Here is a 57,671-nt window from a genome sequence, read left to right as displayed (position 1 = left end):
AACTCCATTTGCCAAATTAGCCTGTGAGTAAGGCCCGATAGCTGCCGGAGCATTTACCGTAGATATTATTTTTTTCATAAGTAGATATATTATTTTATTATGTATATCGCACTATAATCACTATAAGTGAAAATCATGCCGCTTTTAACAGAATTTAATTCGGATGCAAATATAAAATTTATAATTAAATAAAATACGTCTTAGAAAGGAGGGTTAGGCTGTGTAAAACTTCTGTCTTTATACTTCAGTGCATCGCTTAGGATATTCGCTTTGATTCCGATAAAAAAGTCATATACTTTATACTGCCCGAAAGGCACCCAGTTAAAATTAATCGTAAAACTTCGCTGATCCCTTGAAAAGCCTATTCTCGTATAGGCCAATTGTTTTGTAACCATATCGTAATGGGTACTCCCATTAATATTCCAGAATGGAGTTAATTTTATACTTCCGTCAAGACCAATGGAAGCTAATCTGGTAGGCGTACGTGCAGTGGTTTTTGAATAAGCATAATTAGCATTGACATTCAGTGTCCATGCCTGATCAAAATGAGCGTAATTATCGTCATCAAAATAATAGTTTTCATTTCTGACTTCTCCTCTCTGCTTATACTTTTTTGCAAAGTCTGTCTTCTCACCAAACAGTTCACTGCTTAACGGATAAGACAACTGAACGTTAAATCCCTGCACACTGAAAGCACCGAACTCTTCTGTCCTGATTCCGATTTCCTCGCCAGGAATAAAAATAGTTTTATAAGGATCTAATGTCAAACTTGTATTTACACTTAGCTTACTGTCAAACAAAGAAGTCTGACCGTTGATGGAAATGATCGACCAGGGATGTGTCTTTGCCGCAAAATTATAATTTCCGGTTACATTTAATGACTCAAATATTTTCACTTTTTTAACTCCGGTGGAATCACTTTTAGATTTTACTTTCATCTCAATATTATTCGAGATATTGAATCCTAATGCTCCTACCATTCCTGATGTGGGCGCTCCAACGATTCCGTTATCAAAAATTGAGTAAGGAGTGATGGCACCGTTAGCATCAGAATAGTTTCTGAAATAGCCAAATCCCGGCTGACCGAAATCAGGAGAATAGGTAAATCCTATACTCGGCGACATCATATGCCTGATCGCTTCAACAGATCCTCCCTTTTTAAAATTCGCCTGCCCATAAAGTTGCGTCTGTATACTTGCTGTTGTTGAAAACGTAGAATATGCCGCAATTTTTTTATTCACCTGATCAACTACTTTATTCTGAATTGGGTCATAGAATTTTGTAAGTGTCTTGGTCGTTAAAGCATTGTCAATATTAGCACCTAAACTAAATGTAAAATATTTTGCGATGGTGGTATTGGTTCCTAAAGTGATATTGTTTTTAACTCCGGTCTGCAATTTATCCCACATGGCTTTGGTAAAGAGTTCTCCTTCTTGCGTACTGACAAAGTTAGTTAAATTTAAACCTGTGTTTACAGTAAGGTTTTCTAATAAACCGCTTCGCACACCTGTTTTAGAGCCAAATAAATAAAACTGGTTAATGGCTACATTCATTTGTGGTAAACGCAAATCTGCCAATCCCGTTGCAAAATTCTGAGAATAAGAAGCTGTTCCGGTAATGGTTGCAGGAAGTTTTAAAAATCTTTTGGTCAGGGTAAGCGTAGAATTCTGTTGCGTTCTCAGAACACTTTGATCCATAATATAGTTATTGTTAACCGTATTATTATAAAAAGTCTGACTGGTCACATCTACAGATGCGGAAAATGTCAGAAAAGGATTTGCTTTGGCATCCTGGCTGTGTCTCCATGCAATTCTGTAAGTTCCTGTTTTGCTATAGTCATCCAAACCCTTAATTCCGCGGACAGTTGTTCCGATATCTGCTGCGAAACTACCTGAATACCTGTATTTTTTGAGATAATTCATTTCCGGACGGAGATTCCAGCTACCTTTTGTATAAATATCAGCTAAAACTTTAAGGTCAAAATGCTCTCCGATAGGCTGGTAATATCCTATCCCATTTAAGAAAAATCCCACATCCTGACGTTCTCCAAAGCTTGGGATCAGAATTCCTGCAGATCTTTTCTGTGAAAAAGGCAGTATAGCAAAAGGCATTACCAAAGGGGTCGGTACTTCCTCAATATACATTTGTACGGGACCTGTGATAAGGGATGATCCGGTTTTACCTTTAACCATTTTTATGTGCGAAGCCCTTAATTTATAATCGGGAACCGTATCTTTCTTTTTGATGAAATAATCGTCAGTCGTGAAATCAGCACGCCGCATGACATAGACAGAATCATTATATTTCTTTGTCTTCTGAGCAATAATCACGCCTTCACTTTCTTCAGTCCTCGCATTATAGGCAATTGCCTGACGCGTTTTTGTGTTATAACTGAAGTCAGTAGTTTCATATTTTTTACCGGCCTGCGTTACCGCTACCAATTCTACAATCTTACCCAGAGAATCCTGTTTTCCTCTTGCATAGATCTGATTTTTCTGTTCATCAATAGAGATATAATCTGCATCAATCTGCATGTCCTGATATTTTACCTGAGCATTTCTGACCAGATAAATCATCTTCTTAGGAAAGTCTCTGCGTTCTACATCTGCCTTGGTCTCGAGAATATCCTCTAAGGCTTCTTTCTTTACAACAATGGTATCCTTTTTGAGGATTGTATCATTAACCACCTTTGTTTCCGTCAATTTTTTGGGCGACTGCTGTGCTAAAAAACTGTTAAAAATTAGGATAATTAAAATTTGTAATATATTTTTGAAGACGGTTTTGTCCAATTTTGTTTTTATATAATTTAGGCTCAAAATTAGTATAATTTTTAAAACTGTAAGATGTACACACGAAAATTTAAAATAATTTTAGCATTTCTCTTTATACTTTCTACCCAATTTCTCTTTTCTCAAAAAAAATTCACTGTTGTTTTAGACGCTGGACACGGGGGAAGCGACCATGGTGCGAACAGATCGTACAGTGATATCGGAAGAATTGCGGAAAAAGACATAACGCTTGCAATCGTCCTGAAAATAGGAAGAATGCTTGAAAAAAATAAAGATTTTAAAGTAATTTATACCCGTAAAATAGATGAATACCCCTCACTTTCTGACAGAACTAACCTCGCTAACCGAAGTAAAGCTGATCTTTTTATCTCAGTACACTGTAATTCTTCAGTAAGACCTACAGCATATGGAACAGAAACATTTGTACAGGGCCCTGATCAGAATGACACCAATCTTGAAGTGGCAAAACGTGAAAACGACGTGATCTATCTTGATGAAAAAGATAAACAGACCTTTGGAACCTATGATGCAAGGTCTCCCGAGTCTCTGATTGCACTAAAACTTCAGCAAAGTAAATATCTCGAGTCAAGCTTACTGCTCGGAGGTCTTGTTGAAGCGAACTTTGTGAATAAAGACAAAAGATCTTCAAGGGGAGTCTGGCAGAAAAACCTCCACGTTCTGCGTATGAATGCGATGCCTTCCGTATTGATCGAAACAGGCTTTATCAATCACCCTGAGGAAAGCCATTATTTAGCTTCAGATAAAGGTCAGGAAGAGATTTCAGAAAGTATTTACGACGCAATTATTGATTATAAAAAGGCTGTTGACAGAAAAGGAGGAGCGCAGGCCATCACAAAAAAACAGGAGCCTGAAAAGAAGGAAGAAATTCCTTTAAAAAATGATTTCAGAATCTTATTGATGACTTCTGCGGTGAAATATAATGAGGATGATCCCGCTCTGAAAGGCTTAAATTATATTCTTGCCCTGAAAGAAAATGGAATTTATAAGTATTTCTACAGTGTTACAAACATGGCATCCGTTAGAGACAACAATATAAAAACAGCTAAAGATGCAGGTTTCAGAAATGCTTATGCAGTAGGATTTATGCCTAACCAGAAACTTAGTACCGGATATTATACCATTGAAGTATTTACAGGAAAAGATAAACTGAGCACCAATTCGTTTATTTTGCAGACACTGAAAGATGTACAAAGGGATAAAAACAGTGGAATATTCTATTATACTTATGGAAAGGTTTCTTCTCTTGAAGATGCAGTAAAAATCCAGAAAGAACTTGAATCTAAAGGAGTTAAAAATACGGTAATCCAGAAAATCAACAAATAAAGAAATTAATTTTGAAGTGTAAAAGTTAATTAATATTTTTGCATCCTCAAAATTTGGTCTATTCGTCTAGTGGTAAGGACTCAAGGTTTTCATCCTTGCAACAGGAGTTCGATTCTCCTATAGACTACAAAATGTATATAACAAAATCTCACGATAAACTCTTTAAAAGCCCTATCAATAGGGCTTTTGTCGTTTCTACACTTTAGTTCTTTTGACATTCTTTGAGGAGATTTGACAGGTATTTGTTTCCTGAGAAATCCGTTACTGGTCTCTGCATATATTGTAAATTACCTAAAAAATCTATTTTACCAACTCTCTTAACTTTTCAGCAATCCTTTTTAAAATCGAAACTCCTTTCATATCCGCTTCCCTGAGTTGCATCAAGCTTCATTAATTAGTTTCGTCTTCTACCTAGAAACAAAATTTTATAAAAAAAGTTACAAATGAATCACTTTATAGATTCATGTCCAAGATATATTCTTAAGATAACTGTACTTGTTTTTAATTTAGAATTAGATAGATATTAATTTGACAACTTCATCTACAAATTACTCTAACATATGATACAAACCAATCATTTCAGATAGACAGTACGGTAGATTCATATTTATAATTATAACTGAAGGTTATACTTTTTCAAATATCACATCCTATAAAAATGTATATTTTGAACTTAATAAATTTTTGTAATAGATAACATAATAATATTAACGTTTTTTATATTTTTTTAAGTTTTTATTATGATATATTGTTTTTTTTTCTATTTTTGAAAAACCAACTAAAAACAAAACCTAAAAACTAATATGAGAACACAAATTGCTTTTTTCACTTAATGATCTAATTCATCTGTCAATTTTCTACATCTTGAAAATTGTATAATCTATTTTTCCAATTTTTATTCCACATAATTGATCTGTTATGTCAAAATCCCTATACCTTAAATCGGTCATGGTCATGGTATTTCTATACTCAGCCAATGCCTATTCTCAACTGATTGGATCTGATGTCCAAATCTGGGAGAAATCTACTCTAACTCCTCGTGAAATTGCTAATTCCAAAGATGAGAACCTTCTCAACTTTCATTATGGAATAAAAGACAGGTTACTAAAAAAATATATAAAACACAGTAAAAACAAGAGCCATACTTTGAGTCTTGTTCATACTTCCAAAGATGATGAGAAGATATGGGAGAATGATGATCAAAAAATATCATTAAGTAATGATAAATATGAAATCACTAAGTCTAAAAAGACCGTAAAGATTCAGAAGAGACCGAGTATATTTTCTTTTACCGGGAACGCTGAAAGAACGGACGGAAAATCCGATAGCTTGAAAATAAGATTTGAAGATCAGAATCTTTACGAAATGATCTTTATTCCTAGAAAAACGAAAGCTATGGATCTGAATAAGATTCATTCTTACCTGTCTATCAAGTATGGAATTTCTTTGCAGAAAGGAAAGTATTACGGTAGTGATGCAAAAGTGCTTTGGGATCCTGAAAAACATAAGGAGTTCATACACAGACCTACCGGCTTGGGAAGAGATGATGGAAATGAGTTGTATCAAAAACAGTCGTCCAATGTGGAAGATCAGTTTTTAACAATTGGAAAAACGGACATTAAGAAAACTAACACTGAAAACACAAGTCTTTTTGATCACAATAATTTCGTGATCTGGTCTGATGATGACAAAGGTATGAGTACAAAGGCTGACGGAAATTTCAATATTCTTGAAAGAAACTGGGAAATTAATTTTCTTGGGTCTACAATTCCTAAGAATGACTATAAAGTACGCATAAACAAAAAAACAATCAATCCGGAATCATTACCTATTGTGTACTGGATGTTTTTAAAGAATTCAGCAGGGGAGATCAAAAAATTTCAAGGTGTTGAAAATGAAAATTATGTAGATTTCAGTAAGGTTGATTTTAGCAAGGATGAGGAAAGTGAAATTTACCAATACTTTACGTTTGCTGTAAGTCCTCTGAGGGAAGAGACTAAAGAAAATGAATCAAATTCTGGATCTTCATCAGTTGATCAAAATTTTCTTTCATTGGATCTCAGTCAGATAGTTCTGTATCCAAATCCTGTTAAGAAAGGTCAAAACTTTACTGTAAAATTCCCTGAAATGGAAAACTTATCTATAGCTATCTATGATGGTGGAGGAAGATTGGTTCGATTAGAGAAAATAGATCACCGTTCAAGATCGTACAGCAGTTCATTAATCATTCAGAGTTCCTATCTGATCACTTTAACGCAAAGTGGAAAAGTAATCAAAACATTCAAATTAATCGTTGACTAAAAACCAAATCATGAAAATAAAATCATTAAAACTTCCTTTTAAAAAGAAGTCGGCTCTTCTGGTGTGCTTTTTTGCTATCATGTTTCTTTTCTCAAGTTTCACGAAAGAAGATAGACAACGTTTCAGAGAATGGAAAAAAAATTGGAATGGAACAAAGCCAGAAAACAATCATTTATCATCTGAATTTCCGCTTTTGTCGCATCTAGCTGATATCAGTAACTCTTTCACTGGTATTGAAACTGATGTTATTAGAGATTTTGACAAAGTTGAAGCAGATTTTAATAGCATGAACATCAATAATAATAATAATAATAATAATAATAATAATAATAATATTATTTCAGAAAATGTTATTAATGAAAAACTAAAATTTTCAGCTCTTGAAAGAGAGGGATTAATAGGTATTTTAACAGATGAAGAAGAAGATCGGGTAAAAGATAATTTTTTCACAGTAAATATCACTCATGCTCCAGATGCAAACTCTCACATCTTTCTTGAGTACGAATTATTTGGACTTGCCTATCACCATTCCGCTTCCAGATCTGTAAATCATCATTTGTCAATGGGTGGCGAAATTATCATTCCTTCTTCCGGATGGAGCCATCAAAGAGAAGAAATAAGCTCTTCCATATTAAAAAACGGTATTAACAGCATCTTATTTACATCTCCGGCATCAGGTGTGAAATATAAGGTGCGAAATTTAAAAATTTCTTTTGAAGGCAAAAATTTGATGGATACAGGCAGTGATATCACTTCATTGTTATCAGGAAATATGCTTTATGTAAAAGGTTTGAATAATGACACGGCCTATGTTAATGGAAAGATGGTCCGTTCAAGTGCCGGTGAATTTGAAAAATTAATTCAATTATCTGATGCAGAATTAAAATCAGGAAAGTTTTCAGTAACAAGAGATAATATTACTAAATATTATAATGTACCGGACGATAAGAAATCCTTCAAAATAATTAATAGTAATGTTTACCCTTATAAAACTGTAGACCTTTTGCAAGGTCTACAGATTGATGTTAATTATGAGGACATGAACCTGAAAGCAGATAAAGAAACTGCTGAATCAGCATCTGTGGATATTCTAAAATTACGTGCAAAAGATCTTCCGGCTGTATCAGGAGGACTAAAAAATGTTACCCAAAATAATTCAGGTTACAGGTTATTAAGAAGAGGCAGTCTTAACAAAAAACTAAAAATCAGTATTCCTTATGATGAAAAAAGGCTTGGACTAACTTCTCCTAAAGATATAAAGGTTTTTTCTTTTGACTATGATAGAAAACAATGGAAGATTGAAACATCTACGATTGTGGATGTTAAGTCTAAGATGGTCACTTTCGAAGGAGATGGTGAAGGTGATTATATAAACGGGATTGTTTCTGCGCCTGAATCCCCACAATTAAATGCTGCCAGTCCTACAGGAATCAGTGGTCTCAAAGCAGGAAATCCTACAGCAGCAATCTCATCTATCGGAGGCCCTGTTGCTAATCACAAAGGAGATGCCAACGTATCACATCCAATTGTAATTCCTTCCGGCAGAAGAGGAATGCAACCCTCCCTTTCAATAGGATATAGCAGTTCTGCAGGTAACAGCTGGCTTGGCGAAGGTTGGGATGTAAATGGAATTTCGTCAATTTCTATAGATACGCGTTGGGGAAGTCCTAAATTTAATCCAACTTATGAAACTGAACTATATTCAATTGATGGAGAAATGCTGGTATACGATGGTAATTATCTTCCACACCGTCATAACAACATCAATGAGACTAGCACGGTATACACTACCAATCAGCAAGAAAGAAGTGCATTACTGGCAAATGATAAAAAAGTATTTTTTCTAAGAAAAAATCACAATTTTACTAAAATCGAAAGGTATGGTGCAAATCCGAAGCTTTACAGGTGGATTGTAACAGCTACGAATGGTACAAAAACATATTATGGTGGTGATGAAAGCGGTGTAGTTGATGAAGCTGTAATTAAAGATGCAAGTGATAATATCATAAAGTGGAGTGTATTAAAAATAGAGGATGTCTACAAGAATAACATAAAATTCGAGTATGAGAATTTTGTATTGTTGAATCAATCCGGAGATAATGAAAATCTGAATAACGGGATCTTCTTTCATATTAAAAAAATTCTATATACTGGTAAAGATGGAACTGATGGAAATTACTCAGTAAATTTTGAAAGAGAAACTTCTGTTCAGAGACAAGATATTTCGATGCAGGCCAAGTTGGGCAGAAAGATTGTTGAACCTTACAGGCTTGAAAATATTGTAATTAAATATGATGATGAAGTAATCAGAAGGTATAATATACAGTATACAACCGGAGAATTCTTCAAGACTCTCTTGAATGACATCATCGAATACGACAGCGCAGATAATTTTACAAATCAACATCGTTTTGAGTATTATAATGATTTGGCTGACAGCGGAGCAAATTTCGGGGCTGATATAAATATTGACGGTGGCGGCGGTCACGATGCATTCCCACTTCTGCCAAGCGGATTAAAACCTTCAAAAATAGCAGCCAATAATATGTTTGAATGGGGGATACATGGTCGTGTCCCGGGAGTAGGATTGGATATTTTGCTTCCCGGTCCTTTCAGAACCTATGGTCATATTATGGCATCTTTTAATATCGGTCACTCCGAGGCAGAGGCAAAGAAATCGCAGGAACTGATGGATTTTGACGGAGATGGTATTCCTGATTTAATTTATAGAAAACGAAACACGGGACTTCGATTTCGTCCGGGTAGTTTAAGTGGCTCAAATATATCGTTTGGTTCTGACAGAAATATTGAAAATCTAAACAGTAATTTTTCACTGACGAAAACCAAAACGAACAATATTGGATGGGACGCAGGGATACGTGTGTTCAGCCTTGGATTTAACTATTCGCAAATGTGGTCTACAAGTAAAAGTGACACTCAGTCATTTATTTTGGACGCCAATTCGGATGGAATCATGGATGTGGTTAAAGATGGCCAAGTACTCTTTGGCCGAAGAAATCATTCTACTGGAAATGTCGAAATGACCCAGTTCAGTGATACAACTGAAAACATGGTCATCGTTGCAGATGCACTTACACAGCACAATACACCTCTTGAAGGTCAATGGCAGGACGTCGTGTCAAACGATGTAGTCAAAGTGTGGGTAGCTCCGCGAGAGGGGTTTGTTGAGTTCAGTGATATTGTAAATATTCAAAATACTTCAGGTGCAAAAGCTGACTATTCTGTGGAAATGCTAAATCCTGATGACCCTACAAAAAACGTCAGGATTTACCTTAAAACTCTGACCGCCGGAATGGGCTCCCAAAACATTTTGATCTCAAAGTATAATGATCATTTCTCAGCAATCCAATCCCTTAGTCCAGCAAATCCGAATAATCATTTGGCGATAAATAATGGAAGCTACCTAAGAGTTAAATCAGGAGAGAAAATTTTTATCAGGTTGCATTACAATGATAATACAAACCATAAAGTTTTTTCCAATCCTAAAATCAGGTATGTCAATACAGATATTTCTGCTGCACAAATGCCTTTTTATCAACAGGATGGTTATGATATGAACAGTGGTTATTATTCAGATAATTATTTTCTGAACAATCACACAAAACCTATGCAAATCGATGCTCCCGGAAATGTTCGGATTAGCGTACCAAGCGTTAATTTCCCATTTTCCACAGATGACATAAAGTTTAAAATTATAAAGACCGATCCGGCTGGTAATGAAACTGTATTGTATAACCAGACATACCCGCAGAGTAATACTGCTTTTACTACCACACCATTGGCTAATAACATTGCAAATGTAACAAACCTTAATTTTGGTGCTAATGATGTTCCTTCAGTTATTAGATTTGTGGTAGAAACAGATTCTCATACATCTTTTAAAGATAGTAACTGGAATAAGATTTCGGTAAGTTACACTCCTGTAGGAAGTGCTCAAAAGCTAATTTATCCTGTCGCAGAATACCCCTCTTTTTATATCACAGAATTAAATAAGCAAATTAGTGTAGCAGAAAGTCAGTCAACACCTCCTGCTGGAATTCAGGAATACAAAATTGAATTAAATAAAAGTAATTTTTCCAATGCGGGATTAACAAAAGGAACTTTTTATTACATTGTAAAAAGAGGGAATCAAACTTTGGCTAAACGAAGAATCATTAACCCTATGAATTCCACAACCTGTGTGGAGTTGGACATAATTTCCAATCAGTTAGTCAATGGCCTGAGCCCAATCAGTTTCTTTACAGGAGATGCAGCAACTGCTGCACCTGGAGATGGGAGAATTAGTGTGCAGGTATATTGCCTTTCTGAATCCGATTATAAGTTTTACAAGGAATACAGTAATTTATATCAGAATAAACCTTTTAATCTATTTTATGGTACTTCCAATACCGTGTTAGGTCCCATAAATCACACCTCAATAAATTCTTCTGCTCTTGAAAAAGTAGGGCAATTCTATCATAATTGGAGTCAGTTTCTTTACAATGAGTATGCAGATGTTATAACTTCAACAAATGCTGATGGTTTCATATTGAATCCTGCAACACCGTCTGATGAATATGGGAGATTAATTAATCTGGCATCTTTAAAAGGCGTAGAGCCACCGATTTCTATGAATTTTCCGGCATGTGAAAATTTACCTACCCAGCAGGAAACTGCTGAATGTATCGTACAGCAGATTAATAACTCAGGTTATTATCAGAATCCTGCCAATTTTAATCCCGAACCGATTAAACCGATGGACCCTTACCTGATAAGTGGAAGAATATCTGTTCCTGGTGGAGGACAAGGCATAGGATATTTTGAAAAATGGATTGGAGTTGGACCTGAGCAATATTCTTCGGCTGATGGATTCAGAGATGATGAATCAGTCAGTACATTTTTTAATCCTCAGGCTGCTAACCCCGATCTCCCAGACACTTTTGTTATTCAGGGAAACGTAGATACAAAAATGTATGGAATCAATAAAAAATATTACAGCAAAACCAGAACTAATACTTTAAGTGGAAGTCTTGCCGGTGCAGGACTAAGTAATGTTAACTCAAATTTAGTGGGTGATGGAAATATTACTCTTCAGGATTTTATGGATCTTAACGGAGATGGTTATCCTGACGCAGTGTATAAAGATGCAATGCAGACAACAAATGCCACTGGTGGACACCGTCCTATTCATGGACCGTTGGTAAACGCATATATATCTAATACCAACAGTTACATGAATACAACCGGAGCACAATTTTCAACCGGAACAATTGCAGCCGCCGCCGCTGCACTAAAAAACGGGGAAATCATCAGCTCATCATCAGCTTATGATTACATTCCAAGTGATGCAATGCAGAGCGGTACTGAAAGTAATTCATCTTTTTCTGTAAGTGTAAATACAAATTATGATGCCAATGATTCTGGTGAATCCTTCTGGCTTGATATAAACGGCGATGGAATGCCTGACAGAGTTACAGGAGGCGGAACGTCGACAATGAAATTTTATCTTAACTTAGGGAATAATCTGGATGGAGGCCATAGTTTCAATAATGCTGAAACCTATTCTTCAGGCCCGGTCTCATCTTTCGGTTTAGGATTTAATTTTGATTTTTCGGGACTTACATCCCTTCCAGTAAATATTGGCTTATCTGCTTCGTATGCATTAGGATCATCAAAATCTACTTTTGAGGATATTAACGGAGATGGTCTTATAGATATTTTAATTATTGGTTCCAATCAAACCAGCGTTAAATATAATTTAGGGAATAAATTTTCGGCTCCAGTCGTACTGTCAAAAACTGGCGGAGGGATTGATTATAATAATGAAGCCAAGACGTATAGGGGTGGCATTAATATCGGAGGCGGATATTATAAAACGATACCGATTGTGTGGTGGCCATTTTTCCCAATTCCGATTATTTACCTAAAGATTGGAGGTGAAGCAACAGCAAACGTCGGACTTTCAATTGCAGAAGTTGATAAATCATTCAAAGATATGAATGGTGATGGTTTTGCTGATCTTGTGATTTCCCAGAACGACGGATTTGTTGTTAACTATTCTAAAATTGGTAAAACCAATAAATTAAAAAAGGTTATCAGAAATGCGGGTATCATTAACGATATAAGACCTACCAATATTTTTGTTATTGACTACGAGTTTAATAAACCTACTTATCAAGATCCAAATGCCAGATTGGTAATGAAAGAGGTAAATTATTTAAATCCTGATGCTATGTCATCATCCCACCTTGTTTCTACTTCCGGAAAAGATATGGTGACCAGGTTCAGATATATTAATTCAAGATACAATAGAAGAGAGAGAGAATATTTTGGTTTCGAAAAAGTAATCTCTGAGCAAATGAATTCTGCAACGGTATACAGACGTAATGAGGATACATACAATAACAGTAATTATTTCTTAAATGGACTTGTTGTAAGAAGTGAAGTATATAATGGCACGGGATCTAATATGTTGTCGAGGACTATCAATTCGTATACACTGCATAAATTTGTCAATAACAATACTGCAATTGATCTGAGCTCTTTACCAGATACATACGATAATGGAGGTACTGAAGGAAGAAAAATGGCAGCAGTTCTTTTACAGCGCACGAATTCTAGGAATTATGATAATGGCGGTTCGGTAAATACTGATGTGAACTTTACATATAATACCAGGCAACAGTTAAGGAATTATAAATATGTGAGTCCTTCATCCAGTTACAATTCGGAAATAACATATCATACTTTAAATAATAATATACTCAATATACCTAAAGATATAAAAGTTTACAGCGGATCTACCACTTCTACGCTGATGAGACAGCGTGCGTGTAAGGTTAATCAGAATACAGGTGATATTGAGTCAGTTTCGTTATGGCTTAATAGTGGTGATGCGGCTATAAAAAATTATAAATATGATGGTTATGGAAATATTATACAAGTGACAAATCCTCCTAACGCAAATTCACAACAATATGTTTTAACCTACGACTATAATACGGCTCCTTATAAATATCCGGTTAGAGTAGGTGACAGCTTCGGTATTGAATCTTTTGCAGAATATGATCCTAGATTCGATGTGCCTACAAAAACAATTGATACAGGAGGAAATATCACCGAATACTCGTATGATGCCAAAGGTAGGATATCATCAATATTAGCACCTTATGAAAATGGGGTAAGCCCTTATACAGTTAAGTATTCATACGGTTTTTGGGATTCTCTGGGATCCGATAATAATACCTGGACTTTTCCAATGATATACTATGCAAGAACAGAAAATTTTGATCCTCAGAATCCTTCCAATCCTATTGAAACCTTTTCTATAGTAGACGGTTTGGGTCGTACGGTACAGGTAAAAAAAGATATTGAGATCGCTGGGTTGGAAAAAGTTTCAGTTTCGGGAATGACGATGTATGATCCATTGGGCAGAGCAGTCAGACAGTATCATCCTGTAGTTGAAGATAAGGACTCGCCAGTTTTTAGCGGATGTCCAAACTGCAGTATAAATCCTAATCTGGCTTCTTACTACACTTCTACGTCCTATGATGTTTATGATCGTCCTGTAACGGCTTTAGATGAAGATGGCTATGTTACTAATATGAGTTATTTGATTGATAACAGCACATACAAGACGACAATAACTCAGATGCAGAATGCGACTACGCAGCTGCAGTCGGAATCAATAAAAAATGCAGAGGGAAAAACAATCAATACAAGTTCTTACTTCGGAGGCACTGCTATGCAGACCATGTTTACATATAATAATATAGGAGAATTAAAAACCGTAACTGATCCTGAAGGATTAGTTACTTACTATGATTATGATCTGGCAGGAAGAAGAGTATCAGTCAACCATCCTGATCACGGAGTATCAGAATTTATCTATGATAGGGCTAGCAATCTCATACAGGTTAATACTGCGAATGCAGCAGAAATTAAATATGAATATGATCATAGCAGATTAACAGGAGTTGTGTTTCCTGATATTCCGTCAGGTTCTAATCCATCGAATGTAAGGTACAAATATGCAGCTGCAGGTTCAGGTAATAATACTGGCAGAATTATTACTAAAAATGATAATTCCGGAGAAGCTCGTTTTGAATACGGTATGATGGGTGAGGTACTAAGTGAGAATCGTATGATAACAGGCTTTCAGATTCCAACCATGGCTTTCCTGACTAAATTTGAATACGACAGCTGGAACAGGGTGAGAAGTATAGTATATCCTGATGGCGAAACCTTACTCTATGAATATAACTTAGGAGGAAATCTTAAGAGAATGGTCAATAATAAAAATCACGAGTACGTCAAAAATATTGAATATGACCATTATGATCAGAGAACTTCAATTTTATATGGTAATGATACAAGATCGGACTATAACTACCTTCCAACCAGTAGAAATCTGGCAAATCATATATTGAAAGACAATGTTAATAATCAGCTGCTCAATAACTCGTATTCCTATGATTATGTTGATAACATTACATCTGTTAACAATACAGCACCAAAATCACCGAATGATATGGCCGGAGCTTACCAGTATGTCTATCAATATGATCAAATGAACAGACTTTCTTCAGCAAGTGGAGTGCTGACAAGTCCACCGGTAAACTATGCAGTGTCGAATGCATCCTTTAATCTTGATATAACTTATCATCCTTCCGGATCCATTCAGAAAAAACAACAGCAGCATATTCAGGATTCAAACATAAATCCATTGAATAGCTATGAGAATATTTATCATTATACAAGCGGAACTCACAAAGTAGAAGTGATTGAAGATTCTCAGACCGGTAATTCAGAAAGTTTCGTGTATGACGCTAATGGTAATATTATTGAGCACCAGGCTCCGAATAACTCAATCAGGATGTACTGGGATGAAAGTGACAGGTTAAAAGCGTACAGTGCTTCAGACACCGGAGTTTACCAGTATTATGTTTATGATGATAAAGGAGAGAGAACAATCAAGTATGATCTTCAGACAGGCGCACAGCTTTATCAGAATGGAGCTTTGATAGACGGTAATATGATATTAAATGACTATAAGATTTACCCGAACCCGTATATTGTGTTAACCCATGCGTCAATGTATTCTAAACATTATTATGCAGGTTCTCAAAGAGTTGCCAGTCGTCTTCTTGATGGTGCAGATCAGTTTATCCAGCAAAATCGTCAATCCGGTAAGGAAAAGACTACTGATTCAGTCGATTCAGAAGCTGATTTTTACTTATATCTGAAAAAAGCAGGCTTTGATTCTTCTAAACTGGAAAATGAGTATGCTAAAAACCAATCCGCAGTAGCTGATGTATATTATTATCATGGTGATCAGCTTGGTTCTTCAACTTATATAACAAATTCAGCTGCTGAAACTACTCAATTTTTCCTAAATTTACCATTCGGGGAAACCATGGCGGAGCAGATGACAGGTGTCTATGATAATCCTTTTAAGTTTAATGCCAAGGAATTAGATAGTGGGACTGGACTGTATTACTATGGTGCGAGATACTATAATCCAAGGTTGAGTATTTGGAATAGTGTAGATCCTCTTGCAGATAAATATCCGAGTTGGAGTCCATATAATTATACCTTAGATAATCCCATCAATTTAATAGATCCAGACGGAAGGAGTGTATATCCACCAAAAGATGGAATTAATTATCATGTTGATGGTGATGGCATCTTTCGTTGGAACAGTTCTCAAAACGCTTATGAGCATTACGCAAGTTCTGCAGACGACCCAACAATTTCAAATGGATTTCTGGGGTATTATTCAGTGCCAAAATCAACGAATAGTTCAGCAGAAAATTCTAGTATTGATAATGGAGTAGTTGCAACTGGAGATGCTCAAGAAGTAAGCACTAATAGTTCAAGATCCGTCATACCAAGAAGTAAGCAACTAGATAACATTGTTAATAATCCAAAAACATCACCGGGAATGGCTACAGTAAGTGTTCCTATTGCAAGGGCATCTGGGAGCATAGCAAAATCCGTTGCCCGAGCTGGTAGTATTGGACAGGAGCTATGGTGGGGGCCAAAATCACTTGGAACATTCCGTACATCTACAAGAATTGCATCAAATACTGCTAGAGGATTAAATATTTTTGGAAACACTATAGGCGTTTTTGGAGTGGGCTTCACTGGATATCAATTTGGCTCAGGACAAATTACGGGGCAAGAAGCTTTTTGGGACACTGCTTTTGGAATAGGAAGTTTTTGGTGTCCTATGTGTGGAGCAGCTTACTTTTTAGGGAAAACTGTGTTTGAACAGACAACCGGAAGACCACTTTTCGAAAAACCACCAGGCATATCAAATGAAATAACACCTATATTTGGTCAGCCATTTTTATTAAAATAAGTAGAATGAAATTATATAATTACATAGCTTTTTCAATATATTACATATTTAAAAAAACAATCAAGAATGATGATCATTTTATATTGATTTTTAAGACATCAACTGCTTTGACGATTATTTTTTTATTTATACTATATTCGTCCTTCTTTTTTGGCGAATTAATAGGTTATTATAATATTACAATATCTGCATTCTATATATTTGTTACTATAATAATAATCTGGTTGCCAAACTATTTTTATTTAAGGAAAGAAAAATTCTTAAATAGTGATTTTTCTTTTAATTCAAAAAATATTTTTTCTGTCACAGCAGTGGTCCTTGTTGTGGGAGGAATGTTTTACTTGATTGCATGTAAAAATAGGGAAAGACGTTTTGAAAAAATAGGATATTCTCAGAAAATCATCAAGACCCAACAGTTAAAATCATTTGACCAAACGCAGGGTTAATAATCAAAAATAGTCAATGAAATTCTTTTTAATACTGGATCATAACTAATTATAGAAAGTTTATTGAAATTTGTTCCAATAAACTTTTTTTCCCCCGCTCCCGCAAAATTTTAGGTAATTTTCAAAAATTAGTCATGTAGGAATTTGTAAAAATTGCTATTCAAAAAAAGAAAAAAACGGAATTACAAAATTAAAAACAACAATATATCTGTAAAAACTATAATAAAATATTTATAGATTTTTACAGTTACAAAGTTTATAAAAAGTGGTAATGTCGTCAAAAATAGTTGGTGTTTTTGACAAAAATAATTCAGCTAAACTCCCGCTGACTTTGGAGTTAGGAGTGTATGTGCAAAAGCTAAAGGATGGATAGCTTCTAAACTTTGGAAAAATTTTAGTTCTGGTGTAATCTTACCCATCTTAAGTACACTCAAGAGTAAAGTTTTTTGTTAATTTCACATTCTTGCATTCAGCTTAGGCAACATTTAGAATGGATAACCGTCATTACTTTTTAAAGTTTAATGACGGTTATTTATTTTCAATCCCATGTGGAGGCACTTTACTCAGGTTGGAGAACAAAGTAAAAGGTACTTCCTGCTCCGATTTCACTTTCAACTCCGATACTTCCCCCCTGTGCCTCAATAAATTCTTTACAGATGCTGAGCCCTAAACCGGTACCTTCGGTTTTTGTACCCGGAATGCGGAAATAGCGCATGAATATCTTCTTAATGTACTGATTTTCAATACCACGCCCCTTATCTGTCACTGAGAACTTTACACTGCCATCATGTAATTGATCAACCTTTATTTCTACTGCTGACTGTTCATAAGAATACCGTATCGCATTAGAAAGAATATTATTCAAAACCCACGTTGTTTTCTGGGTATCAGCATTGACCACCGAAACATTGGAAGCAATATGTATTACAATTTTGATTTCCCTGTTCTCAGCCGCCGCTTTATTTGATGCAACCACCTCATCAATCATCTGATGAACAGAGGAAGGCTTCATCTTCAACTGTACAACACCGGATTCTAACTGAGTCATATTGAGAAGTTCACCCGTGATTCGCAGCAGACGCTGAGTATCGTCTTTAATTCCTGAAACCAGTCTTTCCTGTTCTTCATTAAGATGGCCTATCCTATCGTTTTCCAAGAGCTGTAGTCCCATCTGGATGGATGATATAGGCGTCTTAAATTCATGCGAAACCGTTCCCATAAAGTGGGTTTTCGCCAAATCAAGCTCTTTGAAAGGAGTAATGTTCCTGAGCATGATGACCTGACCTATAAAACGGCTTTCACTTTCGCCGGTAGGAATGACATTGATCTCTGAAATTTCTTTTTCAAAATAATTTTCTTTTCCGTCAACAAAAATTTTTAATGATTCTGTGAGATTTTTTTCCGCATCCGGATTAATTATTTCACGAATAAGGTCACGGACCAGATCATTAGCTACTGCAACATCCTGAATAAGTTTCCCCACAAAATTCTCTTTTTTCAGACCGGAAATCTTTAAGGCTTCATCATTCACAAAAAGAACTTTCCTGTTTTCGTCAATCCCTATGACGGCATCATGCATGTTGTCTATAAGGGTTTCGATACGCTTTTTACCTTTTAATATCTTATCAATCCGGCTTTCTGAATATTCCTGCAGCTTCTCTGCCATGGTATTAAAAGATCTTGCCAGTTCACTAAATTCACCGCTGCCTTCAAATTGTACCCGCTGTTTATAGTTCTGCTGTGCGATCTGATGAATACTGGACGTCAGTTCACGGATGGGATTTGAAATATTGCCCGGAAGATTGACCATTAAGATAAAAGCGATAAGGAAACATAAAGTTCCGACAATAGAAATGACCGCGATTGCATTCTGTGCCGTTGTATTGGCTATTTCGCTTTTGACCTGAATGGCATTCATATTGAGCTGCATCAATTCTGCAATATCTTTCCGGATGGCCGAATGTAAATTCAAATTCCCTCTATCTTTTTTTAAATCTGAAAAATGGCTGAGTATATTTTCAGTGGCTTCCTTCTCACCATCTTCTGTAATGTTCTGACGCTGAAGGGTAAGATTTTTTTGAAATTCAGATAATGCAAATGGCTCATTACCCAGTTCTTCCAGCGATAAAAGCATATTCCGGGAGTACTGCAGTGTATTGTAATTGGCTACAAGAATATTCTGCGTATCTTTTTTAAGCTGATAAATAAACCATCCACCGAGGGTTGACAGAATAATAATCATAAAAAACAGGAGACCGACACCTGCATTAAGCTTTGTTTTTATTTTCATTACGACAAAATTACTAAATCTACATTCTGTTTTGACAGTCTTTTAAGAAGGGAATTAAAAGTATCTGTCGCCAGGATAATTCTCCAGATATCGAGATGCGGCTTTCCAATACAGACTGTCGTAATCTTCCTCTCTTCGCACTGTTCCATAATGGTCATTGCAATATTTTTGCTTTGAATTTTAATAATTTCTGCACCCAGTTCGGTAGCCAGCCAGAAATTATTAATCAGGTGCCTCTGTTTATTGAGTGCGATTCGGTCTACAGACTCACGGGGAACCTGCACGTAAAGTAAAAACCACTGACTGTTATAATAGCTTGCGAGCCTTGCCGTCTTTCTGATAACGTTTTTGGCTGTCGTTTCATTTGAACTGATGCAGGCAAGAAAGCGTTCTTTCTTCAACGTTTTCCCGGTCATAATTTCCGTCTCCACTTTTCTTGTTACCTGCGAAGCAACTTCTTTTAATGCCAGTTCACGAAGCTGAAGGATATTTTCATTTTTAAAAAAATTGTTCAGTGCAGAAGGTACTTTACTCTGGTCATAGATTTTGCCTTCTTTTAACCTCAGGATCAGTTCATCTGCCGTGAGATCAATATTCACGACCTCATCCGCAGAAGCCAGGACGGTATCGGGAATTCTTTCGGTAACCTCGATTCCTGTCACCGCCTTGACTTCACTGTTTAGACTTTCCAAATGCTGAATATTCACAGCACTGATCACATTAATTCCGGCATCCAGGATCTCAAAAACATCCTGCCATCTTTTTTTATTCTTGCTTCCTTCAATATTGGTGTGAGCGAGTTCATCAATAATCACGATCTCCGGACGCAGAACAGTAATTGCCGGAACATCAAGTTCCTCCAGTTCTTTCCCTTTGTAGAATAATTTTCTTCTGGGGATGATGGGAAGTCCTTCCAGTAAATCATGAGTTCCTTTACGATAATGTGTTTCTACATATCCGATTTTCACATCAATCCCGCTTTGAAGAAGTACGTGAGCTTCCTGCAGCATCCTGTAGGTTTTCCCGACGCCCGCACTCATTCCGATGTAAATTTTCAGTTTACCCCGTTTTGAACTGTTGATCAGATGCAGAAACTCTTCTGCGGATTTTCGTGATTCGTTCATTTCTTTTTATTAAAATGAAATTGCCAGTGCTGTAGTTGCAGTCAGACTGTTTTTATTAAATTCATCGGATCTGTTCATAAAAACAGCATCTTTACTGCTTAAATTCCTGATTTCTGTACGCCACACAAGATTAGGAAAAATCTGGTAATCGGCATTGAACGAATACCCGAAAGTTTTAAAACCGTTTTCTGTACCTGAAGAGATAATAACTCCTTTTTCATCCTGATAATATTCTCCTCTTGCCGTAAGGCTCAGCTTATCCGTTGCATTAAATTTTGCAATTAAAACCGGTGTATACCATATATTATACTGATCACTCTCCTTTTCTTTCTGCTCAGCTCCGATATCAAAACCGGCGGTAACTCCAAGTTTTTTACTGATTTGATAAACCGCATATAAATTATGAAAATACCGCATCTGGCGAATACTGTCGGGTTTATCATTTCCTATAAATGAACTGCTGTTGATCGTCAGTTTTTCATTAGGCTTATAGGTGAGCTGATGTCCGAATGCCGGAGTAGAATTTCCGTCAACCCTTTGAATGCGCTGCCATCCGTTTAACACCATACCGCTTACAAACCATTTACCGCTTTCAGAAGTATAAGAAATTTTGGCACCGGTCTCAAAGTAAGGGGAATTGTCTGCAGCGATACTTCGCGTTAACGTCCAGTTATCTTTTCCAACCGCACTTTCAAAACCTATGTGGGACGGAAAAATCCCTGCGTCGATCCACAGATTATGTTTTTTTGAAATTTTCAGACCGACATTTGCCTCATAGATGTTTTTCATCACTCCCTGCTCTGCAGAATAATTTGCATTCATGTAAGTCCCAACAGCAAGGGCAAGGTTAGCCCGCAGGTTTTCGGTATTGTAACCTGCTTTTACAAATGCCAGATTGACATTCACTTCGTTATTTCTGTTGTGGCTGTACACAAAACCCGGTCGGTTATTATTTTTGGGATTATTAAAATCTGCGGTATAATAAACCTCAGCATACCCGCTTATGGTAAGTGGTTTACTGATTGAATCACTTTGTGCAGATGCCGTAATTCCGCATATAGCCAACAAAGCAAATAGTATTTTTTTCATTTATTTTAAATTAAAAGTAGATAATGATTTAATTTTTACCCAAAGCACTCAAATATTTTTTTTAAAAACGTATTGCTTTAAGCTGTCTGAAGCCAGTATAATGATACAACGGTACTTATACATTGTGTACAATCGCACTTACTTTCCATTTAACCGGTCAAGTGCAATATTCAGTTTCAGGACATTTATTTTTTCAGGACCAAACATTCCCAACAGAGGTTTTTCGGTATGCTGAGCTATAAGATTATTAATTTTAGCCTCATCAATATTTCTTACTTCAGAAATTCTTTTTACCTGAATTTTAGCTGCCTGTACAGAAAAATCAGGATCCAGACCACTTCCGCTTGCGGTTATCAGGTCTGCCGGGATCTCGGATTTCTTGATACCGGGATTTTTCATCAGGATTGTATCAATACGGGCCTGCACCTGTTTCAGATATTCTTCATTGGAAGGTCCTTTGTTGCTTCCTGCCGAACCTGCCGCATTATAATCAACGGCTGAAGGACGGGAATTGAAATATTTTTCACCGGTAAATGACTGTCCGATGTTTGCATAATATGTTTTGCCATTATGCTCAATGATTTCTCCTTTTCCTTTGTTGTCTGATACCTGGGCAATTGCCCAGACTGATGCCGGATAAATCACCGTAAATAGGATGATGCATAAAACGGTAAGTTTAATTGCAGGTAAAATATGTTGTTTCATTTTATAATAATTTAAGTAAAGGCAGACGGCAGGAAGATTTGAGATAGTTAAATAAACGAATAGTAACATGATAATAAATGTCTCTTCCTGCCCTGCCTGTTTGATTTAGAAAAATAAGGAAACGATGATGTCTATGATTTTGATCCCGATAAACGGAATGACTACGCCCCCTAATCCGAAGATAAGCAGATTTCTTCTCAGTAGCGCCGATGCACCGATGGGTTTATAGGCTACTCCTTTCAGCGCAAGCGGAATCAGTATCGGAATAATAATGGCGTTGAAGATGACCGCAGACAGAATTGCACTTTCAGGACTGTGAAGATTCATAATATTAAGCCCCTGCAGGGCAGGAATTGCAGTAATGAACAAGGCCGGGATAATGGCAAAATATTTTGCCACATCATTGGCAATACTGAATGTGGTCAGCGTTCCTCTTGTCATCAGAAGCTGCTTACCAATCTCCACAACTTCGATAAGCTTTGTAGGGTCATTGTCAAGATCAACCATGTTTCCTGCTTCTTTTGCAGCCTGTGTTCCGCTGTTCATGGCAACCCCTACATCTGCCTGGGCTAAAGCGGGAGCATCATTTGTGCCATCACCCATCATCGCAACCAGGCGGCCTTCAGTCTGTTCTTTTTTGATATAGTTCATTTTATCTTCCGGCTTTGCCTCTGCGATAAAATCATCCACCCCTGCTTTTTCGGCAATAAATTTTGCTGTCAGCGGATTGTCACCGGTTACCATTACGGTTTTAATACCCATTTTCCGGAGACGCTCAAACCGTTCACTGATACCGGGTTTGATGATATCCTGCAGTTCGATGACTCCCAAAACCTTTTCATTTTCTGAAACCACCAAAGGAGTTCCGCCGTTCTGAGAAATTTCTTTTACTTTGAGATCTGTTTCCTGCGGAAAAATATTACCTGCCGATTCAGATATTTTTCTGATCGCATCTGTAGCTCCCTTGCGTATACGGGTTCCCTCAAAATCAATCCCTGAACTTCTGGTTTCTGCCGTAAATTTGATGTACTTCGGATTGCTGATCTCATAGCCTGACGGATTAATTCCTGCTAACTCAATGATTGATTTTCCTTCGGGGGTTTCATCTGCCATCGAACTCAGAACAGCTGCTTTGATGAGCTGTTTTTCATCAATCCGGTCTGCCGGGTAAAAACCTGTTGCCTTACGGTTTCCAATGGTAATTGTACCGGTCTTATCCAAAAGCAGAACATCGATGTCTCCTGCCGTTTCCACAGCCCTGCCGCTTTTGGTAATCACATTGGCTCTTAAAGCTCTATCCATTCCTGCTATCCCGATAGCCGACAGCAATCCACCGATTGTTGTGGGAATAAGACAGACAAAAAGTGAGATAAATGAGGCAATCGTAATGGTCACATTAGAATAATCTGCAAATGGCTTTAAGGTGACACAGACAATGATGAAAACCAATGTAAAACCTGCCAGTAAAATAGTTAAGGCAATTTCGTTAGGTGTTTTCTGTCTGGAAGCCCCTTCTACCAAGGCAATCATTTTATCTAAAAAACTTTCGCCCGGCTGGGTGGTGACCTGTACGGTAATTTTATCTGACAAAACCTTCGTTCCTCCTGTTACAGAGCTTTTATCACCTCCTGCCTCACGGATGACAGGAGCCGATTCTCCGGTAATCGCACTTTCGTCTATGGTAGCAAGGCCTTCAATGATTTCTCCGTCTGAAGGAATAATATCTCCGGCTTCACAAACAAAAACGTCACCTTTTTGTAGTTTAGATGAAGAAACAGTCTGACCGTTCTGCAGTTTTGCGGGCGTTTCTTCCCTGGTTTTACGGAGACTGTCTGCCTGGGCTTTTCCGCGCGCTTCCGCAATGGCTTCTGCAAAATTCCCAAACAGAACAGTCAACAGAAGAATGATGAATACAGTGAAATTGTAGGCAAAACTTCCCTGGGATTTTTCTCCAGTCAAAGTCCAGACGCTCACAAAAAGCATGACCAATGTACCGAGCCACACGAGAAACATGACGGGATTTTTAAACATCAGTTTAGGATTCAGTTTCACAAAAGACTGTTTCAATGCTTCCTGAACCAATTCTTTTTGAAACAAAGATTTATTTTGAGTCATTTTAATTTCTGTTATTATATTTATTTAATATGTGATATATATTTTTTACCTGTCATATTGAATCGCCAGACCTTCATCCTGGTTTGGGTATTCAATTTAAAAGGATTTCAGTGAAAAATATTCTGCAATCGGTCCCAAAGCCAGTGCCGGGAAGAATGATAATGCTGCTATAATGGCGATTACGGCAAAAGTCATCAGTCCGAAAGTTGAAGTATCGGTTTTCAGGGTTCCCTCCCCTTCCGGAATGTATTTTTTCTGTGCGAGCAATCCTGCAATGGCCACGGGGCCGATAATTGGCAAGAAGCGGCCGAGCAGCAGTACAATTCCTGTAGAGATATTCCAGAAAAGATTATTATCTCCCAGTCCTTCAAAACCACTTCCGTTGTTGGCAGCTGAAGAGGTATATTCGTAGAGGACTTCACTGAAACCATGGAATCCCGGGTTATTGAGGGTTGAGGTTCCTACTTCAGGAAAATAGGCAGCTACAGCAGTTCCTGCCAGAATGAGGAAAGGATGAAAAAGGGCAACGATCATTGCAATTTTCATTTCGCGGGCTTCAATCTTTTTACCCATAAATTCGGGAGTACGGCCCACCATCAGTCCGCTGATGAAGACTGCAAGAATAATATAAATAAATATATTGAGGATTCCTGCTCCATCCCCTCCATAAAATGCATTGACCATCATCGCAAGCATTTCGGTCATTCCTGAAAGCGGCATCGAACTATCGTGCATTGAATTGACAGATCCGGTAGAAATCACCGTGGTAACAATACTCCAGAAACCTGAAGCGGCTGATCCGAAACGGATTTCTTTACCTTCCATCGCACCGAGTGACTGATCAATCCCCATCTGGCTGATAGCAGGGTTACCGTTCATTTCCATCACAACAGTCGGTACGGCCAGCAGGAGAAATCCGACAGTCATAACCCCGAAAATCATACATCCGAATTTCTTTCTGCGGATAAAATAACCAAATGCAAAAACCATTGCCATCGGAATGATGAATTGAGCAAACATCTCAACCATATTGGTAAAGTAGTTCGGATTTTCAAGAGGATGGGCTCCGTTGGCTCCAAAGAATCCTCCGCCGTTAGTCCCGATATGTTTTATCGGAACAAATGCAGCAACGGGCCCTGTGGAAACTTCCACATTTTTGCCTTCCAGGGTGACCATTTTGTCTTTCCCGTTAAAAGTCATCGGCATTCCCTGGAAAACCATCACCGCACCCATCAGTAGAGAAAGAGGCAACAAAATCCTGGTATTGGATTTAAGGAAATACTCATAAAAGTTACCCAGCTTTTCTGTTGATTTTTCACGAAATGCTTTAAACACAACAATTGACGCTGCCATTCCCGTGGCAGCGGAAACAAACTGCAGAAACATCAGCCAGATCTGCCCGAGGTAACTCAGTCCGCTTTCGCCTGAGTAATGCTGTAAATTACAGTTGACCAGGAAAGAAATCGCTGTATTAAAAGCCAGATCAGGTGACATATCAGGATTTCCATCCGGATTCATAGGAAGCCAGCTCATATTCATCAGAACGAGCATACTGATGAAGAACCATAAAAAATTGATGGTTAATAGTGCTGTGAGATGCTGCTTCCAGTTCATTTCATGATTAGGATCAATTCCTGACACTTTGTAGAAAAAATTCTCCAAAGGTTTGAAAACAGAATCGAGAAATGTTTTTTCTCCTGTATAGACTTTTGAAATATACTTTCCAAAAGGCAGTGCCAAAAGCAATGTTATGATGAACATTGCTATAACGCCTAAAATTTCAGTGTTCATAGTTTGTTTAATGAATTAGAGCAAATTCTTTTACGGTAATGATCAGATACATAAAAGCGATGATGAAGCTGATCCAGAAAATAAGGATGCACCATTCTTTCAGCTGATGTATGATTTTACGGTTCATTTGCTGATTAAATTTTTTAAAATTTTTCCGGTTTTACAAGCACATAGCATATATAGATAAATATGGCTACTGATATAAAGAATAGTATGGTCATGTCTAGAATTTTAAATATTGATCTTTTTTTGTTTGTTCAGTGTACACTTGCCGAAAACCATAGGGTATCTCCTGATAAAGAAACTTCCATTGTTGCGGCTTTAAATGTTTACGCAGGCTTCCGAATGATCGTACAAAGAGATTCTCTATAATATATCTGATGTAGGAATTTCCGTTTTTATAAATCCAGTACATTCTTTTAATCGAAACGGTAATATTCTGAACGTTTGCATTTTTCAGGGTACGAACTTTAATGTCATCAACCGCAACCTGTATCACTCCCGGAAAATTATTCTGTTCAGATAATTCTGTGATTTCTTTTCGAACTGATGGGAAAAATACTTTCAGATATTCAACAGCGGTAAGTCTGTTTATTCTGTTCAATATCTTTTTCATTTAAATTCTGTCGAAATAGTCAACAAGACGGTAAAACAGAAGGAATAACAGAACCGCTGTAATAATTAGAGTAATTGTTGTCATTTTTTTACTTGTTTTAATTAACCTGCAGAATCGCTGCGGCGACAAATACACCAAGAAGTACTGCAATATTGATGGTGATTATTTCAAGATTATGCTTTTCCCGGGTGGACTTCAAGAGTTTCCAGTCTCCGGTTTTTCTGATTTTCGATTTCATCTTCTTCAATTTTAGATTCCTGATTTATAGACCTGGCGGAAATAATTATCCTGCAGACCGGGAGACATTTTATCAAAAATCAATTCTTTATATCCCGGCTCACAGCAAAACGTTAGACTGTCTAAAGAGTAAACAAAAATATTTTCTATTGCATTCTTTAGTGCCTGATCCCCTTTGTTATAAAGCTGATTCATCTTAGTGATCGATTTTATCAGAATTTTCTGATCATGATTTTTAATCAGTTTTTTGATCTGTCCGGTAAAAACACTGATTACCATAAATGGTGTTTTGGTTTTGTAGAAATCCTGAAATTCTTCCTGAGATTCAGGAATGATCTTTACGATTTCTCTTACAGCATCTGTATGATTCATTTTTAGATTGTTTTGAGTACGTATGCCAAGATTTATTCCGTCAAAAGAAATAAAACTACAAAACACTGATAAACAATACTTTATTCAACAATTAAAATATTTTAAAACACAAAAAACCCTATCAAAATGATAGGGTCGTTATCAGAATGAAACTGTTTCTATGAAATTTTATATTCTTCTACCTTTCTGTACAGAGTTGCGATGCCGATTTCCAGTAGGCGGGCTGCTTCTGCTTTATTGCCTTTGGTATGATTGAGAACTTTCTGTATCTGCATTTTCTCCGCACTTGCCATAGAAAAGGCTGACATTATTTTTGCCTGTGCAGGATCTCTTTCGCTGTTATAGATTAAAATATCTACCGGAAGGCTGTCAACTTCCAGTTCTGAAGAATCAGTCAGGATCACACTGCGTTCTATCACGTTTCGAAGTTCACGGATATTCCCTTTCCAGTGATGGTTTTTTAATGCTTTCAGATAGTCGGGTGTAACTGAAGTAATATTTTTGCCTGTTTTCTGAGAAAAACTTTTCAGAAAGAAATTGACAAGAAGTTCGATATCGGCTGTCCTTTCCCGTAATGACGGAAGCTTAATCTGAAAAACATTGATCCTGTAGTATAAATCTTCCCGAAAATTTCCTTTTTCGATTTCAGTTTCCAGATCTCTGTTGGTGGCCGCAATGATTCTGACATCGGTTTTGACAGGTTTACTGTCACCCACTTTGAAAAACTCCCCGGATTCCAGGACGCGGAGCAGCTTTGCCTGCAGATCCAAAGGCATTTCACCAATCTCATCCAGAAAGACCGTTCCCTGATCGGCTTCTTCAAAAATACCTTTGCTGTCCTTTAGTGCACCGGTGAAGGCACCTGCTCTGTGCCCGAACAGTTCGTTTTCCAGAAGGTCTTTACCAAAGGCTGAACAGTTGATGGCGACAAAAGTTTTTTTATTTCTTTTTCCGGCGTGATGAATTGCCTGGGCAAAAACCTCTTTGCCGGTACCGGTTTCACCCGTTAAAAGGACTGTTGCATCAGTCACCGCAACCTTTTGAGCGGATAAGATCGCAGAAGAAAACGAATCGGATTTCCCGATAATACTTTTGAAAGACTGTTTGGTATCCAGCTGTTTTTCAAGCTGCAGAACACGTTTATTGAGTGCTACTTTTTCTGCTGCTTTATAAATCAGAGGAAGAATCCGGGTATTATCATCTCCTTTGGTAATATAGTCGAAAGCACCGTTTTTAATGGCAAGAACGCCGTCCGGAATATTTCCGAAAGCTGTTAAAAGGATAATTTCAACGGTGAAAAACTTCTCTTTTACTGTTCTCAAGAATTCTACCCCGTTACCATCAGGCAGTTTCACATCGCAGATAACAATATCAATCTCTGAAGTTTCAAGCTTCTTTAATCCGCTTTTCAGACTGCTTGCTTCAAAGACTTCAAATCCTTCAAGACTGATGATGCGCGCCAGAAGCGTTCTGATTTTCGCCTCGTCATCAATGATTAGTATGGTGTTCAATGTTGTAGATTATAGCGTTCAAAATTAAAATTAAAATTTCATTCAATATCCATTTTCGGGTAACTATCTTTTGGGATTATGACACCCTTCCCTGATAAAAAAGCAGCTTTACAATGCAGAAGTTTTAAAATCAGCGATAAAAATGATTATTTGATGCCTGAAAATAAGGTTTTTACGTAAAATTTCCATTTATTCAGTATCTCTGTTTTGAAAAAAAGAAAAAAATATTACCTTTGCACCAACACAAAAGGGAGATTTGGAATTATTATTAATTTAACTTACAATAAGGTATACAGTATAATATGAATTATATTTACAAGCCTTAAATGCAGAAGTTAAAAGCCGGATACTCCTTGATGACTAAATTTGATATCATGCCGGATTTAAAGATACAGGAAGCAAAATTGCTTTTCAACAAAATCCACTCGAACCCAAAAAGTTACGATTTAAAGATCAATGAAGAAGGGATTACAGGCAGGGATGATAAAATAAGTTTCAGACTCTACAGGAACGGTGAGGGAAGTGCCTTTGAGGTACTGATTGACGGGATAACGTTCACCAATACGACCGGGGAATGGAATAATGGGCTGAATATGCTGACAAGCACAATCAGAAAAATAGAAAAAGAACAACAGAATATAAAACTAGAACAGGCATTAGATAAACTCAAAAAATACCTCTCAGAATAAAGTTTAAATTTTTTAAAAATAAATTTGGCTGGTAAAAAAAAAGTTTATAAATTTGCACTCACATTTGAACGATATGGCAAATCATAAATCAGCTCTTAAAAGAATAAGACAAAACGAAGTTAGAAAAGTTCGTAACAGATACTACCACAAGACTGCTAGAACAGCAATCAAAGGGTTAAGAAATGAAGAGGACAAAACTGCAGCAACAGAACAATTGCCAAAAGTGATCGCTTTATTGGATAAATTAGCTAAGAAAAACATTATCCACAAAAACAAAGCGGCTAACTTAAAAAGTAAATTGACTAAGCACGTTAATAAGTTAGCGTAATTATAGTAGGCCCGTTCGTCTATCGGTTAGGACCTCAGGTTTTCATCCTGGTAAGAGGGGTTCGACTCCCCTACGGGCTACTAAAAAGAATTGAAACTTTTAAAAATTCAAATTACTAACCCGTTATTTATAACGTGATGGTAGATGGCCCGTTCGTCTATCGGTTAGGACCTCAGGTTTTCATCCTGGTAAGAGGGGTTCGACTCCCCTACGGGCTACTAAAAAGAGATTTCAGATTTGAAATCTCTTTTTTTATTAATAACATGGTCAAAAATCATCTTTAAAATTATAATTGATATCTCAAATTGTTGTAATTTTGAAATTCATCAGATGATATGATGTTTTAAAGATGCAGATCCAAAGAAAAACCTTAGCGCAGGAAGTTGCAGAACGATTAATCGATGGTATTTCCAACGATGAATATACGATCGGGGAAAAACTTCCGATCGAACCGGAGTTGATGAATATCTACGGGGTGGGGCGGTCGAGTATCCGGGAAGCCATAAAAATTTTAATCATTAAAGGAATTCTCAATGTACAACAGGGAGTAGGAACTTTTGTCGTTGCTAAAAACGCTCAGGAGTCTTTGGAATCTCAGATGAGCAGAGCAGAAATACAGGAGGTACAGGAAGTCCGGTCGCTTCTTGACTCAAAGATTGCAGGTAAAGCAGCCCTGCAGCGAACTGATGAAGATTTGAAAACAATTAAAAAATATTTAGATCTCAGAGCCCAATATGCACAGGAAAATTCAGCAACAGAATGCTACCAGGCTGACATCAATTTTCATTTAGCTATTGCTGAAGCCTGCGGAAACAATCTTTTAAAGGAAATTTACAAAGTAGCTACAAAGCATATCATGACTTCTTTTGAAATCAGACATCATAATAATACCGACTCATTTAAAATTTCACAAAAAATACACCATGATCTCTATCAATCTATTGAAAACCGCAATGCTGGCAAAGCTTCCGTCATTGCACAAAAAATAGTTGATCAGGTTTACTGAAAAAACTTAATCAAATTCATCAGATGATATGATGAATCATAAAATAATAGTATGGAAAATTTATCTGTCAAAACAATTGACACCACAAAAATTGTTTACCCTATCCTCTTCATGATCAGTTTTTCTCATTTTTTAAATGATCTGATCCAGTCTACTATTCCGTCACTCTATCCTATTTTAAAGGGTGAATTTAGTTTATCGTTTTCACAGATTGGAATTATTACATTAGTATTCCAGCTCACCGCTTCTATTTTACAGCCTTTTGTAGGGATTTACACTGATAAAAAACCTAATCCCAGATCTTTGGCCATTGGTATGGGACTGTCTATGGCAGGATTACTTCTGTTGGCAGCCGCCCATCAATATTATGTCATTCTTATCGCAGTTGCCTTCATTGGGATGGGCTCTTCTATTTTTCATCCCGAAGCTTCAAGAGTCGCTCAGCTGGCATCGGGCGGACAGAAAGGATTGGCTCAGTCTATTTTTCAGGTTGGCGGAAATTCAGGAAGTGCCATAGGACCTTTGCTGGTTGCATTAATTATTCTTCCTTTAGGACAAGGTTATGTAGGACTGTTTGCTATTGCAGCACTTATCGGAATTATTGTTCTGTGGAGAATCGGAAACTGGTATGCAGAAAGATTATCATTGAAAAAATCAGCAAAGCACCCCAGTGACATTATTGAAATACAGCTTTCCCGTAAAAAAGTTCTGTTTTCAGTAATCATTTTATTGGCTCTGGTATTTTCAAAGTATATTTACCTGGCTTCCATGACCAATTATTTTACTTTCTTTCTTATTGATAAATTCCACATTTCGGTACAGGATTCTCAATTATTTTTATTCATGTTTTTAGCAGCAGTTGCTGTCGGTACTATTTTAGGAGGAAAATTAGGAGACCGGTACGGCAGAAAAAAAATCATCTGGATCTCTATCCTTGGAGCAGCACCTTTTACCCTCTGTCTTCCTTACCTTTCTCTATTCTGGACTATTGCTTTTGCTGTTATCATAGGATTAATCATTGCTTCTGCATTTTCCGCAATATTAGTTTACGCCACCGACCTGATGCCCAATAAAATCGGATTGGTCGCAGGATTATTTTTCGGATTTATGTTTGGAATGGGCGGGATCGGTTCTGCCGTTTTAGGAGCAGTTGCAGACGATACCGGCATCGAATATGTTTTCAGGATATGTGCATTTCTACCTCTCATGGGAATTATAACCGCATTCTTACCGAATATCAAAGGACCTAAAAAATAGCCCTCAGTTCCGTATGGATGAGGACTATTACAATCAGCGAACAGAATTTCAGGTTTATGCAGGAATCACAAAACCAGCCTTCTCGCCAAAATTCTGTTTTGCCTGTCTAAATTCCAAAATTAAGAAAAACACTTAAGCGTGACTTTGCTTCAATATCTCCGGCGGCTAAATCAGAAGATACAGGCAACATTACTTCTGTTCCTAAACTAAACTTTTTATATGAAGCTTCAAATCCCAGCTTTCCATAAACTGCACTTCCTGCAGTTTTTGGAAGATCTTCCCTGTATTGGCGGTTACGGTCATACACTTCACCCTGGAAACCGAATTTTGCAGACAGAATGCTTTTGTCATTTCCTGAGATCTGATAAAATCCGGTTGCTGAATAATTCCATTGATTGCCAAACTGATAATGCTTTCTGTTCTCCGTCTTAATGGTGTAATCGGTATTGAGAAGTACAGCCAGTTTATTTTTCTGAAATCTGTAATTTAATACAGCCTGATAATCCCAACTTCCTGTACCCAATTGAAAACTAGGGTTGACTCCGGAAATCCCTTTTTCATCAAACTTTCCCAGCGGAACCTTGACTCCGACTCCACCATTCAACTGGTGAATATTGTCTTTTGACTGCATCAACTGATAAATTCCCATGACGCTAGCATCACCAATTCCGTTGATATTGATGTCCCCCTGCAGGGTTTTCTTTTCATGAAAGTGAAATGGCAGACTCCCGTAAATACTCAATCGTTGAGTCAGGGGAACTCTTGCCCAAAGTTGCAGCGTATTAAAATACTGATCCTGTGTTAAATCATTGACAAATAAATTTTCTTTTGCTTTGTAATGCTGAGCAAAATATTTGAGTCCGATAAACTGAGGGTTAAGTAAAGATTCAAATCCTGATGAACCATTTCCGGCTGCACAACCACATGCATCACAGAAATAAGTATTCTGCATCAGACTATTTATTTCATCATGCGGAATAGATACGCTGTCGTTTGTATTTTTTGCCCGAAGTGAAATAAATAAAAACAGGCTGACCATAAAAATTAACTTCTTCATTCTATTTTTTTTCTGCAAATTTTGGATTGGTAATGAAATTTTTATCACTTAACGTTTTCAGAAAGGCAATGATAGATTGTTTTTCTGAGTCGCTCATTGCAATTCCAATGTGTCCGTTTTGTTTTAACAGTGGATCCAGATTTGCGTGGTTTTCAACATTGTCCGAATAGAAATTCATCACGGCATCGAGTGTATAGAATCTTCCGTCATGCATATACGGTACTGTATATTCAATGTTTCTGAGACTCGGTACCCGGAATTTCATATCATCATTCTCATCTAATGTAACTCTGTATCTTCCGCGGTCTTTGAACTGCATATTATAGTACATCCCTGTATTTCTATAGCTTTCATCAGTAAATAATTCACCGGAATGACAAGCTGAGCATTTATTCTGAAACAGAGCCATCCCCTTCGTTTCTTCAACCGTAAAAGCTGTGATTCCTTTTTTCATTCGATCATATCTGGAGTCAGCTGAAATCATTGTTGCCATAAATTGAGAAATTGCTTTGAGGATTCGGCTTCCTGTAATATCATCATCTCCGAATGCTGCTTTAAACATTTTCTTATAGTTAGAATCAGCATTCAATTTTCCTACAGCTTCAGGAAGTGAACTGTCCATTTCGAAATCAGTGGTAATCGGAACCAGTGATCTTTCATCCAGGTTATGGCTTACTCCATCCCACGTATAGTTTTTGATAAAAGCCATATTCTGAAGGGGTGGTGCATTTCTGATTCCCATTTTATCATTGATTCCATGACTTACCGGATGACCGTGATGGGTAAAAGCGTACTCCTGAATATGACAGAATCCGCAGGAAATCGTATTGTTTCCTGAAAGTCTTCCTTCATAAAATAATTTTTTTCCTAATGCAACCCCATTGACCGTGACAGGATTTCCCGTAACGTCAAATGTCATTTCAGGAAATCCTGAAGGGATTTCTATCTTGTAATCTTCATTTTTTTCCAGTGGTTCTATCACCTCATCAGCACATGACCACATGACGAGCATCGAAAAAAAAGAAATCCAAAGAGGACAGCTAAGCCGGTCTCCCTGGAATTTTGTTATCCTATCAGTCATTATGTACATGATCTACTCTGAACATTTTTGTAAGATTATTCGTAACAATGATCAAATGCTGGTTAGATCCCATCGCCATATTATTGGTGTTATCTAAGGTCAGTGCTGTCTGACCACTTACATATTGATTAAGATCCGCAAGAATATGAACAGATGGTGTAACATCTTTGCTAACTCTGGCTGTTGTTGGCAAATCGAGTGTAATTTCTCTGTAAAGATCAGCTGTTCCATTAGCCGTGGTATTTCCCATATTTCCACAATGATTCATAAACTCAGTATTGGCTGAAGAAGTTCCGTATTTACCTTCTAATTTGGTGAAAATATACCCTGCTGCCCAAGACCAGGCCATGCCTGCCGTTTTTGCCTTCTGCCAGAATAATCCCTGCCCATCCTGCCCTATCAGGTAAGCCGCCTGGTTGATTCCTAAACCTATTCTGATCTTCCTGTAATTGTTTTTAGGAATTTCAGTTAGGTTGAGATAGCTGATTCCTCCGACTGCTTCTGCCTGATCTACAATAAAAGCACCCTGATCAGGATCATTATAATGATATTTAAATTCTCCTCCGTTCTCATCAATTAATGTAATATTGCTGATTACATATTTTAATGTTGAAAACTGAATCTTCTGACCACTGGAAGAAGTTTGGGTGGTCTGGTTTAAGACGATATTTCCTAAATTATTAAACCCATTTTCAAATTTAAGCTGAAGTTTTCCTGAAGATGCACCTGCAGCAACATCTTCATCATCATCGTTAGATGTGCAGGATGAAACAGAAAGTAAAATAAATGCAAAAGAGAATAATGATAAAAATTTGTAAATTTTCATTGTTGATTTTTTTAGTTGAAATTTTAATATAGAAATTTTTCTGAATGAGAATCATTCAGCTATATAACCGCAAAAGAGCGACAGAAACTATTTGCCGATATCAGATAAAATCTTTTAAATATAAAATCACAGAAGTCTTAAGAAAATCCAGGATTATCTATTCTGCATTCTTTTTACATAAAGCAAAACTTAAAATAAATGAGATTTTTATCTGGGAAATGGTTTATTAAGAGCGAACCTTTGCGGTTTATGAAATAAAAATTTAAAAAACCGGTGGTCTGAAAATTGGTTGTAAAAACAGAAAAGAATAGACTGTTTTATAAGAAAAATTGAAATGATAAGGGAGAAAATTTCCTGCTGTACCGACTTTAATCATTTCAGGAAGAATATAGATATCCAGTAATTTCTGTCCTGAATTTTTGGTTTTATGAAAAGGTGAGGAATCAACATCATTTGTTTCAGACAGTTCTCTGGCTAAATAACATTTACCGTTACAGTTGAGTTCAACTTTTTTCCGGTTAATACAGAGTTCCTGGCTGATATACTGATAATTTGCAGCATATTCCACCAACGGGATCAGAGGCCTGAACACCGTAAAAAAAGTGAGAAATATGCTGCAAATCAGATTCAAAGATTATTTTTTGCTTAATGCTTCATCATATCTTCTGCTGATTTCTTTCCAGTTGGTTACGTTCCAGATCGCAGTTAAATAATCAGCTCTTTTGTTTTGATATTTTAGATAATAAGCATGTTCCCAAACATCTATTCCGAAAATTGGAGTACCTTTTTCATCAACAACATCCATTAGCGGATTGTCCTGATTCGGAGTAGAAGAAACGAATAATTTTCCGTTTTTATCAACAGAAAGCCACGCCCAGCCAGAACCGAAACGGTCAGCTCCTGCTTTACTCATTTTCTCTTTAAAGGCATCCATACTTCCAAATGCATCTGTAATTGCTTTTGACAATTTTGCTGAAGGCTGTGTATTTTTCTGTGGTGTCAGAACGGTCCAGAATAATTCGTGATTGTAATGTCCTCCGGCATTATTTCTTACCGCCATCGGTAAAGTTCCTGCTTTTGATAGAATTTGAAACAGAGTCTTTTTTTCCTGGGGAGTTCCTGCAATTGCTTTATTCAGGTTAGCAACATAGGCAGCTGCATGTTTAGAATAGTGGATCTCCATTGTCTGAGCATCGATATTGCCTTCTAATGCATTGTACGCATAAGGTAACGGTGACTGCTTAAACTGTGCAAACGCAAACTGCGCTGCAAAAACTGCAGTGAATGCAGCTACTTTAAAAATTTTCATACGTTTTGTTTATATGGGTTAAACATTTAATTTATTGATGGTCATTGAAAGAAAGAGGTCTTTATATATATTATGACTTCCGGCATTCAACTCCAAATATCCGGCCTTATTTCAATAATTTTTTAATATCTTCAATTAACATTTCTCTGTCCGGATGGAATTTCCCATTTAATCTGGGTACTGTTCCTTCTGCATCCTCGAAATTCAATCCTGAATAATAGAGGATCGGCATATTTTGCTTATTATAACGACATCTGATATTTCCGTCTTTGTCAACCAGAGCAATCATTCCGCTGTGATTGAGGTTTTCACTTTCATCTTCTTTATCACCGACATAGATATCAAACTGATCAGCCAGATTACCAATATATTTTCTGTCCCCAGTCAGAAAATGCCAATTGGGAGATTTCACCCCTATTTTTGCAGCATGATTCTTTAAGAGTTCCGGCGTATCATTTTCCGGATCGATGCTGATGGAAATAATTCCAAAGTCAGGATTATTAACTTCGTCCTCAATAGCTCTCATGTTTGTATTCATTACAGGGCATATCGTCGGACATTTGCTGAAGAAAAACTCTACCAGATAAACTTTTCCAAGCATATCTCTGTTGCTGATCTTATTATTATTCTGATCAGTAAGCTCAAAACCGGGAACTTTCATCACCGTGTAAAGATTACTTCTGAAATAACTCATCCCGAATCCAATACCCAAAAATAATAAAGCGATGATGGCAATCGGAAGAATGATCTTCTTTTTTGCGCTGCTTTCAGTTTTTTTATTTTTGGACATATTTCTCAGGATTTTTTTTGAACTCATCCTTACAGTAGCTACTGCAAAAACCATACGTTTTATTTTTGTAGACTGCAGTGTCTTTCATATCAGGTTCTGTTTTCATGTGACAGATCGGGTCAACATCGTTCGCAAATTTTACTATTTTCACCCCTGACTTTGAAGCCGTATTTTTTGTTTTATGCTTTACTTTAGGTGTTTCCTGCGCACAGGAAGATAATGAAACGGACAGCAAAGCTGTGAATATTATTTTTGTTATCATTAAATATAATTAAAAATGAATGATTAAAATCGATTAAAATTAACTGACTGTAAACTAAATATAATATGAGAATAAGCCAGCTTAGAAAATTAGAAATAATTATCCCTTACTATGCTGCAACCCACTCAACAAAAATTAAATGAACTGGAAAAATTAGTTTACCGAAAAAATTACGCCAGAGGAGGATGAAATATCCTGGAAAAATATTCCGAAGAATGAAAATCACTTCGGTTTGAATCAGTTTTCTCTGACTGAGAATCTGTTATCGAAATGTCTACAAAAGAAAAAATTTCATTTGATAAAAAAACATCAATGCCCGCAATTTTAATGTTTTGATTATTTCCGGACTGATTTTCTGTTTTTGCCAGTTCTTTTTTGACAAAACATTTTCCTTTACAGCCGGAATCAATGATCTTTCTGTTCTCGCAAAGATTTTTCACAATATACTCATAGTTGACTGCATAATTGACCAGTGGCAAAACAGGACGAATTGCAATGGTAAAAATCATGAAAAAGGCAAGCAGAAACTTCAAGTATTGAATCTTTAGTGCAAATATAGTGTACAAATTCTGTTTCCGCATTATTTTATGATGAAAGTCAGTTTTGCGTGGTAAAGATTGTTATACGAAAAAATTTTTCGGTAAAAGTGATGTTAAAAACATCTCATAGAATTATACAGATGTCTGAAAATAAAATTTTTATCGTGAGTTCGGGATAACCATTTCTTAGATAATTGATTTTCAAAACAATGTTGTTTTATCGCAAAGAAAAACAAAGATATACTGATTTTTGAAACGCTTTCAGGTTAAACAATGCCACTTCGTTCATCAAAGTAATACAAGAATCTTGTATTATCTTGATGAGTTTCAAACCTTCGACTATGCTAAATATTTTAAAACCATATGATTCATATTTTTATTTAGCTTTGCGTTTTACAGGGCCTCTTATTAAGTTCCAGCTAAGTCCAAATAAGCTATTCTTACTGTATTAAACGGACTGAAGCCCTTTTGTTACCCCGTTTTAGAATTAAATTCAATGACGACATTCATTTTTTATTTTCTAATCAAATTTCATTCTTTGAATTCTTACTGCATTTAATATAGCTAATAAAGCAACGCCGACGTCAGCAAATACCGCCTCCCACATAGTTGCCAAACCTCCTGCTCCCAGGACAAGAACAATTGCTTTCACTGCAAATGCCAGCGTAATATTCTGCCAGACTATTTTTTTTGTCTGCTTTCCGATATTGATCGCCATTGGAATTTTACCTGGCCGGTCATCCTGAATAACAATATCTGCAGTCTCTATTGTAGCATCACTTCCCAGTCCGCCCATGGCAATTCCTACATCACTTAACGCGACAACGGGTGCATCATTGACTCCATCCCCGACAAAAGCCACTGTTTGATTTTCAGCTTTGATCTCTTTAACTTTATTTACTTTATCCTCAGGAAGCAGATCACCGTAAGCATTTTCTATTCCCAACTGACGGGCTACCGATTGAACTACTGAATTCTTGTCACCACTTAACATGGTTGTTTTCACCCCTAATGATTTTAATCTGTCGATCGTGATTTTTGCATCATGCTTGACAGAATCCGAAATGGTAAGATATCCTACAAACTTTTGTCCGTAAGCAATGGCAATCAAAGTATAAATATCATTTCCCGACTTGAATTCATAATCGATTTTAAACCTGTCCATAAGTTTAAAATTACCTACCAGTAATTCTTTTCCTTCTACTGATGCTTTGAGACCATGCCCAGCAATTTCTTGTACATTTTTCAACTGAATGGAATGATCAATTTCACCCACAAACTGATGAATCGCTGTGGCGACAGGATGGGTACTCTGGCTTTCAAGCGCATTGACCCACTGTAAAATCTGATTCTGAGCAAAGTCCTGAGCAAAATGAACTTCCTGCACTTTGAAAACGCCCTCAGTCATGGTTCCGGTTTTGTCAACCACTACATTCTGAATACTGGCAAGAATATCAAGAAAGTTGCTTCCCTTGATTAAAATACCATTTCTGCTACCTGCTCCGATTCCGCCGAAATATCCTAAGGGAATAGAAATCACCAAAGCACATGGACAGGAGATTACCAGGAAAACCAATGCTTTATACAGCCAGTCTTTAAACTGATAATCGGCAGCAAAAAAGTACGGTAAAAAGGTGATTCCAACAGCAAGGAAAACCACAATGGGAGTATAAATTTTTGCGAATTTTCTGATAAACAATTCTGTAGGTGCTTTCTGGGAGGTCGCATTCTGAACTATTTCCAGGATTTTGCTCAGCTTACTGTCCTGGTAAGCAGCTGTCACTTTTATACGGCTTACTGTATTCAGATTAATCATTCCTGCTAAAACAGTTTCTCCTTCTGTCTTTGTGTCAGGTTTGCTTTCACCTGTCAGTGCAGCAGTATTAAAGGAAGCCTTTTCAGAAATCAGTACTCCGTCCAATCCTAATTTTTCACCTGATTTTAATCGGATGATATCTCCAATATTTACTTTTTCCGCTTTTACAACTTTTGGTTGATCATTTTCGATGACCGTCACCTCGTCCGGACGCTGGTCGAGAAGAGATTTGATATTTGATCTGGCTCTGGTTACCGCTATTGCCTGAAAAACCTCACCTACAGAATAAAAAAGCATTACTGCAACACCTTCCGGATATTCACCGATAGCAAAAGCACCGACTGTAGCAATTCCCATCAGGAAAAACTCTGAAAATACTTCACCGTGAATGATGCTCCCATACGCTTCCTTCAGCACAGGAACTCCCACCGGGATATATGCTGTTAAATACCACACCATACGCACCCATCCCGAAAACCAGTTGTTTTCAATAAAATGATCGAACGAAATCCCTGTTAGAAGCAAAACAAACGATAAAATTGCAGGTAAAAAAAGCTGAACTGTCGATTGATCCTGAATTTCATGAGAGTGGTCATGATCCTGATCTTCATGATTATGTTCTTTTTTTGGTTGTGTACTGCAACAGTCTTCCATAGTAAATTATTTGAAGCAAATGTAATGTTATAGTGGATGCAACACTATTGCAAACCTTCAAGACAATTTTCACAGACACCTTTGGCAAAGAGTCTTATTTCATCAATTCTGAAATCAGTTCTGATATTTTCAGGAAAAGATATCTCTTCTTTGCACGTCGTCTGTTTGCATATTTTGCAGTAAAAATGAAGATGCCGGTCTTTATGGGTATTTTCAGTACATCCATCATTACAAAGCGTGTATTTTGTTGTGTTATTTTCCTGAATACTGTGAACAATGCCTTTCTCTTCGAATGTTTTTAAAGTCCGGTAAATAGTAGTCCGGTCAGCATTCCGGAAATAATTTTCGATCTCTGATAAAGACACTGCAGACTGCTGTGAGCTTAAAAGGTCATAGATCAAAATCCTCATGCTTGTAGGTCTTGTATTTTTATCTGTTAATGTATGTTCGATATCTTTTTTCATGATTTATTGAATTGACCGATTTATTATTTCTTTGATTCGTTAATTTCAGCTTAAAAGAATGCTCGCTTTACCTGTTACTTTTCCAAAATCCTATCAGCTAAGAAGTAGTAAAACTACATCCTCTCTCAAAGTTAATGGTTTAAGATTTACATTATACTGTTTTTCAGTTTTCATTTTATGATTTTTTTCATGATAAACTTAAAACCCTGATGCATTATATCAATCTTAGAGACAAACCTAATAATAAAAAGTTCTGCAATGCTATTGCAAAGTTTAAATATCAGTAGAGCATGCAGTCCCTGCGTCCGGTCGACAGAAATAATTCGACACCTGCTGTAATTTTGCGTAGGAAGCCAATGAATTCTTATGTAGACAACAATAATTTTTTTGCGTAATATACTGTGGACGATCTTACATTAAGTGATTTTAATAAAATTGCTTCTAGCATAATGATTAAAATCAAAAGGTGTAGAAACATTTTTTTTTACCTCATAACGCTTAACAGTATCTCCCGAAATTATATCAATCAGTAAAAAAAACTGAAGATTTACTTAATCAGGCACATTAAAAACAAAAAGGAGTGGCCATACAACGGCTACTCCTTTCCTGAATATTTAATAGAATATTAATATAACCTCTGAATAGAGAGATATATTTCTCTGGTATCATCAGCTGTTGAAGACGTATTTTTATTATCAACAATGGGAAAATAATAAACTCTGTACCATTTATCATCCAATGAAAGATCCATAGTAAGCACTTCCTGGTTAGCCCCTGCACCACTTCCTGTAACTCTTGGTGTTGTCGTTCCCTCCAGATCATTAAATCCTAAGTTATAATAAATACCGTTATCCAATTCTACATAAGCAGAAGGAGCAAGCGAAGTTCCTGATCCTGTAGAAGTACTGGGAGCAAGCAAATAGTTTCCTGCATTGAATCGGTCTACTGTCGTTAAAGCACTGAACCAGATTTTAACCGGAGAAGCAGAGGTATTTACCAATCTCGGATACATAGTTACTGCACCATTTCCCACACTTGAATTTGCATTGAAATAAGCATCAAGCCTTAATTTACCTCCTAAAACAGGAAGATCCGAACGATAAGCACTTAGCCATACTCCTGCGATAGTAGATGGCATGCTGGCTTTGTAGAATACAAGATCACCAGGAGCCAGGCCATCACCCGCACCAATATCTGCGCTACAGGTCTGACCACCAATATTGACAGAAAATGTAGTTACGACGGGACTTGTTACTGTAGGTGTTCCCGATACCGTGTAGCTTAATGTTCCCGAACCTGAATTGAAATTCCCTGCTGACAAAGTAGCTGTAAGACCATTGACTGGACCAATGCTCTGCGCAGGGTAAATCCCACCGTTTCCACCTGTATAAGGAACATTCATTGTTCCTGTGTAAGGAGTTCCGGAAGTATATGTGCTGGGCGAAAGGGTAATCCCGTTGCACGTAATAGTCCCCACTGTTCCGGGAGCAAGCGATCCGTTATTAAAGGTGCGCCATTCTGTTCCATTCCAGAATACATAACCGTTATACACCAATCCTCCGGTTCCTAAATTATAAACCAGCAATCCCGTGGCTGGTGAAGGGATGGTCACCTGATCACTTTGGGAAGTTAATGCTACTTTTGGTCCGAGAAAGCCCTTTTTGCTGCCGGAAGCCAATCCGTCTACATTAATGTCAAGAATTGCAGATGCATTCGGAACAGCAGTTCCAACACCGACACTACCAGAGGCAGTCACAATAAAATCGTTAGCCTGCTGTGCTGCCGTGGGATTTCCTGTATCAACATTGTCTTTAGAACCATCTACATGAAATATTCCCCTTGGATTTGATGTATTGACCCCCACCTGAGAATACCCGGATATAAAAGAGCCAATTGAAACCAGTAAAATAATTTTTTTCATAAATATTTTTTTTAAGATTAATGCTGAAAAGAATAAACTTAATCAATAAGTAACTATTAAATTCAAAACATAAAAAGTGATTTGCAAAATTATTTTTAATTATAACGATAAAAAACATATTAATAAATGATAATAACGAAAATGACTTAACCTTTTATAAAATACTAAATATCAAATAATTAGACAAGTCATTATATGTAAAATAATTTATTTACATCTTTAAAAATTTAAATAATAAAACAAATTTATTGAAAAATGAAAAATTATAAAACAAAATATTTGATAAAAATGTAATATTTATATTTGTTTCATATGATCCTGCAATTTATAAGTATATTCTATATGTAAAAATTATCTGCGATCCTATTAATGACAGCAGATCTGAAGTACATTAAATGGTAGAAAAACTTAAAAGAAAATTTAAGCAACCTTAAAAGGATGTTCTTATTATCATCTTAATTAAATGATTACGAACAGAGAGCAGGGCAAAGACATCTAATTTGTTACCAGTTGTAGAAGTTCTTAAGAACACTAAAGACTAATTCATATATAATAAGATCTGACACATGAAATTTAACTTACTATTCAGTCAATGTACAAATCCCTGTACCATCTTCTCTGCTATTCCCTTCACAAATATCGGAGTTTGAGAGGGTCTTTGCGAGCATTTAATAAGTGTAGCTGCTGATATATTTGAAACCGAAATCTGGTAACATAATAATAAACCATTCGACAGATTGTTCAGCAATGATTTTATTCGGATTACCTGTAAAAATGTTTAAATAAATTCACCTGGGAGTTAATATTACGATATAAAAAAAGCAGTCTAAAAAAGACTGCTTTTTTATTACTATATAGACGACTAATATAACCTTTGAATGGAAAGATATATTTCTCTGGTGTCATCAGCTGTTGAAACTGTATTTTTATTATCAACAATAGGAAAATAGTAAACTCTGTACCATTCATTATCTAATGCAAGATCCATAGTAAGAACTTCCTGATGATTGGTTCCGCCACTGCCTGAGATCCGTGGTGTTGATACTCCTTCTCTATCATTAAATCCCCAATTATAGTAAATCCCATTATCTAAATCTACATAAGCCGAAGGAGAAAGAGAAGTTCCTGAACCTGTAGATGTACTGGGAGCAAGCAAATAATTCCCTGCATTTCTTCTATCTACCGTTGTAATAGCACTAAACCAGATTTTTACAGGAGAAGAAGTGATATTTACCAATCTTGGATACATTGTAACGCCACCCATACCAGGAGACACACTTGAATTACTGCTAAAATAGGCATCAAGTCTTAATTTACCACCTAAAACAGGAAGATCTGACTGGTAAGCACTTAACCATACTCCTGCGGGAGTAGATGGCATGCTGGCTTTATAGAATACAAGCTCACCGGGAGCCAGCCCATCACCTACTCCGATTGTGGCATCACAGGTTTTACCTCCGATATTTAGAGAAAGTATACTTGATAGAGGACTGGTTATTGTGGGTGTTCCTGAAACAGTATAACTCAGGGTTCCCGAGCCTGAATTAAAATTCCCTGCTGACAAAGTAGCTGTAAGACCATTGACTGGACCAATGCTCTGCGCAGGGTAAATCCCACCGTTTCCACCTGTATAAGGAACATTCATTGTTCCTGTGTAAGGAGTTCCGGAAGTATATGTGCTGGGCGAAAGGGTAATCCCGTTGCACGTAATAGTCCCCACTGTTCCGGGAGCAAGCGATCCGTTATTAAAGGTGCGCCATTCTGTTCCATTCCAGAATACATAACCGTTATACACCAATCCTCCGGTTCCTAAATTATAAACCAGCAATCCCGTGGCTGGTGACGGGATGGTCACCTGATCACTTTGGGAAGTTAATGCTACTTTTGGTCCGAGAAAGCCCTTTTTGCTGCCGGAAGCCAGTCCGTCTACATTAATATCAAGAATTGCAGATGCATTCGGAACAGCAGTTCCAACACCGACACTATCAGAGGCAGTCACAATAAAATCGTTAGCCTGCTGTGCTGCCGTGGGATTTCCTGTATCAACATTGTCTTTAGAACCATCTACATGAAATATTCCCCTTGGATTTGATGTATTGACCCCCACCTGAGAATACCCGGATATAAAAGAGCCAATTGAAACCAGTAAAATAATTTTTTTCATAAATAATGTTTTTTTCAAAGTTGGTATTAAAAGTAGAAGTAATTTGTCATTACTAAAAATCACAGTACTTGCTAAACATTAACAAAGTCTGGAAATGAGAATTGCTTATCTATATTAAACTGTACTCCTAAAGAATGCATATCAAGATAAGTTTAAGATGAATTCCAGATTATATTATTATCCTTATTAGAATAAGGCATTATCTATACTCCTAATTAGTATTATTCAGGTAGAAAAATGAGAGTTACTCGAACCCATTAATATAATCGCTGGACAGAAGTATAAACTTCTAATGTATTATCAGCTGTAGAAGAATCTGAGGTAGGACTTCCATTTCCGGTTGTATTTGCACCGGTTGTACGCGGAGTATAGGATTTATTATCAACCCGAAGTACATAATACACTCTATACCATTTATTATCTATTGTAGTAACATCAAAAGTTACCGTTTCATTTGATACCGGAGTGAGATAAACTCCATCATCAAACTGCGCATAATTATTTGGTAAAATTAATAGGTTTGATCCACGTGAATCTCCCGTATGGGTTGACACCTCTGAAACCCAGACTTTAGCTGCCGAAGATGATACATTATAAAGACGTGGATCCATATTGGTAGTTGTTGCCGTTCCATCAAACACTCTTGGTGCTGTAATATAAGCATCAACTCTAAATATATTATCCAAAACAGGAAGGTTTGGCAGATATTGACTTAAAAGGAATGAAGTAGTCTGACGAGGGATTGAAGAATGATAATATAACAAATCTCCGGGAGCTATTCCATCACCTGATCCTATCGCTGCACTACACGTATGCCCCCCAATATTCAGAGAAAGTGTTGTTGAAATAGGACTTGTCACCGTAGGGGTTCCGGATATCGCATAGCTTAAGGTTCCTGAACCTGAATTAAAATTCCCTGCTGACAAAGTAGCTGTAAGACCATTGACTGGACCAATGCTCTGCGCAGGGTAAATCCCACCGTTTCCACCTGTATAAGGAACATTCATCGTTCCTGTGTAAGGAGTTCCGGAAGTATAAGTGCTGGGAGAAAGGGTAATCCCGTTGCACGTAATAGTCCCCACTGTTCCGGGAGCAAGCGATCCGTTATTAAAGGTGCGCCATTCTGTTCCATTCCAGAATACATAACCATTATACAACATTCCACCCGTTCCTAAATTATAAACCAGCAATCCCGTGGCTGGTGACGGGATGGTCACCTGATCACTTTGGGAAGTTAATGCTACTTTTGGTCCGAGAAAGCCTTTTTTGCTGCCGGAAGCCAATCCGTCTACATTAATATCAAGAATTGCAGATGAATTCGGAAAAGCAGTCCCTATTCCCACATTTCCTAAAGAAGTCACAATAAAATCATTTGACTGCTGTGCTGCTGTGGGGTTTCCTGTATTAACATTGTCTTTAGAGCCATCTACATGAAATGCACCTTTAGGATTGATAGTACCTATCCCTACCTGGGATTGTCCTAAAATAAAATAACCAATTAAAATCAGTAAAATAATTTTTTTCATAAATAATGTTTTTTTAAAATTTTAAATCATATAAATTCATTTTCGGATATTTTTTATAACAAATTACAGTGTAATCTTTATCACTTTTATATTTTTTCAATAATTTTGTTACGTGGATTTATTTCTAAATTTGATAATTTACAGAATCATATTTTTTGATGTTCTGTAAAAATATTGGGTAAAAGATTTTACGTTAAAAATCTTCCGCAAAGATATTTGTAATGATAAATCAAAAAAAGAGCTTAATAAATGAAAATATTTAAAATGATTCAATTCTATATATCGTGTTAAAAATTAAACATTTAAATCAATCATTTTTCTAAAAATCATTTTTTTCTCTGAAATAAAATGCCTCAAAACATCAAATGAACACACAGATAAAAAAATTAAAACAGGAATTATTAGATAAGTATATCATTCTAATGCTTATTATTCTAATAATATATGTTATCATTTATACTTTTTTCATTCCTAATCATGTAATCGCTTATTACCTGTCAGGCGGTGTTGTTTTTATCTTCTACAGTTATATACTTATGAGGAAAAGATTCTCTTTAAATGTGATCCTACACTCGTACCTAATAACAGCACCTCTGTTTAATTTTTATATAATACTCTCCTTCTGGGATATTTCCGTAGCAGGATTCTGCTGGCTTTTGCCCATCCCCCTTGCAGCTTATATCTTTTTCACCAAAAAAGAAGTTGTCCTTTACTCTTTATATACTTTACTGATTATTATCCTTGGATCTATTTTTGCAGAAAACATTTCATTCGATTTCCCGGCGCACAGCCAAAAAGAAGTGATGCTTACAGACACCCTGCTTATTCTATCAAACATATTGGTTATTACTTTGCTCATCTATTATAAGGATAAGATCAAAAAGAAGGAAATACTGCTGGAGCTCGCAAAAAAAGAAAGATTTGTCGAAAAAAGTAAAAAACAGGAATCTCCCGATGACTCAGAAGAAAATGATATTGATATAGAAGGAATCGAAAAGCTATTTTTTAGAATTGAGACATTTATATTAGAAAACAGACCTTACAAAGACGTCAAATTCAATCTTTCTTCATTAAGCGTTGCAATAGGTACCAACAGCAGTTATATTTCTAAAGCAATACGCTATAAAGGATACCCTAATTTTAGTAGCTACCTGAATAGCTACAGGATCAATTATGTAAAAGAACTGTTTACAGAAGTCGACTTTCAAAAAACTACACTCATGTACGTATACAGTGAAGCCGGATTTTCAAATCAGTCAACATTTAATCGGGTTTTCAAACAAATTGAAGGAACCACACCTTCAGAATATCTTCAGAAGAATAAAAAAACTAACGGTGAAAACAGTATCTTTAAATAAATTATTGTCATGAAAGTTCTTATTATCAATGGCCCGAATCTCAATCTTTTAGGAACAAGAGAACCTGAGATATATGGTACAGTTTCTATGGAAAATTATTTAGAAAAATTAAAATCTGAGTTTTCTTTCCACGAGCTGAAATATTACCAGTCAAATATTGAAGGTGAGCTGATTGACCGGATTCAAAAAGATGATTTTGACGCTCTTGTCATCAACCCCGGAGCTTTTACCCACTATTCTTATGCTATTGCTGACTGCTTAAAAAATATCAGCAAACCAAAATTAGAAGTTCATATCAGTAATATTTATAAAAGAGAAGAATTCCGGCAGAAGTCTGTAACCGCAGCCTGTACAGATGCTGTCTTATCAGGATTTGGAATGGAAGGATACCGTCTGGCAATTTTGAGTTTAAGCTAACAGAAAAAATACAGTTTTTTAAAAATAATACCAAACACCTAATGAAATTCTGTATACTCTGTGACGCCTGATCCTGCTATATTTAATTAGTTGTTCATTAGAAAAAAGCCTTATCATTTTGATAAGGCTCTTCACTATTTCTAAATGGTCTGTTCCTGCAATTGAGGACCAGAAGCAATCAGCTTTTTAGCTTCTTCATTACCACAGTACTGATCGAAGTTTTTGATATATTTCGCAGCAAGATCTCTTGCTTTTTCTTCCCATTCTGCAACATTACTGTATGTATCTCTTGGATCTAAAATACCTTCAGAAACATTAGGCAGTGCAGTTGGAATTTCTAAATTCATGATAGGAATAATCGTTTTATCTGCATTTTCGATTGAGCCATCGATGATCGCATCAATGATTGCTCTTGTATCTTTCAGAGAAATCCTATTTCCTGTTCCGTTCCAGCCAGTATTAACCAGGTAAGCTTTTGCTCCATGTTCTTTCATTTTACCAATGAGTGTTTTAGAATACATGGTAGGATGTAAAGTCAGGAATGCTTCGCCAAATGCGGGGGAAAAAGAAGGTTCAGGTTCTGTGATTCCTCTTTCAGTTCCGGCTAATTTCGAAGTATAGCCGCAAAGAAAATGATACTGAGCCTGATTTTCGTCTAAAACAGAAACCGGAGGCAGAACTCCGAAAGCATCTGCCGAAAGATAAACGATCTTACTGGCATGGCCAGCCTTTGAAGGCAAAACAATTTTATTGATATGATATATCGGATAAGAAACTCTCGTATTTTCCGTAATAGATCCATCAGTATAATCTGCAATTCCATCATTCACCACAACATTTTCAAGAAGTGCATCTCTCTTAATTGCTCTGAAAATATCAGGTTCTTTTTGTGATGATAAATCAATTACTTTAGCATAACATCCGCCTTCATAATTAAATACTCCGTTATTATCCCAGCCATGTTCATCATCACCAATCAGATACCTTTTGGGATCTGCTGATAAAGTAGTTTTTCCTGTTCCCGAAAGGCCGAAGAATAACGCTACATCTCCTTCTTCCCCTACATTTGCAGAACAGTGCATTGATGCCATCCCTTTGAGCGGCAAATAATAATTCATCATAGCAAACATTCCCTTTTTCATTTCACCACCATACCATGTTCCACCGATAATCTGCAGTTTTTCAGTAAGGTTGAACATGACAAAATTCTCAGAATTTAATTCCTGCTCTTCCCAATTCGGATTTGTTGTTTTAGAACCGTTAATTACTGTGAAATCCGGTTCGCCATAATTTTCCAGATCAAAGTGAGAAGGACGGATAAACATATTTGTTACAAAATGTGCCTGCCATGCAACTTCAACTATAAATCTAACTTTGAGTCTTGTATCTTCATTTGTACCGCAAAATGTATCGACAACATAGATTTTTTTGGCATCGGAAAGTTGAGTTAAGACTAAATCTTTACAGGATTTAAAAATTTCGGAAGTAGTCGGAAGATTAACTTTGCCATCCCAGAAAATTGTATCTCTTGTAACATCATCCTGAACAATGTACCTGTCTTTAGGTGAACGGCCTGTGAAAACTCCTGTTTTTACAGATACTGCTCCTGATTCTGTAAGTTCAGCTTTTTCAAAACCATGATTTTCGGGTGAAATTTCAGATTGATACAACTCTTCATACGAAGGATTATAACTTAATTCATACTCTCCTTTAATCCCCAATTTTTGTAAATCCCGGATGATTTTAGCGTTTTTCATTGTACTTATATTTTCTTTTTCTTTTTGTTTATTTAACATCAGTCATATTAACTAATTGTTAAACATGGATAAATATAAACATATAAGCGAAAACGACAAATAAAAAATAAGATATATAAAATAATGATTTTCAATTAATTAAATCACCCCAAGTAAAAACAGTTGAGAAACCTTTTCCCCAAAAATAGTCCTTAAAGCCTTCAAATTTTGCACTCATCACAAAATCTCCACCCCAGGCACCTAAACTTTTGACAAAAGTAGGGCAGTCTGCAAAAAATTTGGACTTAACTGTCGGAATTTCAATAAAATCGGAAATATTTTGTTCATGTAATAACATTAAATCGGAAAACTTTTCCAATTCATCACATATTAAAATTTTTCTTGTAAGATCAGAAAACTCATCTACTAATTCTTGAGACTTTATTTTTGATTGATAAAGGTGAATTCCCTGACGACTGTCCTGTTTTTGATTCAGATGAATGAAAATCAAATCGTCTTTGAATCTTGGATTAAAAATAACTTTTTCAAAACAAATGTTTGGCTTGTTCTGGTAAAGTACTGCAGAATTTGATTTTGCAACGGCAATATCATATCCGCTTCCCCCCAAACTGACAGCGTTCAAATGAAAAGGATCAATTGCTGACCATTCGGCAAGATTATTCATCAATGTTGAGCTGCTGCCTAAACCAAAATCAGGTGGAAACTGCAGGTTAGTCTTTAAATGGTAAGTATGTGTATTCTGAAACTGAATTTCAGAAAGACTCTGAATGTTTTTCAGAACTTTGAGAATAAATTCCGCACTTGAAGGGATATTGGTTTCTAAGATCTGCCAGTTTTTATAATTAATGACTGCCTTTAACCATATTTTATTTTGATGATAGGCTTCCCACAAAACAATAGATTTCCCATCTTCATTTTTTTCAAAAAAAAACTCTTGTCCCAGCTTTGTAGGTACAGCCAGAACAAGAGCTCCATCTATAGCGAAATATTCTGAAGTAAGCATCAGCTTTCCCGGTGAATAGATCTCGCCCATAATACGTTATTTTTTTAAATAGCAGAAGCTGATGTAACTCCGCTGTCAATTTTTTTAATTAATCCCTGAAGTGTCTTTCCAGGTCCTACTTCTATAAAGTTAGCGGCACCGTCTTTAATCATATTCTTTACAGACTGCGTCCATTTCACAGGGCCTGTAAGTTGCTTAATCAGATTATTCTTAATCTGATCTGGATCTGTAACAGCTGTTGTAGTAATATTCTGATATACAGGAATAGTCGCTTTTCTGAATTTTGTTTTCTCAATGGCTGCTGCCAGCCTTTCCTGAGCAGGCTGCATTAATGGTGAATGGAAAGCTCCGTTTACCGGCAACAACAATGCTCTCTTTGCTCCTGCTTCTTTTAGTTTTATACAAGCTTCCTCCACCGCTGCTGTTTCACCTGAGATGACAAGCTGCCCAGGACAGTTATAATTGGCAGGTACAACAATACCGCTGATAGCTGCACAGATTTCTTCTACCTTAGCATCTTCGAGCCCTAAGATAGCTGCCATTGAACTTGGATTAGCATCACAGGCTGCCTGCATTGCTTTTGCTCTTTCAGAAACCAATTTTAATCCGTCATCAAAAGATAAAACTCCGTTGGCAACCAAAGCTGAAAATTCTCCCAATGAGTGCCCGGCAACCATCTCAGCCCCAAGACCGTTCACCGCTTTCAAAGCTGCTACAGAGTGGATAAATATAGAGGGCTGGGTAACTTCTGTTTTTTTCAGGTCTTCATCCTCACCATTAAACATAATGGAGATAATATCGAATCCTAAGATTTCATTGGCATACTCCATCAAGTCTTTGATGTCTTTACGGGAATCGTATAATTCTTTTCCCATACCCACAAACTGTGAACCCTGCCCAGGAAATACAAGTGCTTTCATTTATTGATTTAAAAATTTAATATAAAGATATACTTTTAAAAGTAGATTATTTTTTGTTTAAGGAACCAGTCTAATGACTCTGAAACCAGTATTGACGTAAGCTCCGTTGCTTTTAGATTTTATAAATTCAAATTTTGTAGCAAGTTGAGTCTGTACTTTATTCATCTGCTTGAAAATCTCTCCTTTTCTGTTTTCTCTGGTGAGCATATCATTGACAACATCAAAACCAATCACTGCATATTTACCGGGAACTTTGCAGTATTTAGCTTTATAGGCAGCTAAAATTTCTTTTTCAAAATTTCCTTCTGCATTAATTTTTCTATCCATTAAATAGACCAGACTAGCCTGGCTCAGCTCATCTACTTTTTTCTCAAAACTCGGAACAGAATACAGACTGAAAGCCTTCATTCCCTGAACTTCTTTTGAAAGTGAAATCATTTTTCCGGAGAACGCCTCTCCGACACTGTCATTGTCACTTGCCAAAATTGCGATTACCGGAGCTGACTGCCCTGTCATCATATTTTGATCCAGTTGGATTTCAGAAGCAGAATTTACTACACTAACCTGAGCATTTTTGAAAGATTTTTCAAGATTTGATTTCATGTAGCCTGCATTTTCCTTTTTAGAATCTGCAACGATAAAAATTTTCTGATCAGAATACACGGTTTTTACCTCCTCAACAATTTTATCAGCATATGCCTGATCATTAGTTTCAACAATAATTAAATTGCTGTAATTATATAATTCCGGAGAATTGGCAAAGGGTGCCACAACTGGAATTTTCTGTGTTTTTGTAAAATCTAAAAGATCAATTACATTGGACTTAAAGAAAGGGCCTATAATTAAATCTGTATTATTAGGGTTGATCTGTGTCAGAGAACTTTTAAATGAAGCTTCATTTCCTGAGTCAACAATTTTGATATCTAATTTCTGTCCTTTTCCAGCATTTCTTTCAATCGCCAATTTTGCACCTGTAAGAAAGTCCATGGCCATTGCTCGGTATTGAGTTTCATTCGTACTGTATCCGAACGGTAACATCAAAACTACACTGAGTGCATCTCCGTTTTTCTTGATATAAGCTGCATCTAGCTTTTTAATTTTGAGGATCATCCCGGTTTTTAAACCTCTTGATAAATCAGGATTCAATGCAATCAGTTCATCGATTGTGACTCCGAATTTATTAACGATTGAGAATACAGTGTCTCCCTGCTCCACCGTATAGGTCGCATATTCATCCTGACCGGATGAAGAATTTGAAGATAACGACCTGTCGTTTCCGGAATCTATTTTTGTTTTCGAATTATTATTTGACGTTACATTTTCTACAGGGACTGCAACCGGCTGATTCGATGCGATTACAGCGTCACTGCCTCCATATTTTTTAATACTCTCAAGCGGCAATATAATTTCATTGCCAATTTTCATGTTTGCGTCCAATTGAGGATTCAATTTCCTTAAATCTGTTTCAGAAATCCTGTATTGTTTTGTAATTCCGTAAATGGTCTGTTTTGGCTGAAGAATAATTCTTCCGGTTTGTGAAGAACCAATTGCTGTCACGCTTTTTGGAACTGCTGTATTTCCGGCTTTCACATTCAGTACATCACCGATGGCTAACTTACCGTCTTTGAATTTTGGGTTTAGCTTTAACAGTTCATCGATTGTGATACCATATTTTTTTGAAATATTATAAGGATTATCACCTTTTATAACCGTATGTGTTTTCTGTGCAGATATACTCAGAAACATACATAAACCAGATAGTAAAAAAAACCTCTTAATCATTTTCAATATTATAATGTACAAAAATACTTCTTTAAAATTAAATGGCAACAATTATTAGTTTTGATTGTTCCACTTCCATTTCTTCAATAACAGCTTCAAGCCAGGAATAACCGGAATCAGCAAAAAATATACTGAAATTAAAAATTCTCTCCTGCCATGTTTTTGCAGGGTGTACATCTAAAAACAATTTCTCCAGACGCTCCAATAATTCACCCTGTTTTATTTTTTCTGCGTGAAGCAGTCTTTTTTTAAGTCTCGCAAAAGATTTCAGCTGACGCACCTCCTCTGCTTTCACCATATTTCCAAAAGATTTTTCAGTACTTTCAGCTAATGATCCAAGTTCACAAAAATGCTGCCTGATCAGATTCTCCTGCCGTTCCAAAGATTCTAGAACCTTATTGTTATTAAGAATTTTAGTATTGGTTATTTTTGTGAAATTCTGGAAAAAGTCTTCAATTTTTAAATCAAGTTTTTCAATTTTACCTAAAGTTTTCTCTTTAATAAATAACATTGAATTCCTGGGAATTAAAATGGGAAAGGGAATTCTGACTTTAGTAAAATAATCTTTTAATTCCAACCAGTACATGATTTCTGCATTTCCCCCAATATAAGCAAGGTTTGGAAGCACCTTTTCCTGATAAACCGGCCGCATAAGAGCATTGGGACTGAATCTTTCAGGATAATTTTCGAGTTCAGACAAAATTTCTTCCCTGGTGAATTTTTTATCCGTATCAACAATAATATAATTATTCCCGTCGAATTCTATTCTATCACGTGTTTCTGAAAGATAAAACAAATTGATTTCTCTCGGATTGACCTGAACTTTACCATATTTTTCTGTTAAAAAATCAACTTTTTCTCTGGAACTTTTATTTAAGCTGTGGTTAAGCAATTCATCTCTGAATATCTCTTTAACCTCCCTTTTCAACGTTATTGAATCCCCATCCAGAATCAGCAGTCCAAAATCAGAAAAAAGTCTGTTTACAAGCAGCTGAATAGCCTGTGTTAAGGTATTTCCGACTTTATATGCTTCTTTCAGCATCAAAATCAACTCTGTTCCAAAAATAGAATCCCTGAATTCGTTTTCAAATTCAGAAATAAAAAAAGTATCATTAATTCTGATCCTTCCGACAGGCCCACCTGATTTTCCATTAATCTCATAATAACTGCTATCTGTTTTAAAGTGACTGATCTCGGCAAAATCATGATCTTCGGATGCCATCCAATAAACCGGGACAAAATTAAAATCCGGAAATTTTTCTTTAAGCAGAGTGCAGGTTTTTATGGTCTGCAAAATTTTATATACAAAAAAAACAGGCCCTGAAAAAAGATTCAGCTGGTGTCCGGTTGTAATGGTAAAAGTATTGTGTGACTTCAGACTTTTAATATTCTCTTCCTGTTTTGGGGAAAGTTGAATTTTTGAAAGCTGTTCCGTAAAAGTATTATAAATTATTTCTCTCTGACCATTTTCAAAAGCCTTATGTTTCAATTGAATCTGCTGAGCAAAATGATCAAACGAAAAAGTATGATTTTCGAAACCTTCAATCCTGTGATTTAAAAAATCTTTGACCAGTTGAGGTATGCTTTCGATATCGCTGAATAAAATTTTATTGACTGTTTTCAACCTGATTAATTTTAGTTGAATAAATACCATACGATCCCAATATTCAATCTGAAATCATAGACCGGATAATGTGGAAAAGCATAGGCTTTATTATGTGAAAGTGTCGTCCCGATTTGCTGTCCTTCAATAAAAAAGAACATCTTTTTTACTTTAAAATTTACATACAGATCAGCAATTGGCTGTCCTCCGATGGAAAACGAATCAGCTCCGGAAAGAATATATTCGTTAAGTACAGGAAAATATTCTCTTGATGCAAATTTTGAAAAATAATATACTTTGATCCCTGCCTGAAGTTCAGCTGCGTTTTTAAACATTTTTGACTGGAAGAAAAAATTAGCTCTCCCGATAAATGACGGCATTGGTAAAAGATCCTTATTGGTTAAAGCACTCTGAAATTGAACTCTTGTATTCAAATGAAATTTTCTCAGGCTGAAAGTCGCATCACCTCCAATTTGCGAAATATTCAGAGAATTATCGCTTTGACGGGATATAGCACCTGAATCAAAATAGGTATAATTATCTATTCTGAAATAATTGGCAAAAATTTCAGATTTAAACCATTTTAAATTGACGCTGCCTCCTACTTCCGTAATGACCTGATTTTTTGCATCCTGCAGGTAATAGTTAAATCTTCGGTAGACAGAAGAATTTGCAAGATAGTTGAATGAGGGGTAAACACTTTGAAAGTTGAACTTTGCATTGACAAAATAATCTTTTACAGGTTCAAACTTTACGTTATTGGTTGTTTTAAGATAATTTCCAAATTGGTTTCCTTTTGAAATTTCCAGAAATGAGTTTAACTGAAACTTATCAAATAGTTTGACCTGTACATTGCCAACTGCTCCTAATCTGTTTTCTTTCAATTCAGCCGGAACATCTACCGTAGGTAAATTGATTTCATTCAGACCAAATTTAATGATCTGGTAGCGAACTCCAGCATCTAATTTAAACTTTTCATTATCAAAAACCAAGCTTACCGTATTGCTAAGATTATTGGAATATTTTTTTGTTGAGGGACTGAATCCCGTAACAATCTGTGCAGCCGTGGTATACCAGTAATTTTCCAAACCATCCTGAAAATAGTAGTATTTGTTGCCCTGATTTGATAAAGTATGTCTTATTCTGAAAGGGAACTTTTCTGAATTAAAAGGTGTAAACTGGTGGCTTAAATAATACCGCCTGTAAGAATACTGGGAACTTGATGACTCTAAATTCACCTGCGCATTATTTTTATTGCTTATGTTACTTGATCCTGACTGAAACAGATCGTCATCCACGATCCCTCCATTCTCCTGATTATTGACGTTCTGATGAAGATAGTGTGTGAAAATTTCGTAATTCCCGCTTTTAGAAATATAATGTCCTGAAAATAATGTATTATTATTTGCAGCCAAAGAATTCCGGTACATTCCTTCAGAGCGTAATCCGGTATACTCTATCGCAAAATTAAATCTCTTTCCAATATTCTGGGTATAGGTAGATTGCAGTCCTGCACCGTTTCGCATTGCATTATGATAAATAAAAGTCGCAGTGGGAGTCTTAACATCATAATATTTGATTTCATTAACACCTAAAATCACATAAGATTTATTGGAAGGCAACAAAGAAAGGTTTTGCTCGGCATTTACTTCGTACGACAAAGGATTGAATCCCGCACCGATATTGGCAAACTGAACACGCCCGAAATTATCCCGGTTATTGTATTGTGAAAAGACGTTGGTTTTATCAAAACTCATCACGGTATCAAATACTTTTTTCTCAGAAAACTGGTTCTGATACTGATAATCCTGAATAGTCGGTTTAAATATTTTTAAGGAATCTTTAGTTCCGGAATCTATAACCAAGGTGTCTGACAACTTTTTATCCAGTCTGTTTGAGTCTGTCTTGTTGACGATAACCTGAGCTTGGAAGAAGGAGCCAAAGAAAAGTATGATAAGGAGAATATATTTCATTTATTTTTAAGTTACATAAAACCATTTTTCTACTTTGATTTTATAATGCAAAAATAGGAAATAAAAGGAAATAAAA

42 protein-coding genes and 3 tRNA genes (1 of these 45 running past the window's edge) are annotated in these 57,671 nt (G+C 36.4%); 13 read left to right on the top strand and 32 right to left on the bottom strand.

Features of this window, described 5'->3' with window-relative positions; all coding sequences use genetic code 11:
* Together AC2A07_RS14615 and AC2A07_RS14610 are read right to left on the bottom strand one after the other, a co-directional pair.
* Window positions 1-78 carry the start of a RidA family protein gene (locus tag AC2A07_RS14615; protein ID WP_047442286.1) on the bottom strand. 303 nt of this gene lie to the left of the window's left edge, so the window shows 78 of its 381 coding nt (coding positions 1-78); its start codon is at window positions 76-78; its stop codon lies off the left edge, out of view.
* A gap of 122 nt (window positions 79-200) precedes the next feature.
* Window positions 201-2,789: a putative LPS assembly protein LptD gene (locus tag AC2A07_RS14610; protein WP_484051028.1), complete on the bottom strand. Its 2,589-nt coding sequence runs from the start codon at window positions 2,787-2,789 to the stop codon at window positions 201-203.
* Between the two features lie 54 nt (window positions 2,790-2,843).
* Between AC2A07_RS14610 and AC2A07_RS14605 the strand changes: the two genes are divergently transcribed.
* The 5 genes from AC2A07_RS14605 (at window position 2,844) to AC2A07_RS14585 (ending at window position 17,243) form a co-directional block, all read left to right on the top strand.
* The gene (locus tag AC2A07_RS14605; protein ID WP_484051027.1) at window positions 2,844-4,133 is read left to right on the top strand and encodes an N-acetylmuramoyl-L-alanine amidase family protein; all 1,290 of its coding nucleotides are present in this window, start codon (window positions 2,844-2,846) and stop codon (window positions 4,131-4,133) included.
* A 55-nt stretch (window positions 4,134-4,188) separates the two neighbouring features.
* Window positions 4,189-4,260 (top strand) — tRNA-Glu (locus AC2A07_RS14600).
* Window positions 4,261-5,051: 791 nt separating this feature from the next.
* Window positions 5,052-6,434 carry a T9SS type A sorting domain-containing protein gene (locus AC2A07_RS14595; protein WP_484051026.1) on the top strand — a complete coding sequence of 461 codons (1,383 nt, stop codon included), beginning with the start codon at window positions 5,052-5,054 and terminating at the stop codon, window positions 6,432-6,434.
* A 10-nt stretch (window positions 6,435-6,444) separates the two neighbouring features.
* A complete protein-coding gene (locus AC2A07_RS14590; protein WP_484051025.1) occupies window positions 6,445-16,797 on the top strand; it encodes an RHS repeat-associated core domain-containing protein in 10,353 nt (3,450 codons plus the stop codon).
* Between the two features lie 5 nt (window positions 16,798-16,802).
* Window positions 16,803-17,243: a hypothetical protein gene (locus AC2A07_RS14585; RefSeq protein WP_484051024.1), complete on the top strand. Its 441-nt coding sequence runs from the start codon at window positions 16,803-16,805 to the stop codon at window positions 17,241-17,243.
* Window positions 17,244-17,802: 559 nt separating this feature from the next.
* Here AC2A07_RS14585 and AC2A07_RS14580 read toward each other — a convergent pair.
* From AC2A07_RS14580 to AC2A07_RS14530, 11 genes are all read right to left on the bottom strand, one after another.
* On the bottom strand, window positions 17,803-19,533 hold the full coding sequence (locus tag AC2A07_RS14580) for a sensor histidine kinase (protein WP_484051023.1): 1,731 nt from the start codon (window positions 19,531-19,533) through the stop codon (window positions 17,803-17,805).
* On the bottom strand, window positions 19,533-20,657 hold the full coding sequence (locus AC2A07_RS14575) for a sensor protein KdpD (protein ID WP_484051022.1): 1,125 nt from the start codon (window positions 20,655-20,657) through the stop codon (window positions 19,533-19,535). The genes AC2A07_RS14580 and AC2A07_RS14575 overlap by 1 nt, the downstream gene beginning before the upstream one ends.
* A 9-nt stretch (window positions 20,658-20,666) precedes the next feature.
* Window positions 20,667-21,746: a porin gene (locus AC2A07_RS14570; protein ID WP_484051021.1), complete on the bottom strand. Its 1,080-nt coding sequence runs from the start codon at window positions 21,744-21,746 to the stop codon at window positions 20,667-20,669.
* Window positions 21,747-21,884: 138 nt separating this feature from the next.
* Window positions 21,885-22,451: a K(+)-transporting ATPase subunit C gene (locus AC2A07_RS14565; RefSeq protein ID WP_484051020.1), complete on the bottom strand. Its 567-nt coding sequence runs from the start codon at window positions 22,449-22,451 to the stop codon at window positions 21,885-21,887.
* Window positions 22,452-22,556: 105 nt separating this feature from the next.
* Window positions 22,557-24,566 (bottom strand): potassium-transporting ATPase subunit KdpB, encoded by a 2,010-nt coding sequence (kdpB, locus tag AC2A07_RS14560; RefSeq protein ID WP_484051019.1) that lies wholly within the window; start codon window positions 24,564-24,566, stop codon window positions 22,557-22,559.
* A gap of 96 nt (window positions 24,567-24,662) precedes the next feature.
* The gene (kdpA, locus tag AC2A07_RS14555) at window positions 24,663-26,357 is read right to left on the bottom strand and encodes a potassium-transporting ATPase subunit KdpA (protein WP_484051018.1); all 1,695 of its coding nucleotides are present in this window, start codon (window positions 26,355-26,357) and stop codon (window positions 24,663-24,665) included.
* A 143-nt stretch (window positions 26,358-26,500) separates the two neighbouring features.
* Complete coding sequence (locus tag AC2A07_RS14550; RefSeq protein WP_484051074.1) at window positions 26,501-26,578, bottom strand: potassium-transporting ATPase subunit F; 78 nt, start codon at window positions 26,576-26,578, stop codon at window positions 26,501-26,503.
* Window positions 26,579-26,580: 2 nt separating this feature from the next.
* The gene (locus AC2A07_RS14545) at window positions 26,581-26,973 is read right to left on the bottom strand and encodes a DUF7674 family protein (protein WP_314493611.1); all 393 of its coding nucleotides are present in this window, start codon (window positions 26,971-26,973) and stop codon (window positions 26,581-26,583) included.
* A 97-nt stretch (window positions 26,974-27,070) separates the two neighbouring features.
* Window positions 27,071-27,211: a hypothetical protein gene (locus AC2A07_RS14540; RefSeq protein WP_484051017.1), complete on the bottom strand. Its 141-nt coding sequence runs from the start codon at window positions 27,209-27,211 to the stop codon at window positions 27,071-27,073.
* Window positions 27,212-27,222: 11 nt separating this feature from the next.
* Window positions 27,223-27,582, bottom strand: a complete 360-nt coding sequence (locus tag AC2A07_RS14535; RefSeq protein WP_314493613.1) for a DUF7674 family protein — start codon at window positions 27,580-27,582, stop codon at window positions 27,223-27,225.
* A 158-nt stretch (window positions 27,583-27,740) separates the two neighbouring features.
* The gene (locus AC2A07_RS14530; protein WP_484051016.1) at window positions 27,741-29,093 is read right to left on the bottom strand and encodes a sigma-54-dependent transcriptional regulator; all 1,353 of its coding nucleotides are present in this window, start codon (window positions 29,091-29,093) and stop codon (window positions 27,741-27,743) included.
* 326 nt (window positions 29,094-29,419) lie between these two features.
* Here AC2A07_RS14530 and AC2A07_RS14525 point away from each other — a divergent pair, with 326 nt between their 5' ends.
* The 6 genes from AC2A07_RS14525 to AC2A07_RS14500 all read left to right on the top strand — a co-directional run bounded on the left by AC2A07_RS14525 (window position 29,420) and on the right by AC2A07_RS14500 (window position 32,373).
* Window positions 29,420-29,782 carry a hypothetical protein gene (locus AC2A07_RS14525; protein ID WP_314493615.1) on the top strand — a complete coding sequence of 121 codons (363 nt, stop codon included), beginning with the start codon at window positions 29,420-29,422 and terminating at the stop codon, window positions 29,780-29,782.
* A 73-nt stretch (window positions 29,783-29,855) separates the two neighbouring features.
* Window positions 29,856-30,110, top strand: coding sequence for a 30S ribosomal protein S20 (gene rpsT / locus AC2A07_RS14520; protein ID WP_047442289.1), 255 nt, complete (start codon window positions 29,856-29,858; stop codon window positions 30,108-30,110).
* Window positions 30,111-30,118: 8 nt separating this feature from the next.
* Window positions 30,119-30,190 (top strand) — tRNA-Glu (locus AC2A07_RS14515).
* A 66-nt stretch (window positions 30,191-30,256) separates the two neighbouring features.
* Window positions 30,257-30,328 (top strand) — tRNA-Glu (locus tag AC2A07_RS14510).
* A gap of 131 nt (window positions 30,329-30,459) precedes the next feature.
* Window positions 30,460-31,116 (top strand): FadR/GntR family transcriptional regulator, encoded by a 657-nt coding sequence (locus tag AC2A07_RS14505; protein ID WP_484051015.1) that lies wholly within the window; start codon window positions 30,460-30,462, stop codon window positions 31,114-31,116.
* 51 nt (window positions 31,117-31,167) lie between these two features.
* On the top strand, window positions 31,168-32,373 hold the full coding sequence (locus AC2A07_RS14500) for an MFS transporter (protein ID WP_484051014.1): 1,206 nt from the start codon (window positions 31,168-31,170) through the stop codon (window positions 32,371-32,373).
* Window positions 32,374-32,479: 106 nt separating this feature from the next.
* Here the strand turns inward: AC2A07_RS14500 and AC2A07_RS14495 are convergent, their stop codons facing one another.
* From AC2A07_RS14495 to AC2A07_RS14435, 13 genes are all read right to left on the bottom strand, one after another.
* Window positions 32,480-33,430 (bottom strand): transporter, encoded by a 951-nt coding sequence (locus AC2A07_RS14495; protein WP_484051013.1) that lies wholly within the window; start codon window positions 33,428-33,430, stop codon window positions 32,480-32,482.
* A gap of 1 nt (window position 33,431) precedes the next feature.
* The gene (locus AC2A07_RS14490) at window positions 33,432-34,520 is read right to left on the bottom strand and encodes a cytochrome-c peroxidase (RefSeq protein ID WP_484051012.1); all 1,089 of its coding nucleotides are present in this window, start codon (window positions 34,518-34,520) and stop codon (window positions 33,432-33,434) included.
* Window positions 34,504-35,337, bottom strand: coding sequence for an MbnP family protein (locus tag AC2A07_RS14485; RefSeq protein WP_484051011.1), 834 nt, complete (start codon window positions 35,335-35,337; stop codon window positions 34,504-34,506). Before AC2A07_RS14485 ends, AC2A07_RS14490 begins: the two co-directional genes overlap by 17 nt.
* A gap of 262 nt (window positions 35,338-35,599) precedes the next feature.
* Window positions 35,600-35,968, bottom strand: a complete 369-nt coding sequence (locus AC2A07_RS14480; protein ID WP_484051010.1) for a hypothetical protein — start codon at window positions 35,966-35,968, stop codon at window positions 35,600-35,602.
* A 3-nt stretch (window positions 35,969-35,971) separates the two neighbouring features.
* On the bottom strand, window positions 35,972-36,646 hold the full coding sequence (locus AC2A07_RS14475) for a superoxide dismutase (RefSeq protein ID WP_484051009.1): 675 nt from the start codon (window positions 36,644-36,646) through the stop codon (window positions 35,972-35,974).
* A 106-nt stretch (window positions 36,647-36,752) separates the two neighbouring features.
* Entirely contained in the window at window positions 36,753-37,436 is a 684-nt protein-coding gene (locus AC2A07_RS14470) for an SCO family protein (protein ID WP_484051008.1), read from the bottom strand.
* Window positions 37,423-37,698 carry a YHS domain-containing protein gene (locus tag AC2A07_RS14465; RefSeq protein WP_484051007.1) on the bottom strand — a complete coding sequence of 92 codons (276 nt, stop codon included), beginning with the start codon at window positions 37,696-37,698 and terminating at the stop codon, window positions 37,423-37,425. Before AC2A07_RS14465 ends, AC2A07_RS14470 begins: the two co-directional genes overlap by 14 nt.
* A 170-nt stretch (window positions 37,699-37,868) precedes the next feature.
* On the bottom strand, window positions 37,869-38,231 hold the full coding sequence (locus tag AC2A07_RS14460) for a hypothetical protein (RefSeq protein WP_484051006.1): 363 nt from the start codon (window positions 38,229-38,231) through the stop codon (window positions 37,869-37,871).
* A 526-nt stretch (window positions 38,232-38,757) separates the two neighbouring features.
* The gene (locus AC2A07_RS14455; RefSeq protein WP_484051005.1) at window positions 38,758-40,707 is read right to left on the bottom strand and encodes a heavy metal translocating P-type ATPase; all 1,950 of its coding nucleotides are present in this window, start codon (window positions 40,705-40,707) and stop codon (window positions 38,758-38,760) included.
* 44 nt (window positions 40,708-40,751) lie between these two features.
* Window positions 40,752-41,171, bottom strand: a complete 420-nt coding sequence (locus AC2A07_RS14450) for a Fur family transcriptional regulator (RefSeq protein WP_484051004.1) — start codon at window positions 41,169-41,171, stop codon at window positions 40,752-40,754.
* Between the two features lie 625 nt (window positions 41,172-41,796).
* The gene (locus tag AC2A07_RS14445) at window positions 41,797-43,092 is read right to left on the bottom strand and encodes a hypothetical protein (protein ID WP_484051003.1); all 1,296 of its coding nucleotides are present in this window, start codon (window positions 43,090-43,092) and stop codon (window positions 41,797-41,799) included.
* Window positions 43,093-43,954: 862 nt separating this feature from the next.
* Entirely contained in the window at window positions 43,955-45,256 is a 1,302-nt protein-coding gene (locus AC2A07_RS14440; RefSeq protein ID WP_484051002.1) for a hypothetical protein, read from the bottom strand.
* Window positions 45,257-45,513: 257 nt separating this feature from the next.
* Complete coding sequence (locus AC2A07_RS14435; RefSeq protein ID WP_484051001.1) at window positions 45,514-46,782, bottom strand: hypothetical protein; 1,269 nt, start codon at window positions 46,780-46,782, stop codon at window positions 45,514-45,516.
* Window positions 46,783-47,147: 365 nt separating this feature from the next.
* On the opposite strand from AC2A07_RS14435, the gene AC2A07_RS14430 reads away from it, so the two are divergent.
* On the top strand, window positions 47,148-48,140 hold the full coding sequence (locus tag AC2A07_RS14430) for a helix-turn-helix domain-containing protein (RefSeq protein ID WP_484051000.1): 993 nt from the start codon (window positions 47,148-47,150) through the stop codon (window positions 48,138-48,140).
* Between the two features lie 9 nt (window positions 48,141-48,149).
* The gene (locus AC2A07_RS14425) at window positions 48,150-48,557 is read left to right on the top strand and encodes a type II 3-dehydroquinate dehydratase (protein ID WP_484050999.1); all 408 of its coding nucleotides are present in this window, start codon (window positions 48,150-48,152) and stop codon (window positions 48,555-48,557) included.
* Between the two features lie 140 nt (window positions 48,558-48,697).
* On the opposite strand, the gene pckA is transcribed toward AC2A07_RS14425, so the two are convergent.
* The 6 genes from pckA to AC2A07_RS14395 all read right to left on the bottom strand — a co-directional run bounded on the left by pckA (window position 48,698) and on the right by AC2A07_RS14395 (window position 57,595).
* Window positions 48,698-50,314, bottom strand: a complete 1,617-nt coding sequence (gene pckA / locus AC2A07_RS14420; protein ID WP_484050998.1) for a phosphoenolpyruvate carboxykinase (ATP) — start codon at window positions 50,312-50,314, stop codon at window positions 48,698-48,700.
* A 130-nt stretch (window positions 50,315-50,444) separates the two neighbouring features.
* The gene (locus AC2A07_RS14415; protein WP_484050997.1) at window positions 50,445-51,347 is read right to left on the bottom strand and encodes a GYDIA family GHMP kinase; all 903 of its coding nucleotides are present in this window, start codon (window positions 51,345-51,347) and stop codon (window positions 50,445-50,447) included.
* A 14-nt stretch (window positions 51,348-51,361) separates the two neighbouring features.
* Window positions 51,362-52,237, bottom strand: a complete 876-nt coding sequence (gene fabD, locus AC2A07_RS14410; protein WP_314493637.1) for an ACP S-malonyltransferase — start codon at window positions 52,235-52,237, stop codon at window positions 51,362-51,364.
* 57 nt (window positions 52,238-52,294) lie between these two features.
* Window positions 52,295-53,983 (bottom strand): amino acid ABC transporter substrate-binding protein, encoded by a 1,689-nt coding sequence (locus AC2A07_RS14405; protein WP_484050996.1) that lies wholly within the window; start codon window positions 53,981-53,983, stop codon window positions 52,295-52,297.
* 73 nt (window positions 53,984-54,056) lie between these two features.
* On the bottom strand, window positions 54,057-55,643 hold the full coding sequence (gene bshC, locus AC2A07_RS14400; protein WP_484050995.1) for a bacillithiol biosynthesis cysteine-adding enzyme BshC: 1,587 nt from the start codon (window positions 55,641-55,643) through the stop codon (window positions 54,057-54,059).
* 11 nt (window positions 55,644-55,654) lie between these two features.
* Window positions 55,655-57,595, bottom strand: coding sequence for a putative porin (locus AC2A07_RS14395; RefSeq protein WP_484050994.1), 1,941 nt, complete (start codon window positions 57,593-57,595; stop codon window positions 55,655-55,657).
* Window positions 57,596-57,671: the final 76 nt, after the last annotated feature.

The sequence above is a fragment of the Chryseobacterium sp. HNCC26DJ238 genome (assembly GCF_057180465.1).
The sequence above is the reverse complement of the archived record's forward strand: the minus strand, read 5'-3'. Positions and strand labels throughout refer to the sequence as shown.

Excerpts from the sequence above, each read along its gene's own strand:
- AC2A07_RS14395 (WP_484050994.1), bottom strand. The coding sequence starts at position 57,595 with ATGAAATATATTCTCCTTATCATACTTTTCTTTGGCTCCTTCTTCCAA.
- AC2A07_RS14440 (WP_484051002.1), bottom strand. The coding sequence starts at position 45,256 with ATGAAAAAAATTATTTTACTGGTTTCAATTGGCTCTTTTATATCCGGG.
- fabD (WP_314493637.1), bottom strand. The coding sequence starts at position 52,237 with ATGAAAGCACTTGTATTTCCTGGGCAGGGTTCACAGTTTGTGGGTATG.
- AC2A07_RS14490 (WP_484051012.1), bottom strand. The coding sequence starts at position 34,520 with ATGTACATAATGACTGATAGGATAACAAAATTCCAGGGAGACCGGCTT.
- AC2A07_RS14590 (WP_484051025.1), top strand. The coding sequence starts at position 6,445 with ATGAAAATAAAATCATTAAAACTTCCTTTTAAAAAGAAGTCGGCTCTT.
- AC2A07_RS14405 (WP_484050996.1), bottom strand. The coding sequence starts at position 53,983 with ATGTTTCTGAGTATATCTGCACAGAAAACACATACGGTTATAAAAGGT.
- AC2A07_RS14470 (WP_484051008.1), bottom strand. The coding sequence starts at position 37,436 with ATGTCCAAAAATAAAAAAACTGAAAGCAGCGCAAAAAAGAAGATCATT.
- AC2A07_RS14475 (WP_484051009.1), bottom strand. The coding sequence starts at position 36,646 with ATGAAAATTTTTAAAGTAGCTGCATTCACTGCAGTTTTTGCAGCGCAG.
- kdpA (WP_484051018.1), bottom strand. The coding sequence starts at position 26,357 with ATGAACACTGAAATTTTAGGCGTTATAGCAATGTTCATCATAACATTG.
- AC2A07_RS14465 (WP_484051007.1), bottom strand. The coding sequence starts at position 37,698 with ATGATAACAAAAATAATATTCACAGCTTTGCTGTCCGTTTCATTATCT.
- AC2A07_RS14525 (WP_314493615.1), top strand. The coding sequence starts at position 29,420 with ATGCAGAAGTTAAAAGCCGGATACTCCTTGATGACTAAATTTGATATC.
- kdpB (WP_484051019.1), bottom strand. The coding sequence starts at position 24,566 with ATGACTCAAAATAAATCTTTGTTTCAAAAAGAATTGGTTCAGGAAGCA.
- pckA (WP_484050998.1), bottom strand. The coding sequence starts at position 50,314 with ATGAAAAACGCTAAAATCATCCGGGATTTACAAAAATTGGGGATTAAA.
- AC2A07_RS14540 (WP_484051017.1), bottom strand. The coding sequence starts at position 27,211 with ATGAAATCGAAAATCAGAAAAACCGGAGACTGGAAACTCTTGAAGTCC.
- AC2A07_RS14450 (WP_484051004.1), bottom strand. The coding sequence starts at position 41,171 with ATGAAAAAAGATATCGAACATACATTAACAGATAAAAATACAAGACCT.
- AC2A07_RS14495 (WP_484051013.1), bottom strand. The coding sequence starts at position 33,430 with ATGAAGAAGTTAATTTTTATGGTCAGCCTGTTTTTATTTATTTCACTT.
- AC2A07_RS14595 (WP_484051026.1), top strand. The coding sequence starts at position 5,052 with ATGTCAAAATCCCTATACCTTAAATCGGTCATGGTCATGGTATTTCTA.
- AC2A07_RS14565 (WP_484051020.1), bottom strand. The coding sequence starts at position 22,451 with ATGAAACAACATATTTTACCTGCAATTAAACTTACCGTTTTATGCATC.
- AC2A07_RS14605 (WP_484051027.1), top strand. The coding sequence starts at position 2,844 with ATGTACACACGAAAATTTAAAATAATTTTAGCATTTCTCTTTATACTT.
- AC2A07_RS14500 (WP_484051014.1), top strand. The coding sequence starts at position 31,168 with ATGGAAAATTTATCTGTCAAAACAATTGACACCACAAAAATTGTTTAC.
- AC2A07_RS14580 (WP_484051023.1), bottom strand. The coding sequence starts at position 19,533 with ATGAAAATAAAAACAAAGCTTAATGCAGGTGTCGGTCTCCTGTTTTTT.
- AC2A07_RS14485 (WP_484051011.1), bottom strand. The coding sequence starts at position 35,337 with ATGAAAATTTACAAATTTTTATCATTATTCTCTTTTGCATTTATTTTA.
- AC2A07_RS14545 (WP_314493611.1), bottom strand. The coding sequence starts at position 26,973 with ATGAAAAAGATATTGAACAGAATAAACAGACTTACCGCTGTTGAATAT.
- rpsT (WP_047442289.1), top strand. The coding sequence starts at position 29,856 with ATGGCAAATCATAAATCAGCTCTTAAAAGAATAAGACAAAACGAAGTT.
- AC2A07_RS14455 (WP_484051005.1), bottom strand. The coding sequence starts at position 40,707 with ATGGAAGACTGTTGCAGTACACAACCAAAAAAAGAACATAATCATGAA.
- AC2A07_RS14435 (WP_484051001.1), bottom strand. The coding sequence starts at position 46,782 with ATGAAAAAAATTATTTTACTGATTTTAATTGGTTATTTTATTTTAGGA.
- AC2A07_RS14445 (WP_484051003.1), bottom strand. The coding sequence starts at position 43,092 with ATGAAAAAAATTATTTTACTGGTTTCAATTGGCTCTTTTATATCCGGG.
- AC2A07_RS14575 (WP_484051022.1), bottom strand. The coding sequence starts at position 20,657 with ATGAACGAATCACGAAAATCCGCAGAAGAGTTTCTGCATCTGATCAAC.
- AC2A07_RS14570 (WP_484051021.1), bottom strand. The coding sequence starts at position 21,746 with ATGAAAAAAATACTATTTGCTTTGTTGGCTATATGCGGAATTACGGCA.
- AC2A07_RS14505 (WP_484051015.1), top strand. The coding sequence starts at position 30,460 with ATGCAGATCCAAAGAAAAACCTTAGCGCAGGAAGTTGCAGAACGATTA.
- AC2A07_RS14550 (WP_484051074.1), bottom strand. The coding sequence starts at position 26,578 with ATGACCATACTATTCTTTATATCAGTAGCCATATTTATCTATATATGC.
- AC2A07_RS14425 (WP_484050999.1), top strand. The coding sequence starts at position 48,150 with ATGAAAGTTCTTATTATCAATGGCCCGAATCTCAATCTTTTAGGAACA.
- AC2A07_RS14585 (WP_484051024.1), top strand. The coding sequence starts at position 16,803 with ATGAAATTATATAATTACATAGCTTTTTCAATATATTACATATTTAAA.
- AC2A07_RS14415 (WP_484050997.1), bottom strand. The coding sequence starts at position 51,347 with ATGGGCGAGATCTATTCACCGGGAAAGCTGATGCTTACTTCAGAATAT.
- AC2A07_RS14430 (WP_484051000.1), top strand. The coding sequence starts at position 47,148 with ATGAACACACAGATAAAAAAATTAAAACAGGAATTATTAGATAAGTAT.
- AC2A07_RS14535 (WP_314493613.1), bottom strand. The coding sequence starts at position 27,582 with ATGAATCATACAGATGCTGTAAGAGAAATCGTAAAGATCATTCCTGAA.